Annotated in this window: 50 protein-coding genes (1 of these 50 cut by a window edge); 9 read left to right on the top strand and 41 right to left on the bottom strand. The window is 67.5% G+C overall.

Annotated features, from left to right (window positions below; translation table 11 throughout):
* The 13 genes from fusA to ACFTWF_RS28290 all read right to left on the bottom strand — a co-directional run.
* Nucleotides 1–339 carry the 5' end (the start) of an elongation factor G gene (gene fusA, locus ACFTWF_RS28230; protein WP_378464443.1) on the bottom strand. The gene continues 1,764 nt to the left of window position 1, outside the view, so the window shows 339 of its 2,103 coding nt (coding positions 1–339); its start codon is at nucleotides 337–339; its stop codon lies beyond the left edge, outside the window.
* A 161-nt stretch (nucleotides 340–500) separates the two neighbouring features.
* Entirely contained in the window at nucleotides 501–971 is a 471-nt protein-coding gene (rpsG, locus tag ACFTWF_RS28235) for a 30S ribosomal protein S7 (RefSeq protein ID WP_005252199.1), read from the bottom strand.
* Nucleotides 971–1,345, bottom strand: coding sequence for a 30S ribosomal protein S12 (gene rpsL, locus ACFTWF_RS28240; RefSeq protein WP_005252198.1), 375 nt, complete (start codon nucleotides 1,343–1,345; stop codon nucleotides 971–973). The genes rpsG and rpsL overlap by 1 nt, the downstream gene beginning before the upstream one ends.
* Before the next feature lie 362 nt (nucleotides 1,346–1,707).
* Nucleotides 1,708–2,247: a DUF3558 domain-containing protein gene (locus ACFTWF_RS28245; RefSeq protein ID WP_378464444.1), complete on the bottom strand. Its 540-nt coding sequence runs from the start codon at nucleotides 2,245–2,247 to the stop codon at nucleotides 1,708–1,710.
* Nucleotides 2,248–2,258: 11 nt separating this feature from the next.
* Nucleotides 2,259–2,783, bottom strand: a complete 525-nt coding sequence (locus tag ACFTWF_RS28250; RefSeq protein ID WP_185725104.1) for a DUF3558 domain-containing protein — start codon at nucleotides 2,781–2,783, stop codon at nucleotides 2,259–2,261.
* A gap of 38 nt (nucleotides 2,784–2,821) precedes the next feature.
* Entirely contained in the window at nucleotides 2,822–3,415 is a 594-nt protein-coding gene (locus ACFTWF_RS28255; RefSeq protein WP_378464445.1) for a TetR/AcrR family transcriptional regulator, read from the bottom strand.
* A gap of 60 nt (nucleotides 3,416–3,475) precedes the next feature.
* Nucleotides 3,476–4,276, bottom strand: coding sequence for an enoyl-CoA hydratase family protein (locus ACFTWF_RS28260; RefSeq protein WP_378464446.1), 801 nt, complete (start codon nucleotides 4,274–4,276; stop codon nucleotides 3,476–3,478).
* Entirely contained in the window at nucleotides 4,276–5,466 is a 1,191-nt protein-coding gene (locus ACFTWF_RS28265; protein ID WP_378464447.1) for an acyl-CoA dehydrogenase family protein, read from the bottom strand. Before ACFTWF_RS28265 ends, ACFTWF_RS28260 begins: the two co-directional genes overlap by 1 nt.
* Nucleotides 5,463–7,442: an acetyl/propionyl/methylcrotonyl-CoA carboxylase subunit alpha gene (locus ACFTWF_RS28270; RefSeq protein ID WP_378464448.1), complete on the bottom strand. Its 1,980-nt coding sequence runs from the start codon at nucleotides 7,440–7,442 to the stop codon at nucleotides 5,463–5,465. Before ACFTWF_RS28270 ends, ACFTWF_RS28265 begins: the two co-directional genes overlap by 4 nt.
* An 8-nt stretch (nucleotides 7,443–7,450) precedes the next feature.
* On the bottom strand, nucleotides 7,451–9,049 hold the full coding sequence (locus ACFTWF_RS28275; protein WP_378464449.1) for an acyl-CoA carboxylase subunit beta: 1,599 nt from the start codon (nucleotides 9,047–9,049) through the stop codon (nucleotides 7,451–7,453).
* Nucleotides 9,046–10,194, bottom strand: coding sequence for an acyl-CoA dehydrogenase family protein (locus tag ACFTWF_RS28280; protein ID WP_378464450.1), 1,149 nt, complete (start codon nucleotides 10,192–10,194; stop codon nucleotides 9,046–9,048). Before ACFTWF_RS28280 ends, ACFTWF_RS28275 begins: the two co-directional genes overlap by 4 nt.
* Nucleotides 10,191–11,897 carry an acyclic terpene utilization AtuA family protein gene (locus ACFTWF_RS28285; RefSeq protein WP_378464451.1) on the bottom strand — a complete coding sequence of 569 codons (1,707 nt, stop codon included), beginning with the start codon at nucleotides 11,895–11,897 and terminating at the stop codon, nucleotides 10,191–10,193. The genes ACFTWF_RS28280 and ACFTWF_RS28285 overlap by 4 nt, the downstream gene beginning before the upstream one ends.
* Nucleotides 11,894–12,685 carry a TIGR03084 family metal-binding protein gene (locus tag ACFTWF_RS28290; protein ID WP_378464452.1) on the bottom strand — a complete coding sequence of 264 codons (792 nt, stop codon included), beginning with the start codon at nucleotides 12,683–12,685 and terminating at the stop codon, nucleotides 11,894–11,896. The genes ACFTWF_RS28285 and ACFTWF_RS28290 overlap by 4 nt, the downstream gene beginning before the upstream one ends.
* Before the next feature lie 92 nt (nucleotides 12,686–12,777).
* On the opposite strand from ACFTWF_RS28290, the gene ACFTWF_RS28295 reads away from it, so the two are divergent.
* Genes ACFTWF_RS28295 through pepN form a run of 4 tightly spaced genes read left to right on the top strand, consistent with a single transcriptional unit; the run spans nucleotide 12,778 to nucleotide 17,888 of the window.
* Nucleotides 12,778–13,620: an SDR family oxidoreductase gene (locus ACFTWF_RS28295; protein WP_378464453.1), complete on the top strand. Its 843-nt coding sequence runs from the start codon at nucleotides 12,778–12,780 to the stop codon at nucleotides 13,618–13,620.
* A 57-nt stretch (nucleotides 13,621–13,677) separates the two neighbouring features.
* Nucleotides 13,678–14,478, top strand: coding sequence for a crotonase/enoyl-CoA hydratase family protein (locus ACFTWF_RS28300; RefSeq protein ID WP_378464454.1), 801 nt, complete (start codon nucleotides 13,678–13,680; stop codon nucleotides 14,476–14,478).
* A gap of 10 nt (nucleotides 14,479–14,488) precedes the next feature.
* Complete coding sequence (locus tag ACFTWF_RS28305) at nucleotides 14,489–15,343, top strand: DMT family transporter (RefSeq protein WP_378464455.1); 855 nt, start codon at nucleotides 14,489–14,491, stop codon at nucleotides 15,341–15,343.
* Nucleotides 15,344–15,380: 37 nt separating this feature from the next.
* Nucleotides 15,381–17,888, top strand: a complete 2,508-nt coding sequence (gene pepN, locus ACFTWF_RS28310) for an aminopeptidase N (RefSeq protein WP_378464456.1) — start codon at nucleotides 15,381–15,383, stop codon at nucleotides 17,886–17,888.
* Here the strand turns inward: pepN and ACFTWF_RS28315 are convergent.
* Nucleotides 17,878–19,320, bottom strand: a complete 1,443-nt coding sequence (locus ACFTWF_RS28315; RefSeq protein ID WP_378464457.1) for an FAD-dependent oxidoreductase — start codon at nucleotides 19,318–19,320, stop codon at nucleotides 17,878–17,880. The genes pepN and ACFTWF_RS28315 overlap by 11 nt on opposite strands.
* 104 nt (nucleotides 19,321–19,424) lie before the next feature.
* Between ACFTWF_RS28315 and ACFTWF_RS28320 the strand changes: the two genes are divergently transcribed.
* Nucleotides 19,425–19,985 carry a TetR family transcriptional regulator gene (locus tag ACFTWF_RS28320; protein WP_378464458.1) on the top strand — a complete coding sequence of 187 codons (561 nt, stop codon included), beginning with the start codon at nucleotides 19,425–19,427 and terminating at the stop codon, nucleotides 19,983–19,985.
* A gap of 2 nt (nucleotides 19,986–19,987) precedes the next feature.
* On the opposite strand, the gene ACFTWF_RS28325 is transcribed toward ACFTWF_RS28320, so the two are convergent.
* The 9 genes from ACFTWF_RS28325 to ACFTWF_RS28365 all read right to left on the bottom strand — a co-directional run bounded on the left by ACFTWF_RS28325 (nucleotide 19,988) and on the right by ACFTWF_RS28365 (nucleotide 29,067).
* Nucleotides 19,988–20,293, bottom strand: coding sequence for a hypothetical protein (locus ACFTWF_RS28325; RefSeq protein WP_378464459.1), 306 nt, complete (start codon nucleotides 20,291–20,293; stop codon nucleotides 19,988–19,990).
* Nucleotides 20,294–20,377: 84 nt separating this feature from the next.
* Entirely contained in the window at nucleotides 20,378–21,580 is a 1,203-nt protein-coding gene (locus ACFTWF_RS28330; protein ID WP_378464460.1) for an adenylate cyclase regulatory domain-containing protein, read from the bottom strand.
* Between the two features lie 53 nt (nucleotides 21,581–21,633).
* On the bottom strand, nucleotides 21,634–22,611 hold the full coding sequence (locus ACFTWF_RS28335) for a pirin family protein (protein ID WP_378464461.1): 978 nt from the start codon (nucleotides 22,609–22,611) through the stop codon (nucleotides 21,634–21,636).
* Between the two features lie 19 nt (nucleotides 22,612–22,630).
* Nucleotides 22,631–23,077, bottom strand: coding sequence for a MarR family winged helix-turn-helix transcriptional regulator (locus ACFTWF_RS28340; protein WP_378464462.1), 447 nt, complete (start codon nucleotides 23,075–23,077; stop codon nucleotides 22,631–22,633).
* Nucleotides 23,061–24,158, bottom strand: coding sequence for an LLM class flavin-dependent oxidoreductase (locus ACFTWF_RS28345; RefSeq protein ID WP_378464463.1), 1,098 nt, complete (start codon nucleotides 24,156–24,158; stop codon nucleotides 23,061–23,063). The genes ACFTWF_RS28340 and ACFTWF_RS28345 overlap by 17 nt, the downstream gene beginning before the upstream one ends.
* Nucleotides 24,159–24,298: 140 nt before the next feature.
* Nucleotides 24,299–25,828 (bottom strand): DHA2 family efflux MFS transporter permease subunit, encoded by a 1,530-nt coding sequence (locus tag ACFTWF_RS28350; RefSeq protein WP_378464464.1) that lies wholly within the window; start codon nucleotides 25,826–25,828, stop codon nucleotides 24,299–24,301.
* Nucleotides 25,825–26,295, bottom strand: a complete 471-nt coding sequence (locus ACFTWF_RS28355) for a MarR family winged helix-turn-helix transcriptional regulator (RefSeq protein ID WP_185725123.1) — start codon at nucleotides 26,293–26,295, stop codon at nucleotides 25,825–25,827. Before ACFTWF_RS28355 ends, ACFTWF_RS28350 begins: the two co-directional genes overlap by 4 nt.
* 107 nt (nucleotides 26,296–26,402) lie before the next feature.
* Entirely contained in the window at nucleotides 26,403–27,368 is a 966-nt protein-coding gene (locus ACFTWF_RS28360; protein WP_378464465.1) for an NADPH:quinone oxidoreductase family protein, read from the bottom strand.
* Between the two features lie 37 nt (nucleotides 27,369–27,405).
* Complete coding sequence (locus ACFTWF_RS28365; RefSeq protein WP_378464466.1) at nucleotides 27,406–29,067, bottom strand: FAD-dependent oxidoreductase; 1,662 nt, start codon at nucleotides 29,065–29,067, stop codon at nucleotides 27,406–27,408.
* A 152-nt stretch (nucleotides 29,068–29,219) separates the two neighbouring features.
* On the opposite strand from ACFTWF_RS28365, the gene ACFTWF_RS28370 reads away from it, so the two are divergent.
* Nucleotides 29,220–29,999 (top strand): acyl-[acyl-carrier-protein] thioesterase, encoded by a 780-nt coding sequence (locus ACFTWF_RS28370; protein ID WP_378464467.1) that lies wholly within the window; start codon nucleotides 29,220–29,222, stop codon nucleotides 29,997–29,999.
* Here ACFTWF_RS28370 and ACFTWF_RS28375 read toward each other — a convergent pair whose 3' ends face one another.
* Nucleotides 30,000–30,836 (bottom strand): helix-turn-helix transcriptional regulator, encoded by an 837-nt coding sequence (locus ACFTWF_RS28375; protein WP_378464468.1) that lies wholly within the window; start codon nucleotides 30,834–30,836, stop codon nucleotides 30,000–30,002. It abuts the gene before it with no gap.
* Between the two features lie 130 nt (nucleotides 30,837–30,966).
* Between ACFTWF_RS28375 and ACFTWF_RS28380 the strand changes: the two genes are divergently transcribed.
* Entirely contained in the window at nucleotides 30,967–31,980 is a 1,014-nt protein-coding gene (locus ACFTWF_RS28380) for an aldo/keto reductase (RefSeq protein WP_378464469.1), read from the top strand.
* Nucleotides 31,981–31,989: 9 nt separating this feature from the next.
* The gene (locus ACFTWF_RS28385; RefSeq protein WP_378464470.1) at nucleotides 31,990–32,502 is read left to right on the top strand and encodes a SixA phosphatase family protein; all 513 of its coding nucleotides are present in this window, start codon (nucleotides 31,990–31,992) and stop codon (nucleotides 32,500–32,502) included.
* 6 nt (nucleotides 32,503–32,508) lie between these two features.
* Here ACFTWF_RS28385 and ACFTWF_RS28390 read toward each other — a convergent pair whose 3' ends face one another.
* From ACFTWF_RS28390 to ACFTWF_RS28405, 4 genes are all read right to left on the bottom strand, one after another.
* A complete protein-coding gene (locus tag ACFTWF_RS28390) occupies nucleotides 32,509–32,709 on the bottom strand; it encodes a hypothetical protein (RefSeq protein WP_378464471.1) in 201 nt (66 codons plus the stop codon).
* 67 nt (nucleotides 32,710–32,776) lie between these two features.
* Nucleotides 32,777–34,009, bottom strand: a complete 1,233-nt coding sequence (locus tag ACFTWF_RS28395) for a peptidoglycan DD-metalloendopeptidase family protein (protein ID WP_378464472.1) — start codon at nucleotides 34,007–34,009, stop codon at nucleotides 32,777–32,779.
* A 148-nt stretch (nucleotides 34,010–34,157) separates the two neighbouring features.
* Nucleotides 34,158–38,114, bottom strand: coding sequence for a DNA-directed RNA polymerase subunit beta' (locus tag ACFTWF_RS28400; RefSeq protein ID WP_378464473.1), 3,957 nt, complete (start codon nucleotides 38,112–38,114; stop codon nucleotides 34,158–34,160).
* A 118-nt stretch (nucleotides 38,115–38,232) separates the two neighbouring features.
* Nucleotides 38,233–41,739: a DNA-directed RNA polymerase subunit beta gene (locus tag ACFTWF_RS28405; RefSeq protein ID WP_185729783.1), complete on the bottom strand. Its 3,507-nt coding sequence runs from the start codon at nucleotides 41,737–41,739 to the stop codon at nucleotides 38,233–38,235.
* 411 nt (nucleotides 41,740–42,150) lie between these two features.
* Here ACFTWF_RS28405 and ACFTWF_RS28410 point away from each other — a divergent pair, with 411 nt between their 5' ends.
* Nucleotides 42,151–44,313, top strand: coding sequence for an MMPL family transporter (locus ACFTWF_RS28410; RefSeq protein ID WP_378464474.1), 2,163 nt, complete (start codon nucleotides 42,151–42,153; stop codon nucleotides 44,311–44,313).
* A gap of 36 nt (nucleotides 44,314–44,349) precedes the next feature.
* Here the strand turns inward: ACFTWF_RS28410 and ACFTWF_RS28415 are convergent, their stop codons facing one another.
* The 13 genes from ACFTWF_RS28415 to rplJ form a co-directional block, all read right to left on the bottom strand.
* Nucleotides 44,350–45,243: a hypothetical protein gene (locus ACFTWF_RS28415; RefSeq protein WP_378464475.1), complete on the bottom strand. Its 894-nt coding sequence runs from the start codon at nucleotides 45,241–45,243 to the stop codon at nucleotides 44,350–44,352.
* Nucleotides 45,244–45,322: 79 nt separating this feature from the next.
* Nucleotides 45,323–45,913, bottom strand: a complete 591-nt coding sequence (locus tag ACFTWF_RS28420) for a hypothetical protein (RefSeq protein WP_378464510.1) — start codon at nucleotides 45,911–45,913, stop codon at nucleotides 45,323–45,325.
* A gap of 134 nt (nucleotides 45,914–46,047) precedes the next feature.
* Nucleotides 46,048–47,295, bottom strand: coding sequence for an MCE family protein (locus ACFTWF_RS28425; protein ID WP_378464476.1), 1,248 nt, complete (start codon nucleotides 47,293–47,295; stop codon nucleotides 46,048–46,050).
* Complete coding sequence (locus tag ACFTWF_RS28430; protein ID WP_378464477.1) at nucleotides 47,292–48,593, bottom strand: MCE family protein; 1,302 nt, start codon at nucleotides 48,591–48,593, stop codon at nucleotides 47,292–47,294. Before ACFTWF_RS28430 ends, ACFTWF_RS28425 begins: the two co-directional genes overlap by 4 nt.
* A complete protein-coding gene (locus tag ACFTWF_RS28435) occupies nucleotides 48,590–49,846 on the bottom strand; it encodes an MCE family protein (protein WP_378464478.1) in 1,257 nt (418 codons plus the stop codon). Before ACFTWF_RS28435 ends, ACFTWF_RS28430 begins: the two co-directional genes overlap by 4 nt.
* Nucleotides 49,846–50,841, bottom strand: a complete 996-nt coding sequence (locus ACFTWF_RS28440; RefSeq protein WP_378464479.1) for an MCE family protein — start codon at nucleotides 50,839–50,841, stop codon at nucleotides 49,846–49,848. Before ACFTWF_RS28440 ends, ACFTWF_RS28435 begins: the two co-directional genes overlap by 1 nt.
* Nucleotides 50,838–51,917: an MCE family protein gene (locus tag ACFTWF_RS28445; protein WP_185725139.1), complete on the bottom strand. Its 1,080-nt coding sequence runs from the start codon at nucleotides 51,915–51,917 to the stop codon at nucleotides 50,838–50,840. The genes ACFTWF_RS28440 and ACFTWF_RS28445 overlap by 4 nt, the downstream gene beginning before the upstream one ends.
* On the bottom strand, nucleotides 51,914–53,272 hold the full coding sequence (locus ACFTWF_RS28450) for an MCE family protein (RefSeq protein ID WP_378464480.1): 1,359 nt from the start codon (nucleotides 53,270–53,272) through the stop codon (nucleotides 51,914–51,916). Before ACFTWF_RS28450 ends, ACFTWF_RS28445 begins: the two co-directional genes overlap by 4 nt.
* The gene (locus ACFTWF_RS28455; protein WP_378464481.1) at nucleotides 53,269–54,129 is read right to left on the bottom strand and encodes an ABC transporter permease; all 861 of its coding nucleotides are present in this window, start codon (nucleotides 54,127–54,129) and stop codon (nucleotides 53,269–53,271) included. Before ACFTWF_RS28455 ends, ACFTWF_RS28450 begins: the two co-directional genes overlap by 4 nt.
* 4 nt (nucleotides 54,130–54,133) lie before the next feature.
* Entirely contained in the window at nucleotides 54,134–54,928 is a 795-nt protein-coding gene (locus ACFTWF_RS28460) for an ABC transporter permease (RefSeq protein WP_005252107.1), read from the bottom strand.
* Nucleotides 54,929–54,937: 9 nt separating this feature from the next.
* On the bottom strand, nucleotides 54,938–56,032 hold the full coding sequence (locus ACFTWF_RS28465) for an ABC transporter ATP-binding protein (RefSeq protein ID WP_072940034.1): 1,095 nt from the start codon (nucleotides 56,030–56,032) through the stop codon (nucleotides 54,938–54,940).
* A 300-nt stretch (nucleotides 56,033–56,332) separates the two neighbouring features.
* Nucleotides 56,333–56,719, bottom strand: a complete 387-nt coding sequence (rplL, locus tag ACFTWF_RS28470; protein WP_378464482.1) for a 50S ribosomal protein L7/L12 — start codon at nucleotides 56,717–56,719, stop codon at nucleotides 56,333–56,335.
* Nucleotides 56,720–56,797: 78 nt separating this feature from the next.
* The gene (gene rplJ, locus ACFTWF_RS28475) at nucleotides 56,798–57,358 is read right to left on the bottom strand and encodes a 50S ribosomal protein L10 (RefSeq protein ID WP_005252102.1); all 561 of its coding nucleotides are present in this window, start codon (nucleotides 57,356–57,358) and stop codon (nucleotides 56,798–56,800) included.
* Nucleotides 57,359–57,671 lie beyond the last annotated feature (313 nt).

Here is a 57,671-nt window from a genome sequence, read left to right on the forward strand (position 1 = left end):
GCCCTCCTTGCCGTCGAACACGGCAACGGCGCCGTCGAGCACGCGGAGCGAACGCTCCACCTCGACGGTGAAGTCGACGTGGCCCGGCGTGTCGATGATGTTGATCTGGTTGTTGTTCCAGAAGCAGGTCACCGCGGCAGAGGTGATCGTGATGCCGCGTTCCTTCTCCTGCTCCATCCAGTCCGTCGTCGACGCACCGTCGTGCGTCTCACCGATCTTGTAGTTGACACCGGTGTAGAACAGGATGCGCTCGGTGGTCGTGGTCTTGCCGGCATCGATGTGCGCCATGATGCCGATGTTGCGGACCTTGTTCAGGTCGGTCAGCACTTCCTGTGCCACAGGATTCTTCCCCGCTCGTAGCTCGTGTATCGGGTGACGGCCTCCCCGGTGTTCCACCAGCGGGGCCATTGTCTCGAGTTGTAGATCAGCCGGTCCCCGGTAGGGGCCCGACGTGCGACGACGCCGGAGCAGTCACGGTAGGTGACTGCTCCGACGTGACGTCACCAGCGGTAGTGGGCGAATGCCTTGTTGGCTTCGGCCATCTTGTGAGTGTCCTCACGACGCTTCACAGCGGCGCCGAGGCCGTTGCTGGCGTCGAGGAGCTCGTTGGCGAGACGCTCGACCATCGTCTTCTCACGGCGCTGCCGGGAGAAGGTCACCAGCCAGCGCAGCGCGAGGGTGGTGGAACGGCCCGGACGGACCTCGACCGGCACCTGGTAGGTGGCGCCACCGACACGGCGGCTGCGGACCTCGAGGGCAGGCTTGACGTTGTCCAGTGCGCGCTTGAGGGTGACGACCGGATCGGTGCCGGTCTTCTCGCGCGCCTGCTCGAGCGCTTCGTAGACGATGCGCTCGGCGGTGGACTTCTTGCCGTCCAGCAGGATCTTGTTGACGAGCTGCGTCACCAGGGGCGAACCGTAGACCGGGTCGTTGATGAGCGGACGCTTCGGAGCGGGGCCCTTACGTGGCATTAGCTCTTCTCCTTCTTGGCGCCGTAGCGGCTGCGGGCCTGCTTGCGACCCTTGACACCCTGGGTGTCGAGGGAGCCGCGGATGATCTTGTAGCGCACACCCGGGAGGTCCTTCACACGACCACCGCGAACGAGCACCATCGAGTGCTCCTGCAGGTTGTGGCCCTCACCCGGGATGTAAGCGGTGACCTCGACGGAGCTGGTCAAGCGCACACGCGCGACCTTACGGAGCGCCGAGTTCGGCTTCTTCGGGGTGGTGGTGTACACGCGGGTGCACACGCCACGGCGCTGCGGGCTGCCCTTGAGGGCTGCCGTCTTGACCTTCGCGGTCTTGTCGCGGCGGCCCTTGCGGACCAGCTGGTTGATGGTTGGCATTTACCGGCTTTCTTCGTGTTGAACAGACTGCTCTGGACAAGCAACCTTGGCTGTTCTGAAATTAGGGATCTAGCAGTTGGGGCAAGAGAGCTGCTGCCCCTCACCCGCTCCTCGAGCTGCACCCGAGGTCGGGTGTGTCGCATACCCCCACACAGGCAGCCGGATGCTCGTTCCATGCAGAAATCTGCACGAACGCGCGCACGGCAATACCTCGCTAGGCACACAGATCGGCCCGGGCATGCCGGACACGACCCACAACGATACCCGGCGGCGCGCCGGAAGGTCAAAGTGGGCTGGCAATGGTAAGGGCTGACCTGCACTGTGGGGTACTACGTGGAGCTGTCGGTACGGGCACGGGCACATCAACTACTCAGATTGAGCGTCAGATCCGCAAGCGTCGACGCCGCTTTGCAGGGATCTGCCGCCCCCGCCGTGAACTGTACCCACCAGCCGACGACGCCCGCGGAGGGCGATCCGACCGTCACGCCGCACGCCCCCGGATCGTCCGGAGGCCGCATCACGACGGCCCTGCGACCCTGGATGGTCGACGACTCCACGGTGTAGCCCAGCTTCTCGCCGGTCGACTTCTCCGTGTCGAGTGAGCCCGTCTCGAACCAGTTGAACGTCACCTTCACCGGGCCGCTCGCACCGACGGCGTCCCAGCGGCAGATCGCGCCGAAGAATCCCCGCTGGATGGCGTCGGCACCGACGGTCTGGACGATCTGTTCGTCCGTGACCGCGTTGCACTCCTCGAGCAGGGCCGTGAACTTTTCGGTGTCGCCGGACGACGACGCCCCCTCCGCTTTCGGTGAGCCCTCGATCGACGACCCGCATCCCGCGATCAGCCCGACCGCGGTGGCCGCGATCAGCACGCGCGCGGCACGCCATGTTCCACCGCTCATCGCTCCCCCGCTCACTTGGCCCTCGACACGTTGAGTTCGGCGAGACTCCGCGCCACCGTGCACGGGTCCGCGGCGGGTTGCGCATCGGCGTACATCACCGACCAGTGCACGAAGTCGCCCCCGAATTCCACACCGAGTTCACACAGAATTCCCTGGGACGACGCCATGAATCCGGGGTGTCCCTGGACGTCGATGTCGGTGGCCGGACGACCGATCAGTTCCGAGCCCGCACGCTCCCGGCCGATGGGACTGCCGCGGTACCAGGAGAACGTCACGCTGGGACCGCCGATTCCCGCGGTCTCCCATTCGCAGCCGACGGAATTGCGCGTCACCCCGGTGAAGGGAGGCATCCCGAACGCCTTCGCCACCTCGTCGTCGGTGACCGAGCCGCACTGCCCGAAGAACGGGCCCGGATCCGTCACCTGCTGGGGTGCCTGCGCGGCCGGATCGGTCCCGGAATCGTCGCCATTTCCCCCACAGCCGGCCAGACCGGCCGCGACGGTGATCAGGACGAGCGCTCCCCATATCCGGCCCATGGTCGGTGACTCTACCGATCCTCGCGTTCTTTGCCCGGTCAGTCGCGGACGGCCGCGTCCAACTGCGCCGCCCACTGCCGCACGATGTCCGCCCGTCGTTTGGAGTCGTCCGTGAGCACGTCCGCCAGGCCGAGTCCCCGCGCGAGGTCCAGGGTGGCCTGGACCAGTCGGTGCGCCACCGGGTCGGTGTCGTCGAACCCGAAATGTTCGACCGCGGTGCGGTGCGCGATCCTGCCGAACCGTTCCTCGAGCGGCACGATCCGGGCACGGAGTTCAGGGTCCGCGGCGGCGGCCGTCCACACCTGCAGTGCCGCCTTGAAGAGGGTTCCCGTGTAGTAGTCGACGAGCCGCGACACCACCGCTTCGGTGCGTCCCTCCCCGCTCGGCAGGTCGGTGGCCTCGCGCCGGGCCTGCTCCATCCGGGCGTCGAACATGACCTCGAGCGCGGCGGTGATGAGGTCTTCGCGGGTGGGGAAATGGTGCTGGGTGGCGCCGCGGGACACTCCGGCGCGCTGGGCGACGAGGCTGACCGTAGTGGCACCCCAGCCGAGTTCGGCGAGGCAGTCGATGGTGACCTCGAGGAGGTGCCTGCGCGTGACCCGGCTACGGTCCTGCTTCGGTTCGCGGGTCATGTGTCACCTTCCTCTCGTCGCGCGGCGCGCCCGTGCGTGGTCGGCGAGTCCTGGGACTCGTCAACCACGCACGGGGCCGGAGGCCCATCTCGGCGGGCGCTTCTGCAGAAACGCCATCATGCCTTCCCGCGCCTCCTCGGATTCGAACAGCCTCGCCGATTGGGCGGTCAGCTCGTCCGTGTACCGGTCGAAGTCGGCGAGAACAGCGCGCGTCGTGAGGGTCTTCGACTCGGCCAGTCCCTGCGGGGATGCCTGCCGCAACTGGTCGAGCAGTTCCGCGACGGTGTCCTCGGGATCCTGAGAGGACTCGCTGATCAGTCCGATCGCCTCCGCCTCGTGGGCGCCGAACTTCTCGCCGGTGAGGAGGTAGCGGCTCGCGGCGCGCGAATCGATGCGGGGCAGCACTGTCAGGGAAATGATCGACGCGGCGAGTCCGAGCCGGACCTCGGTGAGCGCGAACGTGCTGCGCGGGCCGGCGACGGCGATGTCGCAGGCCCCGACGAGGCCCATGCCCCCGGCTCGGACGTGACCGTCGATCCGGGCGATCACCGGCTTGGGCAGTTCGACGATGGCCCGCAGCAGGTCGGCCATCTGCCGGGTCCGCGAGCCGACGTCGCCGGACGTCTCGCTCAGATCGGCCCCGGCGCAGAACGTGCCGCCCGTGTGGGTGAGGACGACGCCGCGGACGTCGTTGTCCGCGGCGGCGTCCCGCAATCCCTGCAGCAGTTCGCCCACGAGCCTGCCGGAGATCGCGTTCCTGTTGTGCGGCGAGTTGAGGGTGAGTGTGGCGAACCCCCGGTCCACCTCGTACCGGACGTACCGGTCGGCTTCCACGTCGGTCATGTGCTGTCCGTTCGACATCAGTACGACTTCGGCAACCCGAGCGAATGCTGGGACACGAAATTGAGGACCATTTCCCGGCTCACCGGCGCGACGCGGGCGATGCGCGCCGCACCGAGCATCGCCGCGAGACCGTATTCCTTGGTCAGGCCTGCGCCACCGTGCGTCTGCACGGCCTGGTCGAGTGCCTTGATGCTGGCCTCGGCGGCGGCGTACTTGGCCATGTTGGCGGCCTCGGCGGCGCCGAAGTCGTCGCCGCTGTCGTAGAGGACGGCCGCCTTCTGCATCATCAGCTTGGCGAGTTCGAGTTCGATCTTGATCTGTGCGAGCGGATGCGAGATCCCCTGGTGCGCTCCGATCGGCTCCTTCCACACCGTGCGCTCCTTCGCGAACCGCACCGCGGCGTCCAGCGCGTAGCGGCCCATGCCGATCGCCATCGCGGCGCCGAGGATGCGTTCGGGATTCAGACCCGCGAACAGCTGCATCAGCGCCGCGTCGGCCTCGCCGACGAGTGCGTCGGCGGGCAGCCGGACGTCGTCGAGGAACAGCATGAACTGGTGGTCGGGCTCGACGATGTCCATCTCCATCGGCGTCTTCACGAAGTTCTCCGCGTCGGTCGGGACGATGAACAGCGCCGGCTTCAGCTTGCCGGTCTTCGAGTCCTCGGTCCGCGCGACGATCAGGACGGCGTCGGACTGGTCGACCCCGGAGATGTAGATCTTGTTCCCCGTCAGCAGCCAGTCCTCGGCTTGACCATTACCCCTCGCTTCGCTCGACCGGACCCGACGAGCGGTGGTCGTGATCTGGTGCGAGTTCGAACCCGCGTCGGCCTCGGTGATCCCGAACGCCATGATCTTCGATCCGTCGGCGAGGCCGGGCAGCCACGTCTGCTTCTGTTCCTCGGTGCCGTACTTGCCGATGATCGTGCCGCAGATGGCCGGGGACACGACCACCAGCAGAAGGCCGGCGCCGTGGGCGGCGAGTTCTTCCTGGACGAGGGCCAGTTCGTAGATGCCCGCGCCCCCACCCCCGAATTCCTCGGGAAGGTTGACGCCGAGGAAGCCGAGTTTGCCTGCCTCGTTCCACAATTCGGTGAGCGGTTCGCCGCGCCGCGCCCGGGGCAGCACGTAGTCGACGTAGTTGAAGCGCTCTCCGAGCCTCGACACGGAGGCGCGGAGTTCCTTCTGTTCTTCGGTTTCGATGAAGCTCATGATTCTCCTTCTGCCTGCGCTGCTTCGACCACTGCCAGGACCGTTCCCACGTCGACCTGCTGACCGGCGGTCACGGAAAGTTCGGTGAGGACACCGGATGCCGGTGCCTTGATCGTGTGTTCCATCTTCATCGCCTCGAGCCAGACGATCGGCTGACCGGCGATCACGGAATCGCCGGCCTCGGCGCCGACGCGGATCACGGATCCGGGCATCGGCGCGAGCAGCGACCCCTCGGCGACGACGGCACTCGGATCGGTGAATCGCGGTGCCGCGTGCAGGCTCACCGGGCCCAGGGCGGAGTCGACGAACACGTCGTCCCCGTACCGGGACACCGCGAACGAGCGGCGCAGCCCCGCGACGTCCAGGATGACGTGCCGCGCCGTGGCCGACACGAGCGAGACGTCGTCGAAACGCTCGGCTGTGAGCCCGTACCGGGTGTGCAGGTACCGGATCTCGATGTCGCCACCCGTGCCCGTGAACGTTCTGGTCTGCGGCGCGGACGCCAGGTTCCGCCATCCGCTGGGCAGCGACCTGTTCACCGTCGCGACGTCGCGGTTGTGCGCGGCGTCGGCGACCGCGGCGGCCAGCGCCGACAGTCGCTCGGTCTCCGCCGAGGCCAGGGGCTGCGCCAGCACGTCCAGCCCGTGGGTGTCGAAGAAGGCGGTGTCCGTGTCTCCCGCCAGAAATGCCGGGTGACGGAGGACGTTGACGAGGAGGTCGCGGTTGGTGCGCAGTCCGTGGATCTGTGCACGGCTCAACGCGGCGGCCAGCCCGGCCGCGGCCTGCGTGCGGGTCGGCGCGAACGAGATGACCTTCGCCAGCATCGGGTCGTAGTGGACGCCGACGGCCGATCCGTCGACCACCCCGGAGTCCAGCCGGATCCCCGGGGAGCGGAGAACCTCGAATTCGACCGCACTGCCCGGCAATTCGAGGTGGTGGACCGGCCCACTCTGCGGCTGCCAGTTCTGCGCGGGATCCTCCGCGTACAACCGGACCTCGATGGAGTGGCCGGACACCGCAGGCGGTGTGGCGTCCAGCGCCAGCCCGTTCGCGACCTGCAGCTGCAGGTCCACGAGATCGAGGCCGGTGGTGCATTCGGTGACGGGATGCTCGACCTGCAGGCGGGTGTTCATCTCCAGGAAGTAGAAGTCACCCGCATGGTCGGCCAGGAACTCGACGGTGCCCGCGCCCTCGTAGTCGATGGCCTTCGCCGCGAGCCGGGCCGCCTCGAACAGCCGCTCACGCATCCCGGGGACGGCCTCGGCCAACGGTGACGGCGCCTCCTCCACCACCTTCTGGTGCCGACGCTGGATGGAGCATTCCCGCTCACCCACCGCCCACACGGTTCCGTGCCGGTCGGCCATCACCTGGACCTCGATGTGCCTGCCCGTCTCCAGGTACCGCTCGCAGAACACGGTCGGGTCGCCGAATGCCGATTGCGCTTCGCGGCGGGCGCCTTCCAGCTGACCGGGCAGGTCCGCGAGGGTCCGCACGACGCGCATGCCGCGTCCGCCGCCGCCCGCGGAGGCCTTGACGAGCACCGGCAGATCGGCTTCGGTGACGGAGTCCGGGTCGAGTTCCGCGAGCACCGGAACCCCGGCGGCGGCCATCATCTTCTTGGACTCGACCTTGGAACCCATCATCTCGATGGCGGGCGCGGGCGGCCCGATCCACGTCAGTCCCGCGTCGTGAACGGCGCGCGCGAAAGCCGCATTCTCGGAGAGGAACCCGTAGCCGGGGTGGATCGCGTCGGCACCGGCGAGCAGCGCCGCCTCGACGACGAGGTCGCCGCGCAGGTAGGTGTCGCCGGGACTGTTGCCCGGCAGCCGGACCGCGGCGTCGGCCTCGCCGACGTGCGGGCTGCGGGCGTCGGCGTCCGAGAATACGGCGACGGTGCCGACGCCTGCTCGGCGGCAGGTGGCGAAGACGCGGCGGGCGATCTCACCGCGGTTGGCGACCAGTACGGACTGGATCATGTAGGGCCTCACATCCGGAAGACGCCGAAGTTCGCGGCGCCTTCGATCGGGGCGTTGGCAATGGCCGACAGGCACATTCCCACCACGGTTCGGGTGTCGCGCGGGTCGATCACGCCGTCGTCGTAGAGGCGACCGGACAGGAACATCGGCACCGATTCCGCCTCGATCTGGTTCTCGATCATCGCGCGCATGCCGGCGTCGGCCTCTTCGTCGAAGGCCTGCCCGCGGGCCTCGGCGGAGGCGCGGCTGACGATGGAGATGACGCCGGCCAGCTGCGCCCCGCCCATGACGGCGGATTTGGAACTGGGCCAGGCGAAGAGGAAGCGCGGATCGAACGCCCGCCCGCACATGCCGTAGTGGCCGGCGCCGTAGGACGCGCCGAGCAGGATCGAGATGTGCGGGACGGTGGAGTTGGAGACGGCATTGATCATCATCGATCCGTGCTTGATCATCCCGCCCTCCTCGTACTCCTTGCCCACCATGTATCCGGTCGTGTTGTGCAGGAACAACAGTGGGGTGTTCGAGCGGTTGGCGAGCTGGATGAACTGGGTGGCCTTCTGCGATTCCTCGCTGAACAGCACGCCACGTGCGTTGGCGAGGATACCGACGGGATATCCGTGCAGCTCGGCCCAGCCGGTGACGAGCGACGAACCGTACATCGGCTTGAACTCGTCGAAATCGGAGCCGTCGACGATGCGGGCGATGACCTCGCGGGGATCGAACGGGATCTTGAGATCGGCGGGAACGATGCCGAGCAGTTCCTCGGGGTCCTCGAGCGGTTCGATGACATCGGCCCGGGGCGCCGGCCCCTGCTTCTTCCAGTTCAGGCGCTTGACGATGCTGCGCCCGATCCGGATGGCGTCCTGCTCGTCGACGGCGAAGTAGTCGGCGAGACCGGACTTGCGGGCATGCATCTCGGCGCCGCCGAGGGTCTCGTCGTCGGACTCCTCACCGGTGGCCATCTTGACCAGCGGCGGTCCGGCGAGGAACACCTTGGACCGTTCCTTGATCATGACGACGTGATCGGACATGCCCGGGATGTAGGCGCCGCCCGCCGTCGAGTTGCCGAAGACGAGGGCGATGGTCGGGATGCCCGCGGCGGAGAGCTGGGTGAGGTCGCGGAACATGCGGCCGCCGGGAATGAACACCTCCTTCTGCGTCGGAAGGTCCGCGCCGCCGGATTCGACGAGGGAGATGACGGGAAGCCGGTTCTGCCGGGCGACGTCGTTGGCACGGAACCCCTTCCGCAGTGTCCACGGATTGCTGGTGCCGCCCCGCACCGTCGGATCGTTGGCGACGATCAGGCACTCGACGCCCTCGACCACCCCGATACCCACGACGGTGCTGGCGCCGACCGGGAAATCGCTGCCCCACGCCGCGAGCGGGCACAGTTCCAGGAACGGCGAATCCTGATCGAGGAGCAGTTCGATGCGTTCGCGGGCGAGGAGCTTGCCGCGTTTCTTGTGCCGCTCGGTGTACTTCTCGCCGCCGCCCGCGAGGGCCTTGGCGTGCTCGGTGTCGATTTCGGCGAGCTTCTCCGTCATGGCCTTCGCCGCGGCGGCATACTCTTCCGAGCCGGTGTCCAGGCCGGATTTCAACGTGGTCATGACTGATACCCCAATCGCTTGGCCGCGAGCCCCGTCAGGATCTCGGTGGTCCCGCCACCGATTCCGAGGATGCGCATGTCGCGGTACTGCCGTTCCACTTCGCATTCCCGCATGTAGCCGAGTCCGCCGAACAGTTGAACGGCCTGGTTGGCCACCCACTCGCCGGCCTCGACCGCGGTGTTCTTCGCGAAGCAGACCTCCGCGATGAAGTCCTCGTTCGAGACGAGCGACCGTTCCACCAGTGCCCTGGTGTAGACGCGGGCCACGTCCGTTCGGCGTGCCATGTCGGTGACCGTGTTCTGCACCGACTGCCTGCTGATCAGCGGGCGGCCGAACGTCTCGCGGTCGCGCACCCACTGCAAGGTCAGGTCGAGGCACCGCTGCGCGCTCGAATACGCCTGCGCGGCGAGGGCGATGCGCTCGGTGAGGAACGCCTGGGCGATCTGTGCGAATCCGCTGTTCTCCTCGCCGACCAGGTTGGCCACCGGCACGCGTGCGTCGACGAACGACAGCTCGGCGGTATCGGACGCCCGCCAGCCCATCTTGTCGAGTTTGCGGGCCACCTCGAATCCCGGTGTGCCCTTCTCGATCACGAGGAGGGAGACCCCGGATGCCCCGGGACCTCCGGTGCGGACGGCGGTGACCACGAAGTCGGCGCGGACGGCGGACGTGATGAACGTCTTGGACCCGTTGACGACGAAGTGGTCGCCGTCGCGGACCGCGGTGGTCCGCAGGTGGCCGACGTCGGAACCGCCGCCGGGTTCGGTGATGGCGAGCGAGCCGATGAGCTCGCCGCGCAGGGTGGGGCGGACCCACTTCTCGATCTGCTCGGGGTCACCGGCCGCGGCGAGGTGCGGCAGGGCGATGCCCGAGGTGAACAGGGAGGCGAACACGCCGCCCGACGCACCGGCCTGGTGGAATTCCTCGCAGATCAGCACCGCGTCGACGAGGTCTCCGCCCTCGCCGCCGACGGATTCGGGGAAACCCGCACCGAGGAGACCGAGTTCGGCGGCCTCACGGTGCAGCGTGCGGGGCAGTTCGCCGTCGCGCTCCCACTCGTCCAGGTTGGGCAGTATCTGTCGTTCGACGAAGCTGCGCACCGTCTTGCGCAGTTCCTGCCGTTCGGGTGTATCCCACACGCTCACAACGGTGTCCCTTCGGGGAGGAGTGAAGCCGGTATGTCGAGGTGCCGGGATCTCAGCCATTCGCCGAGCCCCTTGGCCTGCGGGTCGAATCGGGCCTGGGACGCGACGCCCTGCCCGAGGATGCCCTCGATCACGAAGTTGACGGCCCGCAGTTTCGGCAGCATGTACCTCGTGACGGTGAGATCGGCGGCCTCCGGGAGGAGCCGCTTCACCTCGTCGACGGTCAGGGCGTGGGCCAGCCACCGCCACTGCTCGTCGGTGCGCACCCACACACCGACGTTCGCGTTGCCGCCCTTGTCGCCGCTGCGCGCGCCGGCGACGGTCCCGAGCGCCACCCGGACCGTGGGTTCGGCGGCACGCGGTTCCGGCAGCGCCGGCTCGGCGACGTCGTCGAGTTCCCGGACGTCGGCGGCGGGTTCGATGTCGACGCGCGTGCCGTCCGGCAGCACCGCGACGTGCGGTACCTCCTTGGCGTACACGTAGCCGGGGGTGAACACCCCGTAGGGCTGACCCTGCCCGGGCGGTGCCGTCAGGGTGAAACCGGGGTAGCTCGCCAATGCCATTTCGACTGCGACGGAGGAGAATCCACGCCCGACGGCGTTGGCGTCGGAGTCCCGGACCACGCAGCGCAGCAGCGCGCTCGCGGCCTCCTCGGTGTCGGCGTCCGGGTGGTCGGTGCGGGCGAGCGACCAGTCGAGTTCGGCAGGCCTGACGGGCAGCCAGCCTTCGAGCTGCCGCTTCACCAGCGCCGCCTTGGCCTCGATGTCGAGGCCGGTCAGCACGAACACGGCCTCGTTGCGGAAGCCCGCGAGCGTGTTCAGCGACACCTTGAGCTGCGGCGGCGGCGCCTCCCCGGTGACGCCGCTGATCCGGACCCGGTCCGGGCCGTCCTGCGACAGTGCGGCCGAGTCGATCCGCGCGGTCACGTCGGGACCGGCGTAGCGGCCACCGGTGATCTCGTACAGCAATTGCGCGGTGACGGTGCCGACGTTCACCGCGCCCCCGGTCCCGGGGTGCTTGGTGATGACGGACGATCCGTCCGCGTCGATCTCCGCGATCGGGAATCCGGGGCGGTCGAGGTCGTCGATCTCGGTGAAGAACGCGTAGTTGCCGCCCGTCGCCTGGGTGCCGCATTCGATGACGTGCCCGGCCACCACGGCACCGGCGAGCTGGTCGAAAGCGTCTCGCTGCCAGCCGAAGTGCGCGGCCGCCGGGCCCACGATCACGGACGCGTCGGTGACCCGCCCGGTGACGACGACGTCGGCTCCGGCGTTCAGACATTCGACGATGCCCCACGCCCCGAGGTAGGCGTTCGCGGTCAGCGGACTGCCCAGCCCCAGTTCGGCGGCCCGGCCGATCAGGTCGTCGCCCTCGACGTGGGCGATCGTCGCCGACAGCCCCAACTTGTCGTTCACCTCCCGCAACGCGTCCGCGAGACCGGCCGGGTTGAGACCGCCCGCGTTCGCGACGATGCGGACACCGCGGTCCAGGGCGAGCCCGAGGCAGTCCTCCGCCTGACGGAGGAACGTCTTGGCGTAGCCGCGGTTCGGATCCTTCATGCGGTCGCGGCCGAGGATCAGCATGGTGAGTTCGGCGAGGTAGTCGCCGGTCAGGTAGTCGAGTTCGCCGCCGTCGAGCATTTCGCGCATCGCCGACAGCCGGTCGCCATAGAAGCCCGAACAGTTGCCGATCCGCACGGTCATCGGGTTCCCGCCTCACGGCCGCCGCCCGCAGGGCCCGCGAAGGCCTGCGCGATGTTCAGCCACGCGTTCGCGTCCGCGCCGGTGGCCTCGAGGGCGAGGTCGGCACGGTTCGCGCGCTGGGTGACGAGGAGGCAGAAGTCCTCGGCGGGGCCGGTGACCTTCTGTGCGGCGTCCTCGGGACCCCACGTCCAGACGGATACGCCGTCGGGGGCGATGAGTTCAACCCGGAATTCTTCGGTCGGGGGCGCGAGTTCGTTGACGGCGTAGGCGAAGTCGCGGGTGCGGACCCCCAGGTGGGCGATGCTCTTCAACCGATCGGTGGGTTTGCGGGGCACCGACAGCGCGTCGGCGACGTCCTGGCCGTGCGCCCACGTCTCCATCAGCCGGGCGGTGGCCATCGACGCCGCCTTCATCGGCGGCCCGTACCAGAGGATCTTCTGCCTTGGCGGTACCGCGAGGAGTGCGTCCGCGAGTCTGTTGCGGGCCGAGCGCCACGCCGCGAGCAGTTCCGCGGGTTCCCTGCGGGCGTGCTCCGCGGCGCCGGCGTCGACGAAGCCGCCGGGGTTCGAGGCGGCCACCGTCAGTTGCTCGGTGAAACCGTCGGGGTCGGTGATCGCGAGCAGGGCGGCCTCGTCGGTCCAGAGCAGATGTCCGATCTGGTGGGCGATGGTCCAGCCCTCGGCCGGTGTCGGGTCGGCCCAGCGGGAGTCGGGGAGGTCGGCGACCAGGGCGTCCAGCGAATCGCTCTCGGCGCACAAGTCATCGATGAACCTCTGCAGTTCAGCCATGCGACCAGCATCACACCGGCCCGAGAAAAAAGCAAGCACGACTGATTGTTATTCGTTCGGTGAGCTGACATCCTGGTCAGGTGATCCGACAGATGCTCACCCAGGCCGCGCTCAATCCACTCCCCACTCCGCGCGCACTGGCTGCGCGACTGGTCCCGGGAACCGGCCACCCCGTCGCCGGCAAGAGGATCCTCGTCACCGGCGGATCCTCGGGGGTCGGCGCAGCCGCCGCCCGCCGGCTCGCCGCGCTGGGCGCCGAGGTCGTCCTCGTGGCCCGCGGCGCCGACGCCCTCGAATCCGTGCGCCACGACATCCTGCGGTCCGGATGCGAGGCGCACGCCGTCCCCTGCGACCTCACGGACCCGGAGTCCGTCGACGCCCTCGTCGCCACGGTCCTCGGCGACATCGGTCCCGTCGACGTCCTCGTCAACAACGCGGGGCGGTCGATCCGGCGGACGGTCGAGGACTCGCTGGACCGGTTCCACGACTTCGAACGCACCATGGCCGTCAACTACTTCGGCTCGACGCGGCTGACCCTCGCGTTTCTGCCGTCGATGATCGAGCGCGGCGGCGGGCACGTCATCAACGTCGCGACGTGGGGTGTGCCGGCCGGCGTCATGCCCAAGTTCTCCGCCTACCACGCGTCCAAGGCGGCCGTCGGGGCGTTCGGCCGGAGCCTCGGCGCCGAACTGCGCGGCCGCGGAATCTCGGTGACCACGCTCGACTTCCCCTTGGTCCGGACGCCGATGATCGCGCCCACCACGGATTACGACGCGATGGCGGCCCTGACTCCCGAGCAGGCGGCGGAATGGTTCGTCACCGCCGTGCGCACCCGGCCGATCGAACTGCTCCCCGGTTACGCCGAACTGTTCCGGGTGCTCGGCACGTTCGCGCCGTCCGCCACCGACGCACTGGTGCGGCGCACCGGCATCTGAGCGGAGTGACAGACTGGGACGGTCTCGAATCCGCGCTCACACCTCAGGGAGTCGTCCATGACCGACGCCGTGCTCACCACCCGCGATGGCGACATCGTCACCTGGACGCTCAACCGCCCGGAGGCGCGCAACCCCATCTCCGAGCCGGACGTGATCGAGGCGCTCGAGAACGCGGTGGCGGACGTCAACGGCGATCCCAGCGTGCGCGTCGCGATCGTCACCGGTGCGGGATCGGCATTCTCCTCCGGCGGCAACGTCAAGCACATGCGCGACCGCGCAGGCATGTTCGGCGGCTCCCCCGCCGACCTGCGGCAGGGCTACCGGCACGGCATCCAGCGCATCCCGCTCGCCCTCTACCACTGTGAGGTGCCGACCATCGCCGCCGTCAACGGACCAGCGATCGGCGCCGGATGCGACCTGTCGCTCATGTGCGACATGCGGATCGCCTCGACGGCGGCCGTGTTCGCCGAGAGTTTCGTGAAGGTCGGGCTCGTCCCCGGCGACGGTGGCGCCTGGTTCCTTCCGCAGGCCGTCGGGATGGCGCGGGCCAGCGAGATGGCGTTCACCGGTGATGCGATCGACGCCGCGAAGGCCCTGGAATGGGGGCTCGTCTCGCAGGTGACCGAACCCGGTGACCTCCTCGACGCGGCGCGCGCGCTCGCCGACCGGGTGGCGGTCAACCCGCCGCAGGTGCTGCGGATGACCAAGAAACTGCTCCGCGAGGGCCGTCACCAGAGCCTCGAAAGTCTCCTCGAACTGTCGGCGGCCATGCAGTCGCTGGCACACCACACCGCGGACCATCACGAGGCGGTCGGCGCGATGCTCGATCGCCGCAGCCCGACCTTCACCGGCCGGTGACCGCACACCGGTGACAGCCGAACCCCGTAGCCAGTTTCTTCCCGTCGTCTCGGTCCTCGGATCGGTGCTGTCCGTCCAATTCGGCGCCGCGTTCGCGAGCACCCTGTTCGACGCGGTGGGCGCCGGCGGCGCGGTGTCGCTGCGACTGACGATCGCGGCACTCGTCCTCGGAGTGATCGTCCGGCCCCGATGGCGAGACTGGACCCGGACGCAGCGGCAGGGTGTCCTCGCGCTCGGAGTGGCCCTCGCCGTGATGAATTCGGCGTTCTACGAGGCCCTCGCGCGGCTCCCGCTCGGTACCGCGGTCACCATCGAATTCCTGGGTCCGCTCACCCTCGCCGCCGTGCTGTCGCGACGGCTGCGGGACGGCGTGTGGGTGCTGGCGGCCCTGACCGGCGTCGTGCTGCTCGGCCTGCGCGAGAGTTCGGGCACCGAGTCCCTCGACCTCGTGGGGGTGGCGTTCGCGCTCATCGCCGGGGCCGCGTGGGCCGGGTACATCGTCGCGGGCTCCAATCTCGCGGCGAGAGTGCCCAGCGCGGACGGACTCGCGGGAGCGAGCATCATCGCCGCCGTCCTGACGATTCCGCTGGGCGCGGTGTCCGGCGGCACCGAACTGTTCGACCCCCGGATCCTGGCCGTCGGCGTGGCCGTGGCCCTGCTGTCGTCGGTGATCCCCTACTCGCTCGAGCTGAGGGCACTGCGGGTGATGAGCAAGAAGGTGTTCGCCGTTCTCATCGCCCTCGAACCGGCGGCCGCGACCCTCGCCGGGGTGATCGTGCTCGGGCAGGTCCTCGGACCGCAGTCGCTGGCCGCGATCGCGCTCGTCGTCGCGGCCGGCGTCGGATCGGTGCTGAGCAACCGGTAGCGGCACGGACGATGGGCCGGGCTGGCAGGATCGACGCGTGAGCACCGCGAATCTGACCCGAGCCGAAACCGCCGAACGTTCCCGCGCGATCGAGGTTCTCGGCTATCGGGTGGAACTGGACGTCCTCGGCGCCGTCGATCCGGAGGTCGTGACGTTCGCGACCACTACCACCGTCGAGTTCACCGCGGGCACGTCCACGACCTGGCTCGACTTCCTCGGGGCCGGCGTGGACTCGGTGACCGTCAACGGCGTCGGCGTCCCCGTCGACTACGACGGCGCCCGCATCGCACTGGCCGGGCTGCGGGAATCGAACGTCGTGACCGTCGCGGCCCGGGGCGAGTACAGCCGTTCCGGTGAGGGACTGCACCGCTTCCTCGACCCGGCCGACGGCCGGACGTACCTCTACACGCAGTACGAACCGGCGGACGCGCGGCGGGTGTTCGCGTGCTTCGAGCAACCGGACCTGAAGGCGCCGTTCACGTTCGTCGTCACCGCGCCCCAGGAGTGGGAGGTCATCTCCAACCAGCAGGTCGCCGAGCGGGACGACACCGCAGGCGGGCAGGTCGTCACGTTCGCTCCGACCCTGCCGATCTCCACGTACATCACCGCGATCGTGGCCGGGCCCTACCACCGGGTGGACTCGGCGTGGAGCGGCGGCGACCTCACGATCCCGCTCGGCGTCCTCTGCCGGGCATCGCTCGCGCAGTACCTCGACGCCGACACGATCTTCGAGATCACCCGGCAGGGGCTGGGGTTCTTCACCGAGGAATTCGACTACCCGTACCCGTTCGGCAAGTACGACCAGGTGTTCGTCCCCGAGTACAACCTCGGCGCCATGGAGAACCCGGGCTGCGTGACGTTCACCGAGGCGTACGTATTCCGCGGCGCCGCCACCGACTCCCAGTACGAGGGCCGCGCGAACACGATCCTGCACGAGATGGCCCACATGTGGTTCGGCGACCTCGTCACGATGGTGTGGTGGGACGACCTGTGGCTCAAGGAATCGTTCGCCGACTACATGGGTGCACTGGCGAACGCGGAGGCCACCCGGTGGACCGACGCGTGGGTGGCCTTCGCCAACCGTCGCAAGGCGTGGGCGTACCTGCAGGACCAGCTGCCGACGACGCACCCGATCGTGGCGGACATCGTCGACCTCGAGGCCGCGAAACTGAACTTCGACGGCATCACGTACGCGAAGGGCGCCAGCGTCCTCAAGCAACTCGTCGCGTACGCCGGGCGGGAGGCGTTCTTCGAGGGGGCGCGCCGCTACTTCCGCGCCCACGCGTTCGGGAACACCACCCTCACGGATCTGCTGACGGAACTGTCGGCGACGTCGGGCCGGGACCTGACGAGCTGGGCACGCGCGTGGTTGCAGACCACCGGCGTGTCCGCGCTGAGCCTGGAACGGGACGCCGACGGACGCGCGGCGATCGTGCAGAGCGAGCCTCGGCCGCACCGGCTGGGAGTCGGGCGCTACGACTTCGACGAGGCGGGCGACCTCGTCTGCGTGCAGCGGGTGGAGGTCGATCTCGCGGACGCCCGCACCCCGATCGACCTCGCCGACGCGCCGCTCGTGGTGCTCAACGACGCCGACCTCACGTACGCGAAGGTGCGGCTCGACAATCGGTCGCTGACCACGGTCGAGCAGTCGCTCGACCGGGTGCGGGACCCGTTGACGCGTGGCTTGATCTGGTCGTCGCTGTGGAACGCCACCCGCGACAGCGAACTGGGCGCCGCGCGGTATCTGTCGATGGCCCAGCGGTTCTCCGCCACGGAGTCGCAGCTGACCCTCCTCACCTCCGTGCTGGCCAACCCGCCGTACGCGGTCGAGCACTACCTCCCCGCCACGGCGCGCGAGTCCGCACGCCGCGACTGGCTCGGGCACACCTGGGGTGCGTTGTGGGCGGCACCGCCGGCTTCGGGGAGCCAACTCGCCTGGGCACGCGCCGTTGCCGCGACCGCCGCGATGGACGGCGGTCGCGCGGACGACATCCGGTCGATGCTCGAGACCGGCGGGCCCATGCCGGCGGGGCTGTCGCTCGACCCGGATCTGCGCTGGGCGTTCTGGGGCGCTCTCGCCGCCACCGGGCACGCCGGCGACGCCGATCTCGACGGGGAACTGCGCCGGGACGACACCGGTTCCGGCCGCACCGCGTATCTGCGGGCGACGTTCTCGCGACCGGACCCGGACGTGAAGGCGAAGGCCTGGCGGTCCATCTTCGACGACCGCACCCTGTCCAACGATCACCTCGGCGCGATCATCGCCGGGTTCGGGGCGGGCGCCCGGCACGACCTCGTCGCGGGATACGCCGCCGGCTACTTCACCGCGATTCGCTCGGTGTGGGAGGAACGCAGCATCGAGATCGCCCGGCGGATCGTGGTCGGGCTGTTCCCGTCCGAGACGAGTCTCGACGCCGCGGACGGATGGCTCGCCGGCAACACCGATGCGCCCGCCGCGCTGCGCCGACTGGTGATCGAGCAGCGGGATCACCTCGCCCGCGACCTGCGAGCGCAGGCGTTCAACAGCCGAGACGTCACCGACTGACGGCGCGGGCACCGGTCGACGTGCGGGCCGACCACCGGTCCAGGACACTCCGCCACTGGCCCGACGAACTGTCGCCTGCCCAGGCGATGTAGCCGTCGGGGCGCACGAGCAGTGCCGGTCCGGCGTCGGTCCGGGCCACCGCGTGGACATCGCCGGGAACCTGCGCCCCCGGCTCGGTGACCAGAACGAAACCGCCCGAACGCATCACCTCGTACAGCCGGCCCGCGCCGGTGGGCAGGTCCTCGACCCGCCGCCCGACCAGTGCGTTCTCACCAGCCCGGTGTCCGTAGCCGATCCCGATCCCCGAGAACATCCGGGCGATGGCGTCCCCGATCGGCGGGAACCCGAGAAGTGCTGCGACAGCGACATTCCGGACCTTCCGGAGGATCCACGGCCGGACCGTCATCATGCGCATGGTGGCACCGCTCGAGCGCAGCACCAGCCGCCCCACCGGGTGACGCTCGGACTGGTACGTGTCGAGCAGCGACTCGTCGGCGCCGCCCAGCACGGCCGCCAGCTTCCAGCCGAGATTGACGGCGTCCTGGATGCCGGTGTTCATGCCCTGCCCGCCCGCGGGCGAATGCACGTGCGCCGCGTCGCCGGCGAGGAACACCCGGCCGGTACGGTACTGCGGCACCTGCCGTTCGTCGCTGTGGAATCGCGACTGCCAGCGCACGTCGCCGAGCCCGTAGTCGGTGCCCATCGCGGTCCGGATGGTGGCGCGCAATTCCTCCCGGTCCACCGGGGCGCTGTCGTCCACCTGATGTCGCCGGTTCCAGGCGATCACGCGAAACAGGTTGTCGCCGTATGGCGCGATGAACGCGAAACCGTCGCGGACGGCGTTGACGGTCACGAGGTCGTCCGGCGGGTTCGCGAACTCGACGTCCGCGAGCATGATCGACCGCAACACGGCCTTGCCGGGGAACGGCTGCCCGATCATCGTCCGCACCGTGCTGTGCGCGCCGTCCGCACCGACCGCGTATGCCGCGTGGAACGTGACATCCTCGCCCGCGCTGTCGTGGCCGTGAACCCGGACGCCGCTCCGGTCCTGGTCCACCCCGGTGACGGTGAATCCGCGGACGATGTCGGCGCCGCGCTCACGCGCCCGCGCTTCGAGGAGGGCGTCGACGTTCCGCTGCGGGGTGACGAGGACGAACGGGAAGCGGGACGACAGGCGGCCGAGATTCAGTGCCGCACCGCGCCACAGCCTCAGACCGGACGAGGGAGCCCCGGTGGCGACGAGCTGATCGGCGAGTCCGCGGGCGTCGAGCAGTTCGAGGGTGCGGGCGTGGACGCCGAACGCGCGACTGAGGGTGGACGGTGCGGCGCGCTTGTCCAGCACCGTCACCGATCGGCCCGCCGTCGCGAGCTCGGACGCGAGTGTGCATCCGGTGGGTCCGGCGCCGATCACCACCACGTCGATGTGCTTCATGACGATCCTCCGATCGAAAGATATCCGTCCAAGTCAACACCTGTTGACTTGGACGGTAGACCGATCCGACCGCCAGGTCAACAGCTGTTGACTACACTGTCGGAATGCCCGAACGTCGCACCCGCTCCGCCGTCGCCACCCGCGCCGCGATCCTCGACGCGGCCAGGGCCCGGTTCGGAACCGAGGGCTACGACCGCACCACGATGCGCGGCGTCGCGTCGGATGTCGGCGTCGACCCCGCACTGGTCATCCGCTACTTCACCAACAAGGAATCACTGTTCGCCGAGGCCGCGGAATTCGAACTGCACCTCCCCGACCTCCACGACGTTCCGACGGATCAGCTCGCCGCCGTGCTGATGCCGCAGTTCTTCGCCGTGTGGGAGAACGACGGCGCGTTCCTGCCCCTGCTCCGCGCGGCGGCCGGAAGTCCGCGTGCGGCCGAGGCGATGCTGCAGGTCTTCGCCCGCCAGGTGGCACCCGCCCTCGCCGCGGTGGCGCCCGACCGTCCGGACGAGCGCGCGGCGCTCGTCGGGTCGCAGATACTCGGACTCGCCTTCGCCCGCTACGTACTCCGGGTGCCGCCCCTGGCCGACATGACGCACGACCAACTGGTGCGGTGGGTGGGGCCCGTCCTCGAGTACTACCTCACCACCGAGCCGCGGTAGCCCTACCGGTGGTGCTTGCCGCCGTTCAACATCCAGCGGGCATCGAGTTCACTCGTGCCGCGGCGGTGCCGCCTGATGGTGAACGACGTGATCGGCAACCGCTCCACCGCTCGCGCGTCGGCCCGCAGATCGCCCGCGATGCCTTGTTCGAGAACCGAATACGCCGTGTGGTTGACCGAATGCACCGCCAGCCGGAGGGCGTCGAGCGCCGTGGGCCGCGGCCCGAACGCGGCGAGCGTGTGGCCGCCGTCCACCGCGGTTTCGACCACCGCGTAGAAATGCCAGTCTGCGCCCGAATCGCCAGTCATGATGCGCCTCACTCGTTCTCCGTCTGTGAGCTGTGCCATGACCGTATCGCGAGGGTACGACACGTTTTCGTCGGCCGGATCGGGTCAGGCGACCGACCGCCGGCCGATGCCGAAGAGGTCCTGGGGGGTGTCCATCCCCTCGAGCCGGTGGCTACCTGCCGGCTCGCCCCAGAATTCGTCGGTGTCGAGTTCGTCGAAGAACTCGCCCGTCACGATCACCTCGTGAGACGGCGCGACCGCGACGACGCGACCGGCCATGGTGACCGGCCGGCCGAACCAGTCTCCGGCGCTCGGCGCGGCCGTGCCCCAGGCGATTCCGGCCCGCAACGAGGGAAGCCCCTCGGCGCGCGCGGCCTGGACGAGATCGAGCGCGGTATAGGCCAGCGCGTTGGGATCGGACGACACCAGCACGACGGAGTCCCCGATCGCCTTCACCAAAGTCACCGGCGGAACCAGGAGATCGGCGGTGAGCCCGCCGAGTCGCTCCGCGCCGCGGTCCGGATCGGCGGACGACCCCTGCTCCCCCAGCAGCGTGAACCCGACGAGGTCGGCGAAACAGACCCCGACCTCCTGCGCCCCCCGAACGGGGAGATTCGCGTCCCCGGCGATCTCCACCGCATCCGACCGCAGCTGCCGGCGCACGTGGGTGGCGACGAGGTGCGCCAGGATCTGCGCCTCGAAGTCGGCGAGGCGGCGCACCTCCACCGCGTACCGCAGTGCCAACTCGGGATGGTCGCGCGTCGCGTCGAGTCGCCCCTGCAACAGCGCGTCCGCGGCGTCGACGACCGTCGAGAGGTTGCGTCCCAGCACCCGGGCGGCCGCGAACACCCCGCTCTCGTCGAGCCCCAGCTCCCGGTACTGCTCGAGTCCGCGCACGAGCGCGAGGTCGCCGTCGTTGTAGTACGTCCCGTCGTCGGACGCCCCCCGGCCGATGGCCCGGAACCACCGGCGGGCGTCGTCGACACCGACTCCGGTCATCCGCGCGATCTCGTGGATGCTGTAGCTGCCCTCCGGTGACAGCGCGCGCTCGAGCAGCAGATGCGCGAGCCGGTTGTCCCGGGAGGCGGCGCGGAGTTCGTCGATCGGCACACCCTCCTCGACCAGGGTGGTCAGCACCCCCACCCGCGCGGAGCGGTCCGACCCACTGAGGCCGTCGAGCAGGCCGGCACGCTCGAAGTCCTGCAGTGGCGACGGTCGCGGCCCCGGACGCCGCAACGGTCGCGGTGGCGGGGAAACCAGCCGTCCCGGTCGAGGTGTGATCCGACGAGGCTGTCGCGGAGTGCGCACGTCCTCATCGTCCCAGGAACGACGCACCCCTTCGCCGTAATCCTGCGAACTCGTCAGCCGCGCGGTTTCAGCCGGCTGTTCGGCAACTCGGGCGCGGGCAACGGATGGCCGTCGTAGCCGTCGACCGTGCCGAACCGGGGGTCGTCGGGCGCCGCGCCCCGGAGTTCGGACTGCCACTCACGGCGGTATCCGACGATGTCCTCGTGGCTGCGGCCGAGGAAGTTCCACCACATGATCACCTGCTCGCCGAGCGGTGCGCCGCCGAGCAGCAGCAGTCGCGCGCGGGTGGTGCCCGGGTTGCGCAGCACCACCAGCGACTCGCCCGGCGGCTGATAGCCGAGTTCCGCCCACCGGAGCGTGGTTCCGCGTAGCTGCACCTCGCCCTCGTCGACGAGCACCCCGACCTCGAAACCGCGCTCGATGTCGAGGGTCACGGCCGCCCCCGGCTCCAGCAGGACCTCCGCACCGAGCAGCGGTGTGAACGTGCGGACCGGCGACGTGGAACCCGCCGTGGTCCCGAGGAACACCCGCACGGTGGCGCCGTCCCGGACCACCGGATCGGGCGCGTACGTCTCGAACGCCGGCTCCGCGTCCTGCGCCGACGCCGGCAACGCCACCCACAGTTGCGCGCCGTGCAGGATCCGCGTCCGCGGAGTCGACACCTCGGAGTGCGCGATTCCCCGCCCCGCCGTCATAAGGTTCAGTTCACCGGGACGCACCATCGCGTGCGAACCGATGCTGTCGCGGTGCTCGATCTCGCCGGTGAACAGCCAGCTCACCGTCTGCAACCCCGTGTGTGGATGCGGCGGCACGTTCATCCCGCCCGTGGTCCCGACATCGTCCGGACCGTAGTGGTCGGCGAAGCACCAGGCCCCGATCAGCGACCGCTCCCGCTGCGGAAGGGTGCGGCGGACCGGCATCGCGCGGGGGCCGCCCAGTGGAACCTCCCGGGCGCCCAGCACCTGGATGCCACCGCCGTCGGGGTGGGACTCGCACCGCTCTTCCACCGAATTCGTTTCCAGATTGCTCACTGCTCCATCGTGCCCTTCGTCAGTCCTGTGCGCCGCGCAGTTTCGCGCAGAGTTCGGTGAGCGTGTCGAGTTCGTCGTCGGACAGCGCCGGGCCGACGTGCCGCCGGATGCTCGCCGCGTGCCTGCGTCCCACGGACTGCTGCTGCCGCGCACCCCGATCCGTCAGGGCGACGACGGTCCCCCGGCGGTCGCCGGGATCGCACTCCCGGGCAACCAGTCCGGCGACGACGAGGCGTTCGACGAGCCTGCTCAGCGACGGCTGACTGAGCAGGATCTCCCGATTGAGATCGTGCAGGCGCAGTCTGCGTCCGGGTGCCCGGCTGAGGGTGAACAGCACGTCGTACTCGCGCATGCTCAGCTCGTCCCACACGTCGTCGGCGGCGAGGCGGCGCATCACCGCGACCTGGGCGCGGAAGAGTGCCTCCCACGCCTCGGCCGCTCGTTCGGTCCTACTGACGGGCGGCATCGACGGGCTCGCGGTCGGCCTTCATCGACGCGTGCGTCGGCGGGTTGTCCGGCACGCCGGCAGGTCGCCGGGCCGCGAATTCCTTCCGCAGCACGGGCACGACCTCACCGCCCAGCAGATCCAGTTGCTCGAGCACCGTCTTCAACGGCAGTCCCGCGTGGTCGACGAGGAACAACTGCCGCTGGTAGTCGCCGAAGAAGTCGGCGAACGTCAGGGTCTTCTCGATCACCTGCTCCGGGGTGCCGACGGTCAGCGGGGTCTGGTCGGTGAAGTCTTCGAGGCTCGGCCCGTGACCGTACACGGGGGCGTTGTCGAAGTAGGGCCGGAATTCGTCGACGGCGTCCTTCGCGTTCTTCCGCATGAAGACCTGCCCGCCCAGTCCGACGATCGCCTGGTCCGCGCGGCCGTGACCATAATGCTCGTACCGCTCGCGGTAGAGATTGATCAGGGCGATGTAGTGCTCCTTGGGCCAGAAGATGTTGTTCGCGAAGAACCCGTCGCCGTGGAAGGCCGCGATCTCGGCGATCTCCGGGCTGCGGATCGATCCGTGCCACACGAAGGGCGGAATGCCGTCGAGCGGGCGCGGGGTCGACGTGAATCCCTGCAACGGGGTGCGGAACTGTCCCTGCCAGTCCACGACGTCCTCGTCCCACAGCCGCCGAAGCAACCGGTAGTGCTCGAGTGCCAGCGGAATGCCCTGCCGGATGTCCTGGCCGAACCACGGGTAGACGGGGGCGGTGTTTCCGCGACCCATCATGAGATCCACCCGGCCGTCCGCGAGGTGCTGCAGCATCGCGTAGTCCTCGGCGATCTTCACCGGATCGTTGGTGGTGATCAGCGTCGTGGACGTCGACAGGATGATCTTCTCGGTCTGCGCTGCGAGGTAGCCGAGCATCGTGGTCGGGGACGACGGCACGAACGGCGGGTTGTGATGCTCGCCGGTGGCGAACACGTCGAGCCCGACGTCCTCCGCGTGCTTGGCGATGGTCGTCATCGCCTTGATGCGCTCGTGCTCGGTGGGGGTGCGGCCGGTGGTGGGATCGGGGGTCACGTCGCCGACGGTGAAGATTCCGAACTGCATAGCTGTTCCTCTCGCGCCGAAACTCCATGCGTTTGCATGAACCTATTGCAACATTCAACCACTTCGGCGTATTCCGGAAACGGCCGAGGGCGGCAAGCGCAGTGCGCTTGCCGCCCTCGGCGACGATCGAACGATCCCGATCAGTGCATCATGACCGTCGGGGCACCTTCGGCCTCGAGGTGCGGGTTGACCGACTTCTTCCGAGGCAGCAGGAACGCCGGGATGAACGTCAACGCGATCAGCACGGCGGCAACCAGGAACGTGTTGCCGAAGGCATCGGCGGCCTGGCTCAGGACCTGGTCCACCATTCCGGGAGGCTCCTGTGCCGCGACCTCGGGCACGTGCTGCATCGCGACCGTCTGACTGTCGAGACCGCGATCGAGCAGCTGGTTGGTGAGGACCACCGACATGACCGCCGTACCGATCGAGCCTGCGGTCTGCTGGACGATGTTCATCAGCGTCGAACCACGCGCGACCTGCTCATTGGAGAGCGTCACGATCGCCGCGGTCATCAACGGCATCATCGTGCAGCCCATGCCCATGCCCATCACGAAGAGGGCACCCATCAGCAGCCACGTCGGCGAATCCGACGCCACCTGAGTGAAGACGCCGATGCCGATCAGGATCAGCGGCAGACCCGTCAGCACGATCTTGCCGGGGCCCATCTTGTCGACGAGACGTCCGGCCACGGGCATGGTCAGCATCGCACCGATACCCTGCGGAGCCATCAGCAGACCGGCAGCGAGCGTGGTGTGCCCACCGACCTGGATGAAGTAGCTGGGGAACAGCAGACCGGCACCCATGAACGCGACGATGAACAGCGACGTCGTGATGACCGCGACGGACAGCTGCCGATTCTTGAACAGGTGCAGGTCGATCAGCGGGTGATCCTTGCGCAGGGCGTGGAACACGAACGCGATGATCAGCGCCAGGCCGATCGCACCGGACACGAGGACGCGAGCGGAGGCGACCGTGCCCACCTCGGGGATGGACGACACACCGAACAAGAACAGCGCCAGGCCCGGCGAGAGCAGCAGCATGCCGAGGAAATCGAAGGACTCGGAGGGCGAGGCCTTATCGGACGGCAGGATGATGAATGCGGCAGTGAGGGCGATGATGCCGATGGGCACGTTGATCAGGAAGATCCAGTGCCAGCTCGCCGCCTCGATCAGCCAGCCGCCGAGGATCGGGCCACCGATGGGGCCGAGCAGCATGGGGATACCGAGAACCGCCATGACCCGGCCGACACGGTCGGGACCGGCCGCCTTCGTCATGATCGTCATGCCGAGTGGCATCAACATGCCGCCGCCGAGGCCCTGCAGGACGCGGAAGCCGATCAGCGAGGTGATGTCCCACGCGAAGCTGCACAGCACCGAGCCGAACACGAACAGGACGAGTGCCGTCATGTAGAGGCGCTTGGTGCCGAACCGGTCGGCCGCCCACCCGGTGACGGGGATGACGGTGGCCAGCGCGAGGGTGTACGCGGTCATCGTCCACGCGACCGTGGCGTACGTGGTGTCGAATTCCGTGGCGAACGTCGGCAACGCGACGCTGACGACGGTCACGTCGAGGATCGACATGATGGCACCGAGCACCACCACGGACGCGATCTTGAGGACCGTGCCGTCGAGCTTGTCGGGCGCCGCGTTCGCGGCGGTCGGCGATGTCATCCGAATATCTCCTGGTTGAGTTCTCGCAGGGACTCCCCCGCGAGGATCGGTTGTAGTGCCTCGATCAGCCGGGTCCGCTCGATCTCCGGTACCCGGTGCGCAAACCGTCGCAACTGATCACGCTTGCATTCGACGTGCTGGGTTGCGACCTTATGCCCTGCCTCCGACAGGGAAACTCGCTTGACCCGCCGGTCCCGTTCGTCCTCCCGGCGGACGACCAGACCCAGTTTCACGAGCTGGTCGACGTTCCGGCCCGCTGCGGCCACCGAGAGCCGCAGCCGCTCGGCCACCTCGTTGATCGGAAGCGGCTCCCCGTGTTGACTGAGTGCGAAGAGCATGCGCACCTGCGAGAACGTCAGGTCCAGCTCGATGAGGATGTCCATCGACTCCGACTCCCCCGCGCTCAACAGTTGAGTGAAGAAATCGTTGAGTAGTTCGAAAAGAAGATCAGGAGATTTGTCGGGCACCTTCAAATGGTAGCGTTCATGCAACTATTGCCCAACAGCAACTATGACGCAACCGAATAAATGGTGTCAGGGATCACATCGTCCGACTGCGTGTGCGACCTGCGCGTTCAGCCCTGGACGAGGACTGTCTTGCCCAGCACGCGACCGGCCTCGAGGTCGCGCAGAGCGTCCGCCGCCCGGTCGAGGGGATACCGGGAGGTGACCACCGGACGGAGTCCGCGCTCCACGTGCCGGATCAGCGCGGCGTGGACCTCTTCCAGCGCGTGCGGTTCCGTTCGGATGAACTCACCCCACGCGGCCCCGACGATGCTGATGTTGCGGAACAGCACCCGGTTCACCTTCACCGTGGGAATCGCCCCGCCGGCGAATCCGATCACCACCAGCCTTCCCTCCGGTGCCAGCACGCGGACGGCCTCGTCGAACGCGTCGCCGCCGACGGGGTCGACGACGATCTGCGCGCCCCGGCCTCCGGTCAGCTCCCGCACCCGGTCGCCCCAGCCGTCGGCGAGGCGGACGACCTCGCCGGCGCCGAGTTCACGGAGAAAGTCACCGGCGCCGTCGCGTCGCACCACCGCGATCACGCGGGCGCCGTGCGCCGCGGCGAGTTGGATGGCGGCCGTGCCCACTCCACCCGCCGCACCGAGGACGACGACGGTCTCGCCGGACCGGAGCCGTGCCCGGCGCTCGAGCGCGAACTCCATCGTCTGGTAGTTGACGATCAACGACGCGGCTTCCTCGAACCCCAGGATCGGCGGGATCGGAAGCACGTACCCGGGCGGCACGGCGACCATCTCGGCGTACCCGCCGACCTGACATGCCGCGAGCACGCGTTGTCCCGGCTCGATTCCACTGCCCGCCGGCGCCGACACGACGACACCCGCGACTTCGGCGCCGGGGACGAACGGCGGCTCGGGCCGGAGCTGATACTTGCCGTAGCTGATCAGCAGGTCGGGGAAGCACACACCGCTCGTCTCGACGTCGATCAGGACCAGACCGTCGGCAGCGGGTTCCGGCACGTCGAGCACGGCCATTCCGGCCGGCCCCGACAGCTCCGTCACCACCACTGCGCGCATGCTCGAAGACTAGACGCGCAGGGGTGGCCGGACTCCGTCAACGAGCGAAGAGCCGCTTCCGTCGGCGGGCGACGGACACCATCTCGGCGGGGTCGGTCATCTTCACACGCGGCCTCCCCGAGCCCGCCCCGCGTCCGGTCTCCGCCTTGTCGATCGCACGCCAGCCCGCGAACCCGATCTGTTCCGGCCTGCGCCGCTCGATCAGCTTCTTCACGTCCTTGCGGGTACCGACAGTGCCGAGGAGCTTCCCGGCCTCGAAATCGGCGAGCAGCGCGGACACCGTCTCCTTGGCGCAGGCCTTGTTGGTGCCGATGACGCCGCTGGGGCCACGCTTGATCCACCCGGTGACGTACACGCGGTCGGTGACGCGCCCGTGGTCGTTGGGGATGACGGCGCGCCTGTCGTCGAACGCCACACCGCCGACGGGATTGCCGCGGTACCCGATGGAGCGCAGCACGAGCGAGGTGTCGAGCGAACCCTCCTCGCCGGTCGGCCGGGCCGACAGCGCGCCGGAGTCGGAGACGATCAGTTCGTTGCGTCCGTAGCGCAGCACCTCGGCCCTGCCGGCACCGGCGACCTCGAGCGGCGACGTCAGGTAGCGGAACACGATGCGTTTGCGACCGGGACGCGGGGCACGCTCGGCGAACTCCCGCGCCAGCCGGACCTTCATCGCGGTGGCCGGATCGTCCAGCAGTGCCTCGCTGTCCGGATCGAGGTCGAGGTCCGCCTCGTCGATGACGACGTCCACGTTCGTCAGGTCGCCGAGCGCGAGGAACTCGGGGTTGCTGTAGGCCGCCTGTGCGGGCCCGCGGCGGCCGAGGAGCACGACCTCCTCGATGTTGCTGCGCCGCAGCGCCGCGAGGGCGTGATCGGCGATGTCCGTCCGTTCCAGTTCCTCGACATTCATCGTGAGGATGCGCGCCACGTCGAGCGCGACGTTGCCGTTGCCGACGATCACCGCGCGCTTCGCGGACAGGTCGAACGTCCGCTGCGCGTAGTCCGGGTGGCCGTTGTACCAGGCCACGAACTCGGTGGCGGCGTGCACACCCGGCAGATCCTCACCGGGGATCCCCAGCCGGCGGTCGCTCGACGCCCCGACGGCGTAGATGACGGCGTGGTGATTCCGGAGCAGTTCGTCGTGCGTGACGTGCGTGCCGACCTCGACGTTGAGGTGGAATTCGAAGTTCGGCCGGTCGAGACTCCACTCGAACATCCGGGTCACCTCCTTGGTGCCGGGATGGTCGGGGGCGACACCCGCGCGGACGAGCCCCCACGGGGTCGGCAGCTTCTCGAACATCTCGACTTCGACGTCCGAACGCTCGAGCAGTTCCCCCGCGGCGTAGCAGGCCGCCGGACCGGCCCCGACGACGGCGACGCGGAGCTTGCCGAGGTCGCGCCGCGGCGGAGTCGCGGGGGTGAGAGGGATCCACCCGGTGGGCATGGGGTTGGTCGTGTAGTACTCGGCGTTGATGTCCTTGTAGCGAGTGAGGGACCCGAGGAGTTTGTCTTCCGGGAAGATCGCGTCGACCGGGCAGGCATCGACGCACGCCCCGCAGTCGATGCAGGTTTCCGGGTCGATGTGCAACATCTCGGTCTGCGCGAACTCCCGCTCCTCGGGTGTCGGATGGATGCAGTTCACGGGGCATGCGGAGACGCAGCTCGCGTCGTTGCAGCACGCCTGGGTGATGACATATGCCATTGCGGTTTCCTCACACCTGTCCGGACCATCGAACTTATTTGTGTTACACGTAGTAACAGTTATATGAACTGTACTGAGAATCGCGTCCGCAAACAAGCACCGGCGCCGGGTGGAAGAATCGGCACTCCGCCCACGAGCGAAGGAAACGCACCTTGGCACTCGACCGACCCCTCGCCGCCCGACCTTCCCGCGGTGGAGTCTTCGAAACCTCCTGGCCCGTCCGCACCGGCGACATCGACGCCGCCAAACGACTCCGCCTCGACGGGATCGCGCGCTACCTCCAGGACGCCGGCCTGGACAACCTCGACGCGGTGGACGCCGCCGACACCCACCCCCTCTGGATCGTCCGGCGCACCGTCATCGACGTCGTCCGACCCGCCGTGTGGCCCGAACGGGTGCATCTGCGGCGCTGGTGTTCGGCACTGTCGACCCGCTGGACCAACATGCGGGTCCAGATCGAGGGCGAGGCGGGCGCCCTGATCGAGACAGAGGGGTTCTGGATCCACATCAGCGGCGAAACCGGAATGCCCACCCGCATCGACGACGGGTTCATCGAACGCCTCGGAGAGTCGGCGGACGAGCACCGGCTCAAGTGGAAGCGGTGGCTCGTCGAGAACGCTCCCGCGGCCGGCGAGGACGGCATCGTGGACACCGAGTTCGTCCTGCGGCGCACCGACATCGACCCGTTCGATCACGTCAACAACGCCGTCTACTGGCAGGCGGTCGAGGAATTACTCGCCGACCACGAGCATCCCGACGGCGGCCGCCTCGTCGACAACCCCCACCGCGCGGTGCTCGAATACCTCTCCCCCATCGTGTCGACCGACCGGATCGTCCTGCGTTCGCGGCGGGACGACCAGTCGCTGACCGTCTGGTTCCTGGTCGACGACGCGTTGCGGGCCGTGGCCCGGGTCGGGCCACTCGCCACCTGATCAGACCATCTGCTGGGTGCCGATCACCCGCAGCAGGTCGAGCTTCGCCCGGGCATCCGAGCCGGGCTGCGGCATGTACACGAGCAGATGCTGATAGGCCCCCTGGGTCAGCAGCGTCTCGCAGACGAGGTCGATACGTCCGACCTCGTCGTGGAGAACGCTTTTCGTGTCGGATCGGCGGACCGCCACGTCGTGCCGGTCCCACAGGGCGGCGAACTCGGTGCCCGACTCGTACAGCCGGCCGACAAGGTCCGTGACGTCGGCGTCGCCCGCCCGCCGTGCCGCGGTCGCGCGCAGGTCCGCGACGTGATGTCCGGCGAGCCGGTCGTGATCGTCCGCCGGAAACATGCGCCGCTCGCCGGGGTGCACGAACCACCGCCACGTCACGTACCGGTCGAGACCCGAATACCGGGACGCGTCCCCGAACAGGATCACGTGCATGCGGTTCTGGATCAGCACCTCCCCCAGGTCGGAGATGACGCAGCCCGGGGTGTCGTCGAGCTTGTCGAGCAGATGCAGCAACCCCGGCCCGACGTGCTTGTTGCCCGCCGCCCGCATGGGCGGCACCTGACCCGACAACAGGTACAGATGATCGCGCTGATCGTCGGTGAGCCGCAGCGCCCGCGCGATCGACGCCAGAACCTGCGTCGACGGGTGCGGTCCCCGCGCCTGCTCGAGGCGCGTGTAGTAGTCGGTGGACATACCCGCGAGCATCGCCACCTCGTCCCGCCGCAATCCGGGTGTGCGGCGCCGCACACCCGGGGGCAGTCCGACGTCGGCCGGAACCAGCTGTTCCCTGCGACGGCGGAGGAAATCTGCCAACTCGGAGCGATCCATGAATCCACTGTGCCGGACCCGCGAATGCCCTGCCAGGGATCGCCGGTCCCCCGATGAACGGTCTCTGGTTGCCCGTCCCGGCCGAGACGACGCTGGTGTCCGGAACACCCAGCGACCATCGGAGCAGAACATGATCACCAGCACCACACTCGGCAACACCGGTCCCCGCGTCAGCCGGATCGGTCTCGGCGCCATGGGCATGTCCGGGATGTACGGCAGGACGGACGATGCCGAATCCGTCGCCACCATCCACGCAGCCCTCGACACCGGGATCGACCTCGTCGACTCCGGAGACTTCTACGGATCGGGCCACAACGAGTCCCTGATCGGCAAGGCCCTCACCGGTCGCAGGCGCGAGGACGTAACCCTCAGCGTCAAGTTCGGGGGACTCCGCGGTCCCGGCAACACGTGGGGCGGAGTCGACACCCGTCCCGCGTCGATCCGGAACTTCCTCGCGTACTCGCTGCAGCGTCTCGGCGTCGACTACATCGACATCTATCGTCCGGCCCGGCTCGACCCCGACGTCCCGATCGAGGACACCGTCGGAACGATCGGCGAGCTCGTGGAGGCCGGCTACGTTCGCCACATCGGCCTGTCGGAGGTGGGTCCCGAGACCCTCCGGCGCGCGGCATCGGTGCACCCGATCGTGGACCTCCAGATCGAGTACTCGCTGATCTCCCGGGGCATCGAGGCCGAGATCCTGCCTCTCTGCCGGGAACTCGGGATCGGCGTCACGGCGTACGGCGTGCTGTCCCGCGGCCTGCTCAGCGATTCGTTGCGCACCGACCAGACCCTCGCCGCCGACGACTTCCGCGCGCACAGCCCCCGGTTCCAGGGTGAGAACCTCCGGCAGAACCTCACCCTCGTCGACGCGCTCGCCGCCGTGGCGGCCCGGCACGGAGTGAGCGTCGCGCAGCTGGCCATCGCGTGGGTGCTCGCCCAGGGTGACGACATCGTGCCCGTCGTCGGGGCACGCACCGTTCCGCGCCTCGAGGAGACGCTCGGCGCACTGGACGTCCGCCTGGCCGCCGCCGACCTCGCCGCGATCACCGCCGCGGTCCCGGCCGCCTCCGTCGCCGGGGAACGCTACGCGCCGGCGCAGTTGGCCCAGCTCGACAGTGAACGCGCCGCCGTGGGGAGCTAGCGTCTACCCATGGCCTCGCACAGCTCGTCGCGCACCCGCACTCTCATCCTGATGCGCCACGGCAAATCGGCGTATCCGGAAGGGGTCGCCGATCACGAGCGGCCCCTGGCGCCGCGCGGACGGAAACAGGCCGGGCTCGCCGGTGAGTGGCTGCGGTCGACTCAGCCCCCGATCGACGCGGTGCTGTGTTCGACCGCTCGCCGCACCCGGGAAACGCTCGAGGCGACCCGGGTCGGTGCGCCCACCCGATTCGCCGCGGAACTCTACGGCGCCTACCCGCCGGAGATCCTCCTCGAGATCGCGCAGGTCGAACCGTCGGTGCGCACGCTGCTCGTGGTGGGGCACGTTCCCGGCATGCCGTCGACGGCACTGGATCTGGCGGGCAACCCCGACACCGGTGACGCGGACCAGATGCGCGAGAAGTTCCCCACCTCCGCCCTCGCCGTTCTCGCGGTGCCGTGCGAGTGGAACGAGCTCACCTCGAGCGCGGCGTCACTCGCCACGTTTCACGTGCCGCGGTAGCGAACCTCAGAACAGCTTCCGGCCGACGACGGCCACGACGCCCAGAACCACGGCGAGCACGAGGGCGGACCAGAATCCGAACAGCCACCAGACCACGCCGAAGACGACGAGAGCAGGTGCCACGGTGATGAGTGCGATCGTGGGGCTTTCCCGCACGACTTCGAGTGCGGACTCGGCTTTGACGCGATCGATCTTCTTCTCGGACATCTCGTCTCCGTTCAGCGAACCACGCATATCGGACAGGTGTGGTCGAGGATAGTCGCGCCGCTGGTGGTCAGCCGCCCGGGAACGTCACGACGTCGAGGTTGAGCGGCATCGCGCCGGTACGCTCACCGGTCTGCGTTCCGGGCTCGTCGACGACGGGAGCGCCGGCAGTGGCGGCGGAGTCGACGCTGTCCCCCGCCACGCGTGCGTCCAGTTGGAAACTGTCGAACTCGAACGGCACCCCGTTCGCCGCCAGGAAGTCCGGACCGTCCATCACGTGGAAGTGCAGATGCGGGGCGTCCGTGTTCCCGCTGTTGCCCAGCAACCCGACCTGGTCCCCCGCCCGGAGGTCCTGGCCGACGCTGATGTCGTCCACGCTGCCGGGCTGCAGGTGCGCGTAGAACGCGAACCGCCCGTTCCCGATGTCCTGCACGACGTGGTTGCCGCCGTATTCCGGCAGGGTCAGGCCCTCGGGGTTCGCACCGGGGACGGCCTCCGGGAGGTCGCCGACGACGGCGATCACCGTGCCGTCCGCCACCGCCCGCACCGGTGCGCCGTAATACCGGTAGCTCGACAGCTGAGTCTTGTCGCCGACGTAGATCCGCCCCTGCTCGTCGAGTTGGACGAAGTCGATGGCGAACCGCTCGGCCGCCAGCATCTCGCCGTTGATCGGCAGCACGGCCGCACGGTGCGCGCTGACCGTGCAGCACCCGGTGCCGTCGAGCCAGCGTGGACCGTCGAGGGGCGAGCGGATCCGGACCGCCTCCCGGTTGTCGACCTTCGTGTTCGCGACGTTCTCGGTGAGCCGCGCCGGCACCAGCGACGTCGCCTGCGGAAAGTCCACCGTCAGGACGTGTCCGAGGCTGCCGGGCACGTCGTGCGGGCTGCTCACCGTCGCGTCGATCCACACCAGCCCCTCTTGTCCGGGGGCGAGGACGGGGCCGGTCTTCGGTCCGCCGCCGAGCGCCTGAAACCAGGGCGTCAGCGCGTCGCCGCTCAGGTCCACGAGGGTCCGGCCGTCGCCCGTCACCTGGAACGAGGCGATGGTCGCGGGCTGCGAACCGGTGTTCGTCAGCCGCAATTCGTAGGCCAGGTGCACGAGCCCGTCGCTGCCCGTCACCGGTATCGGGGCCGCCACCACATCGGCGACCACCGGTGTGAGAACGGCGGGACCGGCGGACGTGGCAGGCGCCGCCGTCGACGTCGCCTCGCTCGGCTGGGTGTCCGAGGCCGAACAGGAGGTCGCGGCCCCCACGACGACGGCGACCAGGAGTGCGACGGCGAACCTCGACCGGGCCATCATCCGACGCTAGCAACGGCGAACATCCGCCGACAAGATACGGAAAACGGATGAAGGCCCCACCCCCGAAGAGAGAGGGGTGGGGCCTTCGTCCGATGGTGAGTGCTCGACGAGTCCTGGGACTCGTCAACCACTCACGGGCGCGGAGCGCCTACCGGTAATCGTTGCTGAAACCGTAATCGTCCAGCGGCACCGCGGCACCGGTGTTCTGGCCGAAGCCGTCCGGGCTGTAGTACTGGTCGTCGTACGACGGAACCGCGTACGCCGCAGCACGGGCCTCTTCGGTCGGCTGAACCTGGATGTTGCGGTAACGGTTGATACCGGTACCGGCAGGGATCAGCTTTCCGATGATCACGTTTTCCTTCAGACCGATCAGCTTGTCCGAGCGGCAGTTGATCGCCGCATCGGTCAGCACGCGAGTGGTCTCCTGGAACGACGCCGCGGACAGCCACGAGTCGGTCGCCAACGATGCCTTGGTGATACCCATCAGCACCGGACGTCCGGCTGCCGGCTCGCCACCCTCGGCGACGACCCGACGGTTGGCCGCCTCGAAGTCGGCACGCTCGGTCAGCGAACCGGGCAGGAACTCCGTGGCGCCCGAGTCGATGATCGTCACGCGACGCAGCATCTGGCGCACGATGACCTCGATGTGCTTGTCGTGAATCGACACACCCTGGCTCCGGTACACCTCCTGGACCTCGTTGACGAGGTGGATCTGCACCTGACGGGGGCCCATGACACGCAGCACCTCGTGCGGATCGGCAGCACCTTCCATGAGCTGCTGACCGACCTCGACGTGGTCACCGTCGGCCAGGAGGCGTTCGGTGCCGTCGTCGTGCTTGAAGACACGCAGACGTTGACGCTTCGAGAGCTTGTCGTAGACAACCTCTTCGCCACCGTCGTCCGGGACGATGGTGATCTTGTAGAAGCGGTCGCCGTCCTCGAGCTGCACACGGCCGCTGACGTCGGCGATCGGGGCCTTGCCCTTGGGGACACGGGCCTCGAACAGCTCCTGAACACGCGGCAGACCACCGGTGATGTCGTCTCCGGCGACACCACCCTGGTGGAACGTACGCATGGTCAGCTGCGTACCGGGCTCACCGATGGACTGCGCGGCGACGATACCGACGGCCTCACCGATGTCGACGAGCTTGCCGGTGGCCATGGAGCGGCCGTAGCAGGTGGCGCAGACGCCGGTGCCGGTGGTGCAGGTGAGCACCGAACGGACCTTGACCTGCGTGATGCCCGCCTCGAGCAGCGCGTCGATGGCCGGGTCGCCCAGGTCGTGTCCACGCTCGACGATGACGTTGCCGTTCTCGTCGACCGCGTCGGCGGCCAGGGTGCGGGCGTACGTGCTGGTCTCCACGTGCGCGTCGCGGATCATCGAGCCGTCGGCCAGCTTCTCGGCGATCGTGGTGATGATGCCGCGCTCGGTTCCACAGTCGACCTCGCGGACGATGACGTCCTGCGAGACGTCCACCAGACGTCGGGTCAGGTAACCCGAGTCGGCGGTGCGGAGCGCGGTATCGGCCAGACCCTTACGGGCACCGTGCGTGTTGATGAAGTACTCGAGAACGGTCAGGCCTTCCTTGAAGGAGGACTTGATCGGACGCGGGATGAATTCACCCTTCGGGTTGGTGACCAGACCCTTCATGCCGGCGAGCGAGCGAACCTGAGTCATGTTGCCGGCGGCGCCGGACTTCACGATCATCGGGATCGGGTTGTCGTCGGGGAAGTGGGCCTCCATGGCCTTACCGACCTCGTCGGTGGCCTCGGACCAGATCTTGACCAGGGCGCTGTTGCGCTCGGTCTTGTTCAGGGCACCACGCTGGTACTTCTTCTCGATCTGATCGGCCTGAGCCTCGAAGGACTCCATGATCTGAGCCTTCTCCGGCGGCACGAGGACGTCGGAGATGGAGACCGTGACACCCGAACGCGTGGCCCAGTAGAAACCGGCGTCCTTCAGCTTGTCGACGGTCTGCGCGACCACGATCATGGGGTAGCGCTCGGCGAGATCGTTGATGATCGTCGCCTGACGCTTCTTCGGCATCTGCTCGTTGACGAACGGGTAGTCCGCGGGCAGCAGCTCGTTGAAGAGCACGCGACCCAGCGTCGTCTCCGCCGTCCAGCCGTCACCGTAGTTCCAGCCCTCGGGGAACAGCTCCGCCTCGATGTCACGGGGCGGGCGCTGCTGCGTGAGCCGCACCTTGATCTTCGCCTGCACGACGAGCGCACCGCGATCGACGGCCATCTGAGCCTCGGCCGGCGAGGAGTACACGCCCTGCTCCGCCTCGTCGTTCGTCGACGCCGCGAGTTCGCCGGTGGCACCCTCGTCCAACCGGGTCAGGTGGTAGAGACCGGTGACCATGTCCAGACGGGGCATGGCGAGCGGTCGACCCGACGCGGGCGACAGGATGTTGTTCGACGACAGCATCAGGATGCGGGCCTCGGCCTGCGCCTCCGCGGACAGCGGAAGGTGCACGGCCATCTGGTCACCGTCGAAGTCGGCGTTGAAGGCCTCACACACCAGCGGGTGGAGCTGAATGGCCTTGCCCTCGACCAGCTGCGGCTCGAAGGCCTGGATGCCCAGGCGGTGCAGCGTCGGTGCACGGTTCAGCAGCACCGGGTGCTCGGCGATGACCTCTTCGAGGACGTCCCACACCTGTGCGCGCTGACGTTCCACCATGCGCTTGGCGGACTTGATGTTCTGTGCGTGGTTCAGGTCGACCAGGCGCTTCATCACGAACGGCTTGAACAGCTCGAGAGCCATCAGCTTCGGCAGACCACACTGGTGCAGCTTGAGCTGCGGGCCGACGACGATGACGGAACGACCTGAGTAGTCGACGCGCTTACCGAGCAGGTTCTGACGGAACCGACCCTGCTTGCCCTTGAGCAGGTCGCTCAGGGACTTCAGCGGACGGTTACCGGGACCCGTGACGGGACGGCCACGACGGCCGTTGTCGAACAGCGCGTCCACGGACTCCTGCAGCATCCGCTTCTCGTTGTTGACGATGATCTCGGGGGCACCGAGGTCGATCAGTCGCTTGAGGCGGTTGTTGCGGTTGATCACGCGGCGGTACAGGTCGTTCAGGTCGGAGGTGGCGAAGCGGCCACCGTCGAGCTGAACCATCGGACGCAGCTCCGGCGGGATCACCGGGACGGCGTTGAGAACCATGCCCATGGGCGAGTTCTGGTTGGCCTGGAAGGCGGCGACGACCTTGAGACGCTTCAGCGCGCGGAGCTTCTTCTGCCCCTTGCCGCTGCGGATCGTCTCGCGGAGGTTCTCGGCCTCGGCGTCGATGTCGAAGCTCTCCATGAGCTTCTGGATCGACTCGGCACCCATGGCGCCCGTGAAGTACTCGCCGTAGCGGTCGACGAGCTCGCGGTACAGCAGTTCGTCGACGATGAGCTGCTTGACGCTGAGCTTGGTGAACGTGGTCCAGATCTCGTCGAGACGATCCAGCTCACGCTGCGCGCGGTCACGGAGCTGACGCATCTCGCGCTCGCCGCCGTCCTTGACCTTGCGGCGGACGTCGGACTTGGCGCCCTCCGCCTCCAGCTCGGCGATGTCGGCTTCGAGCTTCTGAGCGCGGGCCTCGAGGTCGGCGTCGCGCTGATCGGCGACGGTCTTCTTCTCGACCTGCATCTCGGCTTCGAGCGTGGACAGCTCGTTGTGACGCAGTTCCTCGTCGACACCGACGATGACGTACGCGGCGAAGTAGATGATCTTTTCGAGATCCTTCGGCGCCAGGTCGAGCAGGTAGCCGAGACGGCTGGGCACGCCCTTGAAGTACCAGATGTGCGTGACCGGAGCAGCCAGTTCGATGTGGCCCATGCGCTCACGGCGCACCTTGGCGCGAGTCACCTCGACGCCGCAGCGCTCACAGATGATGCCCTTGAAGCGGACACGCTTGTACTTACCGCAGTAGCACTCCCAGTCCCGGGTGGGGCCGAAGATCTTCTCGCAGAAGAGGCCGTCCTTCTCGGGCTTGAGGGTGCGGTAGTTGATGGTCTCCGGCTTCTTGACCTCGCCGTAGGACCAATTGCGGATGTCCTCTGCACTGGCGAGGCCAATGCGGAGTTCATCGAAGAAGTTGACGTCGAGCACGTAACTTCCTTTCCCCAGAGGGATTGTGGATCAACGGTCGCCCGCCGATTCCTGACTGCCAATTCAAATGTGAACTACGCCCCCGGGTCACGGATTTCCGTGACCCGGGGACCGAAAACTAGTTCGCGAGGTCGTCGACCGTCGCCGCTTCGTTCCGGGACAGGTTGATGCCCAGGTTCGCCGCGGCCCGCTCCAGGTCCTCGTCGTCGCCGTCGGCCATCGCGATGGCCGCGCCGTCCGAGGACAGCACCTCCACGTTGAGGCAGAGCGACTGGAGCTCCTTCAGGAGCACCTTGAACGACTCGGGGATGCCCGGCTCGGGGATGTTCTCGCCCTTGACGATGGCCTCGTACACCTTGACTCGACCCACCACGTCGTCCGACTTGATGGTGAGCAGTTCCTGCAGCGTGTATGCCGCGCCGTAGGCCTGCATCGCCCAGCACTCCATCTCACCGAAGCGCTGGCCACCGAACTGGGCCTTACCGCCGAGCGGCTGCTGGGTGATCATCGAGTACGGACCGGTCGAACGAGCGTGGATCTTGTCGTCGACCAGGTGGTGCAGCTTGATGATGTACATGTAGCCGACCGAGACCGGGTACGGGAACGGCTCGCCGGAACGGCCGTCGAACAACGTGGCCTTTCCGTCGGACGCGACCATGACCTCGCCGTCGCGGTTCGGCAGCGTCGAGCCGAGGAGACCGGTGAGCTCGTCCTCCTTGGCGCCGTCGAACACGGGGGTGGCGATGTTGGAGTCGGAAGGCGCCGACAGCATCTCCTCCGGCAACTGCTCCGCCCAATCGGGACGGGAGCCGTCGCCGGCGATCTGAACGTTCCAGCCGGTCTTGCCGATCCACCCGAGGTGGGTCTCCAGGATCTGGCCGATGTTCATACGACGCGGAACACCGTGGGTGTTCAGGATGATGTCGATCGGGGTGCCGTCGGGCAGGAAAGGCATGTCCTCCTGCGGGAGGATCTTGCCGATGACGCCCTTGTTGCCGTGGCGGCCGGCGAGCTTGTCGCCGTCCTGGATCTTGCGCTTCTGAGCCACGTAGACGCGGACCAGCTCGTTGACACCGGGGGGCAGATCGTCGTCGTCGTCGCGCGAGAACACGCGGATGCCGATGACCTTGCCGGTCTCACCGTGGGGAACCTTCAGCGACGTGTCGCGAACCTCGCGCGCCTTCTCACCGAAGATGGCGCGCAGCAGGCGCTCCTCGGGGGTCAGCTCGGTCTCGCCCTTCGGCGTGACCTTTCCGACCAGCACGTCACCGTCACGAACCTCGGCACCGATACGGATGATGCCGCGCTCGTCGAGGTCGGCGAGGACCTCGTCGGAGACGTTCGGGATGTCGCGAGTGATCTCCTCGGCACCGAGCTTGGTGTCGCGGGCATCGATCTCGTGCTCCTCGATGTGGATCGAGGTCAGGACGTCCTCTTCCACGAGGCGCTGCGACAGGATGATCGCGTCCTCGTAGTTGTGGCCTTCCCACGGCATGATCGCGACGAGCAGGTTCTTGCCGAGCGCCATCTCACCGTTCTCGGTGCAGGGGCCGTCGGCGAGGACCTGTCCGGACTCGACACGCTGTCCCTCGTCCACGATGGGACGCTGGTTGGCGCAGGTGCCCTGGTTCGAACGCGCGAACTTGCGCATCCGGTAGGTCTTGCGGCTTCCGTCGTCGGCCATGACCGTGACGTAGTCGGCGGAGACCTCTTCCACGACACCGGTCTTCTCGGTGACGATGACGTCGCCCGCGTCGACGGCGGCACGCAACTCCATGCCGGTACCGACGAGCGGAGCCTCGCTGCGAACGAGCGGCACCGCCTGACGCTGCATGTTCGCGCCCATCAGGGCGCGGTTGGCGTCGTCGTGCTCCAGGAACGGGATCATCGCGGTCGCGACGGACACCATCTGCCGCGGCGAGACGTCCATGTAGTCGATCTCGGCGGACGAGACGAACTCGACCTCGCCACCCTTACGACGGACCAGGATGCGATCGTCGGTGAAGTGGCCGTTGGCGTCGACGGCCGAGTTGGCCTGGGCGACGACGTGGCGGTCCTCTTCGTCCGCGGTGAGGTAGTCGACCTGGTCGGTGACCTGGCCGTTCTCGACCTTGCGGTACGGCGTCTCGATGAAGCCGAACGGGTTGACCCGGGCGTAGACCGACAGCGAACCGATCAGGCCGATGTTCGGGCCTTCGGGGGTCTCGATCGGGCACATGCGGCCGTAGTGCGACGGGTGAACGTCTCGCACCTCGAGGCCGGCGCGCTCACGGGACAGACCACCCGGGCCGAGGGCGGACAGACGACGCTTGTGCGTCAGCCCCGACAGCGGGTTGTTCTGGTCCATGAACTGCGACAGCTGGGAGGTTCCGAAGAACTCCTTGATCGCGGCGACGACGGGCCGGATGTTGATCAGCGTCTGCGGCGTGATCGCCTCGACGTCCTGGGTGGTCATGCGCTCACGAACCACGCGCTCCATGCGGGACAGGCCCACGCGGATCTGGTTCTGGATGAGCTCACCGACCGTGCGCAGACGACGGTTGCCGAAGTGGTCGATGTCGTCGACCTCGACGGGCACCGCGACGCCGCCGGGGGCGGTCATCTCGGTGTCACCGGCGTGCAGGCGCACCAGGTACTCGATGGTGGCGACGATGTCTTCCTCGGTGAGGGTCGACGCGACGATCGGCTGCCCGGTGTTCAGGCCCAGCTTCTTGTTGATCTTGTAGCGACCCACGCGAGCCAGGTCGTAGCGCTTGTCCTTGAAGAATAGGTTCTCCAGGAGCGTCTGCGCGCTTTCCTTGGTGGGCGGCTCGCCCGGACGCAGCTTGCGGTAGATGTCGAGCAGCGCCTCGTCGGTGCCGGCGGTGTTGTCCTTCTCGAGGGTCGCCATGAGGATCTCCGAGAAGCCGAAGCGCTCGGTGATCTGCTCGGTGGTCCAGCCGAGGGCCTTCAGCAGCACGGTGACGGGCTGGCGGCGCTTGCGGTCGATACGGACGCCGACCGTGTCGCGCTTGTCGACGTCGAACTCGAGCCACGCACCACGGCCGGGGATGACCTTGACGCTGTGCAGGTCTTTCTCGGTGCCCTTGTCGACGGAGTGGTCGAAGTAGACGCCGGGGGAACGCACCAGCTGCGAGACCACGACACGCTCGGTGCCGTTGATGATGAACGTGCCCTTGTCGGTCATCATCGGGAAGTCGCCCATGAAGACCGTCTGGCTCTTGATCTCACCGGTGTTGTTGTTGATGAACTCCGCGGTGACGAACAACGGCGCCGCGTAGGTCATGTCCTTGTCTTTGCACTCGTCCGTCGAGGCCTTCACCTCGTCGAAGCGCGGGTCCGAGAAGGACAGAGACATCGAGCCCGAGAAATCCTCGATCGGGGAAAGCTCCGCGAGAATGTCCTCGAGACCGCCGGAGATTGCGCTGTCGCCACGAGCGGCGGCGCGCTCGCGCCAGCTCTGCGCACCGATCAACCACTCGAACGAATCGGTTTGTAGATCAAGAAGCCCGGGAACTTCGAGGGGTTCGCGAATCTTTGCGAACGAAACCCTCTTCGGGGCTCCGGGGATTCCGGAAACTGCCTTGGTCTGGCTAGAGACTGCCAAGATGCGTCCTTCCAGCACCTCACGCGGGCCGCTCTTGCTGTTGCGACCGCCGCTGTATCTGCTTCGAATTTCGCTGGTCACGACCCGAACGAAACTCGTCACAGTTGCTGAGGAGTGGATCACTTCGCAGCGGTACGGACGAGAGGTGGACAGGAGGCAGCCAGCGCAACGTCCAAAAGTACACCCAAACTCAGTAGATGTCGAGTCGGGCACCCGAAACAGCACCCAGCCGGGCGCTCGGCCACGCGTCACTGCGCATGTTCACGCATCAGAGTGACGCGTGATCATCGCGGCGTCAAGAGTTAGGGGGCGTGTCGTGTCGTTTCGCCCGGCCGGCGGGCCGTTTCCGGCACCCCTTCCCACCCGCTGACGGGCGGTGAACAATATGCGCACGCGACCGGAAGCCGATTTCTCGAGGGAAGCAGAGCCGTGACGCGCTGGAGTTCGTTCGTCGTCGCCCGTCCGACGCTGGTCCTCGCCGTCACGGTGCTGCTGGTGCTGCTCGGCGGGGCGTGGGGTTCGGGCGTGTTCGACCGGCTGAGCCTGGGCGGATACACCGACCCGGGCAGCGAGTCCGCGGGCGTCGAGAGCCTGATCGAGGGCACGCTCGGACGGCAGACCCCCGACCTGGCGGTGACCTACCACGCCCGTCCGGGTGCGACGCTCGACGATCTCGGGCCCGACGTGGCCGCCCATCTCGCGCAGATCGACCCCGGAGTTCTCGCCGGCACTCCCCTGTCGTACTGGTCCGCGCCGCCGCAGGCGAAGGAGTTCCTGCGGTCCATCGACGGCACCGAGGGTCTGGTGGTGCTGTCGCTGAACGGCGACGAGAACACTCGGATCGCCGCGTACCACGACCTCCGGCCCCTGTTGGTCATCGACGGCACGGAGCAGGAGTTCAGCGGCTTCAGCGCGGCCGCCAACGCCTTCAACGAGGCCTCCGAGCGGGACCTGCTGCGCGCCGAGACGGTGTCGTTCCCGCTCCTGCTGCTGCTTCTGCTCGTCATCTTCGGCGGCCTCGTCGGCGCGGCCGTCCCGCTCTGTGTCGGCGGTCTCGCGATCCTCGGCGCGCTCGGCGCCCTGCGCGTGATCTCGTACTTCACCGAAGTCAGCGCGTTCTCTGTGAACATCGCGAGCCTCGTCGGTCTCGGCATGTCCATCGACTACGGATTGTTCGTCGTGACCCGGTTCCGCGAGGAGCTGCGGTCCGGCGCCCGCACCGACGACGCCGTCCGGCGGACGCTCGCCACCGCCGGCCGGACCGTGGGGTTCTCCGCCCTCCTCCTCGTGTGCGGGTTCGTGGGCATGCTCGTCTTTCCCCAGGCCATCGTCCGGTCGTTCGCCTACGGCGGGATGGCGGCCATCGGGATCGCCGCGGTGCTGTCGCTGTCGGCACTGCCCGCGGCGCTCGCGCTGCTCGGTCCGCGCATCAACTCGCTGACGTGGCGACCGGGCGTGGTCGAACGCGGCGAAGACCGGGCGCACCGATTCTGGGGCGGCGTCGCCGCCCGGGTCATGCGGCGGCCCGTCGTGATCGCGACGGGCATCGTGGCGGGGCTGCTCGTGCTCGCGGCACCCCTCGCCGGCGCGTCGCTCGGTGATCTCGACCACACCGGACTTCCTGCCGCTCACCCGCTCCGGCTGGCCGTCGAGGATCTCGCCGCCAACTTTCCGCTCGCCAACAACGGCGCGACGCTGATCCTGCAGGGCAGCGACGGCAAGGCCCCACCCCCGGCCGCCACGGCGGAGTTCTTCCGGGCGACGGCCGCGGTCGACGGCGTCCAACGGGTGGTCCCGGTGGGGGCCACCGGCACGTTCGTCGCCATCCGGGCCATCTTCGACGACGCAGACCGGACACCGGGGGCCATGGCGACGACCGCCGCGCTGCGCGACCTCCCGCCCCCGGAAGGGACCGTGAAGATGCTGGGCGGGTTGAACGCCCTGACCACCGACGGACTGGACGCGATGGCCGCGCGACTGCCGTGGATGATCGGGATCATGGTGGCGGTCACCTTCGCCCTCATGCTGTTCGCGTTCCGGTCCGTGGTGCTGCCCCTGAAGGCGATCGCGATGGCCACCCTCAGCCTCGCCGCATCCTTCGGCGTGCTCACGTGGATCTTCGAGGACGGTCACGGCGCCGGCTTCCTCGGCGTGACGCCCGGCCCGCTGCCCGCGACGATGGTCGTGCTGATCATCGCGGTGGTGTTCGGGCTCTCCACCGACTACGAGATCTTCCTGATGTCCCGGATGGTCGAGGCCCACGACCAGGGTGCGTCGACGGAGGAGGCCGTGCGGATCGGCACGGCACACACCGGGCGGATCGTGACGGCGGCCGCCGCACTGCTGATCGTCGTCACCGGTGCGTTCACGCTCTCGGAACTGACGATGATGCGGTTCATCGGGCTCGGCATGATCGTGGCGCTGCTCATCGACGCCACCGTCATCCGCATGATGCTGGTTCCCGCCCTCGTGAAGCTGATGGGCGAGGCCAACTGGTGGGCGCCGGGATTCCTGGCGCGCAAGCCACCCACCCCCGGTTCACCGGATGATCCGAAACCGTCACCACGGCAACAGATTCCCGTTCAGTCGTGAATCCTGTTCGGGCACAATGGTTTTTGGTTGACCGAATCAGCCCTCGCTGTCGGAGATGTCGGACAGCACCCACTTGCCGTCGATCTTCTCCATCTTGATCGACAGCGGAGTGGCGGCACTGCCCTGAGCGACCGCATCACCCGTGGCGCTGACGTTCATGTGCGCCAGAAGCTCGGCGCGGTCGCCGTCGAGCACCGTCACCCCGATGTCCGTGACGGACGCCTGGGTGGCCGTCTTCGTCTGGATCGCAGCCTGTTTGGTGGTATCCGCGGTGGAGTCGAACTCTGCACGCTTGGCATCGTCGAGGTAGCCACGCGCCTTGTCGAAGTCCTGATCGATGGTCTCGTAGCTGTACGTGTACAGCGTCTCGATCGCCTCGGTCCCCGCCTTCGTCACCTCGGCGGTCGCTCCCGCGTCGACCCACGCGGTGTTCGTGATGTGCGCGCCGGGCTTGAACGCCGCGACGACCGCGAACACACCGAGCACCACCGCCACGGCGCCGAGAATCCCGACGAGCTTCCAGGTAATGCGACCGGCATCGCCGGCCGCCGCGGTCACGGCGACAGGCGGCGCCTGCTGCTTGCCGATGCGCGGCTGGAGGTTCGGGACCTTCGTCTTACCCGCCGACGCCGGCTTCGCGGTCTCGGTCGCGGTCGCGGTCGTTGCGGCAGCGACTGCGGTCGATGCGGCCTCCGCCTTCGCCGCCGGGGCCGACTTCTCGACCGGCGTAGGCGCCTTCACCGGCTCCGGCTTCTTCGCCAAGTCCGGCTTCTTCGCCAAGTCCGGCTTCTTCGCCAAGTCCGGCTTCGCAGCCGGTTCCGGCTTCGCAGCCGGTTCCGGCTTCGGCGTTACCTGACGGGTCCCCGCCACGCGGGGACGCCTGCCCTTTGCAGCGCTGTCCGGCACGTTGTTACGGCGCTTGGGGGGCATAATTCACCACTTTCTCATTGCACGACGAGCTGTCGTCGACGTGGACACCACAGCGGCACGCCGCTGTGGCACATCGGAACTACTGGCCGCCGCTGTCACCCTCGGGGGCCGGCGCCTGCTCGGCGGGAGCGGGAGCGGGAGCCTGATCGGTGGGTGCGGGGGCCGCGGCGGCGGGTACCGGACCGCTCTCGAGCGGAATACGTCCGCCCACCGGTTCCACCGACGACGCCTTCCAGACCCCGTCCACGTCCTCGACGTCCATCCGCATCGTCACCTTGGCCTTGTCGAAGCGGTCCGGCCAGGTGGTGGTGACAGCCACGACGACCAGCGCCTTGGCGGTGCCGTCGTCCGTGTTCAACTCGGTGAGCGTGCCCTGGATCAATTCGGCCTTGCTCGCCGCTCCCGACTGACGCATCTGGTCGGTGAACCCGTCCATCGTCGACTGCAGATCCTGGTTCATCTTGTCGCCCGTGATGGACGACTTCATGTTCTCGAAGGATCCGTCGAGGTCCGCGGAATCGACCGAATTGAGGTTGATCGCGGCCTGCTGGGCGCCCGCCAGCGCGGAGTCGCGTGCGTCGGCGATCGGCTTGTCCACGAAGAGAGCGCGCGCCCACCCGAAGCCGAACCATCCGGCTGCGACAACCGCGATCACCACCAGTGCGGTCACCGCGGCAAACGAGGCCTTCAACGTTCTGTCCTTCCCCGGAGCCGGTTGTCCCGACTCCGGGGGCGTGGTAATTCGCGTCACACCAATACCCTACTGATTGTTTTCTTCTACCCGCCCTCGGTGAGAACCGAATACTACTTGGGAGTAACCCCGAGGAGCGGCGCGAGCTGCGTAGCGATGGGATTCAAGTTGAGAGTGTCAGGCATGACCTTCGGCTTGAAATCCCACGGTTGGATCGTGTCCGGATCGGCGAACACGATGCGGTCTGCACTTCGGACACCTGTCACGCTTCCCTGGGGAGCGTCGCAATTGGCCTTCGTATTGAACGGGAAGTCCTGCTGGGTGTCGTCGAAGTTCGGGTTCTGCCGCTTCATCTCGGCCAGGGTCTCCTGCGTCCCTTCGTAACCGAGTGTGCACGACGGCGGGTTGTTGGTCTCCAGGACGATGCCCTGGTGCACGGTGCCGTCGCCCGGTGCCACGGTCGACGCGGACGCCGCGATGGCGGGCAGGAACATCAGGATCGGCCGCAGCGCGATCGCCTGCGGGGCCAGCTTGTCGCCGACCGCGGCAAGGTTCGTCAGGTCGGTGGTGAGACTCGGACCGGTCTCGTTCACCAGTTGACCGATCTCGTCGCTCGCCGGAATTCCCTTGTCGATGATCGAGCGGATGTCGGGGTCGCTGGTGCGCAGCTGCGCGGCCACCGCGTCGAGGTCCGAACTGAATTGGACGATCGCCGACGATTGATCGGATTGTGTCGCCAGAACCGTCTTGCTGTCCCGGATGAGGGCCAGCGTCTGCGGGAGGACGTCGAGTCCGTCCTTCGTCAGCGTCGAGAGAGAATCCGCGAGGGTCTGCAGATCCTCACCCTTGCCGTTGAACGCCGTTCCCAGCTGCGTGACGACCGTGCGCAGCGAGTCGACCGGAACCGACCTCACCAACCCGTCCGTGGCCATGAGCACCTGCTCGACCGGAACCGGTGTCGAGGTGTCGGCCTCGGTGATCACCGAGCCGTCTTCCAGATACGGTCCCTGGTCGGTGTCGGGCTGCAGGTCCACGTACTGCTCACCGATCGCGGACCGGTTGGCGACGACGGCTTTGGCCGACGCCGGAATGTCAGGACCGCCCGAGGAGATCTTCAACTCGACGTTGATACCGTCCGACGTCAGCGACAGGTCGCCGACACGCCCGACGGGAACACCCCGGTACGTGACCTCGGCGTTGGTGAAGATACCGCCGGAGTCCTTGAACTGCGCGTTCACGGCGTATTCGCCGAACCCGAGCAGGTTGTCGAGGCGAACATACTTGGCACCGACGTAGACCAGCCCGAGCATCGCCACGACGGCGAACGCGACGAGCTGGATCCTGACCAGTCGTGACCTCACTGTCCACCCCCGATTCCGAACTGCTCCAGCAGTCCCCCGAGTGGGTTCTGCGGCAACGGCGCCTGGCCGTCCGTCGTGCCGTTCCCCGCGCCACCGTTGCCGGCCGCAGGTGCCGCCCCGGGAAGACCCGGGATCCGCAGACCTGTCGGGGCGGGGATGATCGGCGGAATCGGCAGCAGCGACACCGTCGGCCAGCCCGGCTTCGGCCCGTTGCCGTTGTAGTACGGGTTCGACGGGTCCACGATCGGCTTGGGTTCACCGAACTTCGGCGGCACGTACACCGGGTTGCCCTGACCGACGCCCAGCGCGCTCAGTGCGTCGCCGATCTGCAGGTCGACACTGAGGAACAGGTTGACCGATCCACCGAGCGCGATCTTCTCTACACCGTCCGGGAAGGGAACGGTCGGGATGAACGCAAGCGAGTTGGGCAGGTTGTCGCCCGAGTCGGCGAGCGCCTTGAGCGTCGGCCGCAGCGCGAGGAGGTCTGCGATCAGATCGTTCTTCGACCTGTTGATCACGTCGGTTCCGACGGTGCCGAGCCGGTCCAGTTGCGTCAGCATCTGGGTGAGCTGCGGGCGCTGCTGGTTGAGAACTTCGGTGGCGATCGGGAGCTGATCGAGGATCAGCCCGATCTTCTCGTTCTGTTCGTCCACGCGGGTGGTCAATGCATCGAGTCCGTCCAGGGCGCGGGTGATGTCGTCACGCTGCTGGTTGAGTCCATCGATGAGCGTGTTCGTCTGCTCGAGGAGTCCCCGGACCCGATCCTGACGGCCGTCGAGGGCGGTGGTCAGTTCGTGCACGATCGGCTGCAACTGTCCGACACCGCCACCGTTGAGCAGCAGTGACAACGCGCCGAGTACCTGCTCGATCTCGGTGGCGTGGCGCGTGCGATCCAATGGGATCGTGTCGCCGTCTTCGAGCCGCGCGGGATCCTTGTCCTCCGGCGGCTCGGACAGCTGGACGAACTTCTCACCGAGCAGGTTGGTCTGCTCGATGGCGGCGACGGCGTTGGCTGCGAGGTCGACGGACGAGTCGAGGACGACCGCCACGTCGGCAGTCCAACCGTCCGGAGCCACCTTGATGGATTCGACCCGGCCCACGGGGACACCGTCGACCTTGACGGCGGACTGCGGAACGAGGTCGAGGACGTCGTCGAACTGGATCGTCAGGTGCATCGGATCGTTGCCGACGTCCGGGCCGCCGGGGAGAGGGACTCCGTAGATTCCCTCCGACGAGCAGGAGCTCACCGCGATGGCGACGGCGCACGCGCCGGCGCCGAGGATTACCGACCGCTTCATTCGCCCTCACCACCCGTTGCGCTCTCGAATCGCGGCGACACGACACCCGGTACCGTGCCGGGCGTGACCGTCCGCTGAATGTTGTCTGCACTCATGATCCCGAACGGAAGCACCAGCGACGGAGACTTCGCCGACTGCGTGATCTGGGACGTGACGTTGGTGCAATTGTCGATCAGCGGCTGCATCTGACGCCCGAGTTGCTCGAAACGCGGGTCGCCGGGAACCAGCTTGCCGAGGTCGATCAACTTGCAGACCACGCCCGCCGGATCCTGCAGATCCGGAAACGCCAGGCGCGAGGCCAGGTTGCCCGACTCCGCGTCGTACGAGTTGGCCAGGTTGCTGATCGCCAGCGGGAGCAGCGTCAGCGAGTTGACGAGCGACTCGCGGTTGTCGGCGAGGGTCTGCGTCACAGGAACCAGATCGTTCACGTTCTCGGCGAGGATGTCCCTGTTGTCCGCCACGAACTTCGAGACGTCGCCGAGTGCGATCGCGAGCTGGTTGAGGGCGGCGCCGAGGTTCTCCCGCTCCCCCGCCAGGAACCCGGACAAATCGGAGAGCTGCGAGTTGAAGTCACGGACCTGCTGATCGTTGGCCGCCAGCGCGCCGACGAACACCTGGAGGTTCTTGACGGTGTCGAACAGGTCGCCGCGACTCTCGTTGAGGGTGCGGGCCGCGTCGGACAGCTGAGTGATGCTCTGCCCCAGCGCCTCACCGTTGCCGTCGAGGTTGGCGGCACCGGTCTCGACGAACTGGGACAGCGCGCCGTCCTTGTTCGCCCCGTTCGGACCGAGTGCGGTCGAGAGCTCCTCGATGCTCGCGTACAACTGGTCGACCTCGACCGGGGTCGCGGTACGGTCCCGTGAGATCACGGCACCGCTCTGCATCGTGTCGCCCCCCGTGTACGCGGGCGCGAGCTGGATGTAGCGGTCCGACACCACCGACGGGGTGACCTGAGCGGCTTTCGCGTCGGCGGGAATGTCGACGCCGCGATCGACGCGCATGTCGACCTTCACCTGATCGCCCTGCGGCTCCACGCCGTCGACCGATCCGACCTTCACACCGAGGACCCGCACATCGGAGCCCTCGTAGATACCCACCGACTTGTCGAAGTACGCGGTGATCTTCGTGGTGCCTGCCCGGGTGAACACCCACCACAGGGCGCCGGCGATCACCAGCGCGACGATGACGATTCCCACGATGAGGGCGACGCCGCCGCGTCCTCCGCGGTCGGCTCCGTTGTCGACGTCTGCCATCAGTTACCCCCCAACGTGCGGACGGGCTCGCGCGGACCGGGAATGTCGGGCAGACCGGGCGGCAGGAGGTTCACCACGACCTGGTCGAACCAGCGGCCGTTACCGACCACGTTCGTGTAGAGGCGGACGAAGGGTTCGTACAGTTTCATCGCCTTGTCCAAGTTCTCGTTATTGGCCTTGAGGATCTCGACGACGCCGTCGAGCTGCTCGAGCGCGGGACCGATGGCGGCCTCGTTGTCGTGCACGAGTCCGGTCAATTGCTGCGACAGGCGCTGTGTTCCGGTGAGCAACTGGGAGATCGACTGCTGACGGCTGTTGAGCTCACCGAGCAGCAGACCGGCGTCGCTGATCAGCCGGTTGAATTCGGCGTTGCGGTCGGCGAGGACCTTGGTGGTCTTGCCGGTCGCGTCGAACAACTTCTGCAGTTCCTGGTCGCGGCTGGCGATGGTCTGCGACAGCCTGCTGACGCCGTCCAGGGACGCGCGGATCTCCGTGGGAGTCCCCTCGAACGCCTGCGACAGCGTGACCATACTCTGCGCGAGTTGGTCGGAGTCGATGTCTCCCACGGTCTGCGCGGCAGCGGAGAACGCTTCGATCACGTCGTACGGAGACGTGGTGCGGTCCAACGGGATCGCGTCGCTCGGGTTCAGCGTGTCGGAGCCGCGGGGGTCGAGGGCCAGGTACTTCTGACCGAGGATCGTCTTGATCTGAATGGATGCCGACGTCTCGTCGCCGACCCACGCATCCGACACCTTGAACGCGACGTCGACGTGGTCGCCGTCGAGTTCGACGGACGTGACCTTGCCGACCTTGACACCCGCGATACGCACCTCGTTGCTGGGCTTGAGTCCGGCGGCCTCGGTGAATTCGGCGTGGTAGGTGGACCCGGCGCCGATGAACGGCAGCGAATCGAGGAAGAATGCCGACAGGGTGGCCAACAGCACCACGAGAATGCCGAGGGCACCAGCCACTGCCGGGCTGCGACGTCTGCTCATCGTGTCTGCAACTCCTGTAGGCCGTCCTGTGTGCACCGTTTGGCCGAGTTCGTATACAGCGGCTGGTTGACGGTGGGCAAGCCCGTGGGCAGGTTCAGTTGGGGCGCGGTGCCAGGTCCTGCGACGATGTCGACTCCACAGAGGTAGAACTGGAACCAGGATCCGTAACTGGCTGCCCGGCCGAGCTTTTCGAGCTTCACCGGGAGCGTCTGGAGGACGCTGTTGACGGTGTCGGAGTTACGGTTCAACGTCGTCGCCAGCGTGTTCAGCGACGTGATGGATTCCTGGATGGACGGTCGGGTGGGTTCGAGCAGATCGGCCGTCGCGTCGGTGAGCCCGGCGAGGGATGTCACCGCCGAACCGACCGTCCCCCGATCGTCGGCCAACCCCGTGACGAGCTGCTGGGTGTTGACGATCAGCGAATCGAGTTGATCGTCACGCTGATTCACCGTGGCGAGCACGCTGTTGAGGTTGTTGATCACCGCACCGATCACCCGATCCTTGTCGGCGACGGTGTTGGTGAGGCTGGCCGTGTTCTTGACGAGTTCCGTGATGGTCCCCGACTCACCCTGGAACACCTGGATGATCTGGTACGACAGCTTGTTCACGTCGTCGGCGCTGAGAGTCTGGAACAGCGGCCGGAAACCGTCGAACAGCGTGGTGAGGTTGACGGCAGGCTTGGTCCGCTCCATCGGAATGGTGTCGCCGCCGTTCATCTTCATCCCCTGCTGGCCCTCACCCTGTTCGAGGGCGATGTAGCGCTGGCCCACGAGGTTCCGGAAGCGGATGGTCGCGGTGGTGCTGGCCGGAAGCCAGTCCCGTTCCGAGACCGAGAACTGGACCTCGGCCTCGCGGTCGTCGTGGATCGAGATCTTCTCGACCTGACCCACCCGCACACCGGCGATGCGCACCTCGTCGCCCTCGTTGAGCGAGGTGACGTCCGAGAAGATCGCGTTGAACTTGGTGCCACCTCCGCCGCCGAGGTTGGCGATGGTGGCGGCGAGCAGACCGGTCGCCAGGATCGTGACCACGGCGAACACGATCAGCTTGACCAGTGGTGCAGTCAGGCCCCTCACTTGAAGCTCACCTCAGTCCCCCTCATGGTCGGCGCGCCGACGAGTGTCGTCCAGCTCGGCACGTCCTCCGGCGCCATGCCGCCGGCCTCGCCGTACACGACGTCCAACGTGTCCTGCTCCATCTTCGAACCCGCGTAACTCGCGGGCGTGACCTGGGCTCCGTACCCCGGCACCTGATCGGGAACACCCGCCGGCGCCGGGAGGAAGTCGATGGTCGACGGACCGGGATTACGCGAAGGCACCTGGTAGGCACCGTCGTTGTAGGAGGACCCACCCGGGTACTGCGGGAACTTCCCGCCCGGTGCGGTCACGTTGTCGTAGCACGCCGGTCCGCGGTCGTCGAGCAGGCGCGGCTCGTCCTGGTTGGGCACGTAACGGCCCTTCGGGTTGACGAACTGCACACTGGCCCGCACGCCCGGGTACGGATCGTCCGGGGCCAGTAGCTCACGGGCGACGGGTGCGGACTTCGCGAAGCCCGCGAACGTGCAGCCGAAGCTCGGCGAGTAGCGGCCCAGGATCTGCAGCGCCTCGCGCGAATCGGCGGCGATGCTGACGATCGATTCGGCGTTGGTCTGGAGCAGATCGGCGGTGCTCGATGCGGTTCCGGTCAGCGAGGCGAGCAGTGTGGTGATCTCACCCTGCTTCTCCACCACGGTGTTTCCGGTGGTCCGCAGGTTGTCGAGCGCGTTCACCAGCTCGGGCGCCGCCTCCGAATACGTCTGCGAGAAATCGGCCAGACCGCGCAGATCCTCTTGAATGGCGGGCAGTTCGGTATTCAATCCGCCGAAGATCTCCTCGAGCCGGTCCAGCGTGAGGCCGAGTTCGGCGCCGCGGCCACTCAACCCCTGCGACAGCGCACCGAGGGTGTTCGCCAGATCCTGCGGCGGAATCGCCTGCAGCAGCGGCAGCAGTCCGTCGAGAACCTCGCCGACCTCGACGGCGTTGCCGCTCTTGTCCTGACGCAGCGTGTCCCCGGCCTGGATCGGCGGGGCCGTGTCGCCCTCCGGAACGATCAGCGACACATACCGTTCGCCGAACAACGTCTTGGGCAGCAGTCGCGCCGTCGCGTTGGACGGGATCAGCGGCGCCTTGTCCGGCTGGATCGCGAGAGCGAGGGTGACCTCGCCCTCCGACGTGGAGGCCGAGCGCACCTCCCCGACGATGAGGCCACGAACCTTGACGTCCGCGTTCGGCGGCAGGGCATTTCCCGCGGTATCGGTGAGGAGGTCGACTTTGACGACCTTGGTGAACGTCTTGTTGAACATGCCGATGGTGAATGCCAGGAACAGCGCGAGGACCAGGAAGAACACAAGCCCCAGCACCCGTCGGCCCGCGACAGATGTCGTGTTGCTCATCCGGCCACCCTCACTGTGGTCGTCGTGCCCCAGATGGCGAGGCTGAGGAAGAAGTCGAGAACGGCGATGGTGACGATCGCGGTGCGCACCGCCCTACCCACGGCCACACCCACACCGGCAGGACCACCCGACGCGTGATAGCCGTAGTAGCAGTGGATCAGGATGAGCACGAACGCGAAGATCAGCACTTTCGCAAACGAATACAGCACGTCCTGCGGTGGCAGGAACAAGTTGAAGTAGTGGTCGTACGAACCGGTCGACTGCCCGTTGAACACGGTGCTGATGATCCGGGACGCGAGATAGGCCGCGAGCAGACCGACGATGTACAGCGGGATGACCGCCACGAAGCCCGCGATCATGCGAGTGGTCACGAGGAACGGCACACTCGGCACCGCCATGACCTCCAGCGCGTCGATCTCCTCCGAGATCCGCATGGCGCCGAGCTGTGCGGTGAAACCACAACCGACGGTGGCCGAGAGTGCGAGTGCCGCAACGATTGGCGCGATCTCACGGGTGTTCACGTAGGCGGACAGGAAGCCGGTGAGTACCGAGCTGCCGAGCTGTTCGAGCGCGGCGAATCCCTGCAGACCGACGACGACGCCGGTGAAGCCGGACATCATCGCGATGACACCGATGGTGCCGCCGATGACGGCGAGCGCGCCGCTGCCGAACGTCACCTCGGCGAGGAGACGGAGCACTTCCTTGCGGTAGTGCACGAGTGTGTGCGGCGACCAGGCAATGGCCCTGGCGTAGAACGACATCTGCTCGCCGGCCTTGTCGAGCACGTTCAGTGGCGCACGACCGACTCGGCGTGCCGCCATCAGAGTCCGGTCACCGCGTCCCTTGGCGATTGTCATCGGGTCACGATCCCTTCGCCGGAACGATCTGGAGGTACACCATGGTCAGGATCAGGTTCGCGAAGAACAACAGCAGGAACGTGATGACCACAGACTGATTCACTGCGTCACCGACGCCCTTGGGTCCGCCCTTCGGATGGAGTCCCTTGTACGCGGCGATGACACCGGCGATGACACCGAAGACGGCCGCCTTGAGCTCGCCGACCCAGATGTCGGGAAGCTGCGCGAAAGCCGAGAACGATGCCAGGTACGCACCGGGATTACCCCCTTGGAGAATGACGTTGAAGAAGTAGCCACCGGCGATGCCGACCACCGACACGAGGCCGTTGAGCAGGATCGCGACGAGGACCATCGCGAGCACCCGAGGCACGACGAGTCGCTGAATCGGGTTGATACCGAGCACTTCCATGGCGTCGATCTCTTCGCGGATCGTCCGCGCACCGAGATCCGCCGTGACCGCCGACCCCGCAGCTCCGGCCACCAGCAGTGCCGTCACCAGCGGCGAACCCTGCTGGATGACGGCGAGAACGCTGGCCGCTCCCGTGAACGACTCGGCTCCGAGCTGCTTGATGAGCGATCCGGTCTGCAGTGACACCACTGCACCGAACGGAATCGCGACCATCGCAGTGGGCAGAATCGTGACGCTGGCGATGAACCAGGCCTGTTCGATGAACTCACGGAATTGGAACGGCCGTTTGAACGTGTTTCGTGCGACGTCGACGAAGAGCTCGACGATATTCCCGGCCTGCGTCAGCGCACCGTTGACCGGCCGCAAGACCGAGCTGCGGGTAACCCCCATCCGTTATGCCTACCCTTGTCCGTGAGTGGTGTTTTCGTACCCTTCACCCCGGTATGCGGGGATGACCTGCGTATCTTCCTGGCTGTATGCGTAGTCGTAGCCTCCGCCGCCGTTTCCGCCGGAGGTCTCGTCGAGGCTTTCCTGGATCGCGATCTGGGCGTTCTCCGGCAACGTGTGCATGATGTGCCGCACCCGCTCCTGGCGGCGGGCCACGGCCTGGCGGAACGGCATCCCCGGCGTCGCCTTCATCTGCGGAACGATCCCCTCCACATCGTCGACGCCACCGGCATGGTGACCGGCATCGACCATCGCCTGCTCCTGCGCCATCTGCGCCTCGTCCTTCTCCTCCGACATCCCGATCGGACCGATCATCGTGCCGTTCAGGAACTGCTTGACCACCGGCTCCTCACTGGTCAGCAGCACCTCCCGCGGACCGAACATCACCAGATGCCGCCGGAACAACATCCCGATGTTGTCCGGCACCGTCCGCGCCAGATTGATGTTGTGCGACACGATCAGAATCGTCGCATCGATCTCCGCGTTGATGTCGATCAACGTCTGCGAAATGTAGGTGGTGCGGACGGGGTCGAGGCCGGAGTCGGGCTCGTCCACCAGAATGATCTGCGGATCCAGCACCAGCGCCCGCGCCAGCCCGGCACGCTTGCGCATACCACCGGAGATCTCCCCCGGCAGCTTGTCCTCGGCCCCGAGCAGACCGACCAGCTCCATCTTCTCCATCACGATCTTGCGGATCTCGGACTCGGACTTCTTGGTGTGCTCCCGCAACGGGAACGCCACGTTGTCGAACAGGTTCATCGACCCGAACAGCGCACCGTCCTGGAACAGCACCCCGAACAACTTCCGGATCTCGTACAACTCCTTCGAGGAGCACTCGAGAATGTTGGTGCCGTCGATCACGATCGACCCCTGCTCCGGACGGAGCAGACCGATCAGCGACTTCAGAAACACCGACTTACCCGTACCCGACGGGCCCAGCAACGCACTCACCTCACCGGCCGGAAGAGTCAACGTGACGTCCTGCCAGATCCTCTGCGAGCCGAAAGACTTGGTAAGTCCCTCGACGGAAACCTCGACTCCCACCATTACCTCCGCGACCGTCCGATGCACTCACCCCGTGTGGGTTGGGTCACTCTATCGCATCGGAGTGTTACCTGTGACAGGCTATGCTACTCATGAGTAAGAAAGATGCCAACAGCGGGTCCCACAATGCAAAACAACGTGTCTGAACTGGGATAACGGTAGCGAAATTTTTGGTCGCGCGTCCAGGTTTCGGCCACTATTCTCGACACTCCGAAGGCGTCTGCGGACACGAAAAAGGGCCACTTCCCACGTGTGGGAAGTGGCCCTTTCGTCTACTCGGTGAGCAGCGCGGGTGAAACCGTCCTACTTGACGGAGATCTTCGCGCCGGCAGCCTCGAGCTTCTCCTTGGCGGCTTCGGCCGCGTCCTTGGCAACCTTCTCCAGGATGGCCTTCGGAGCACCCTCGACGAGGTCCTTGGCTTCCTTCAGGCCGAGGCCGGAAACGACCTCACGGACGACCTTGATGACCTGGATCTTCTTGTCACCGGCCGACTCGAGGATGACGTCGAACTCGTCCTGCTCCTCGGCAGCGTCAGCGGCAGCAGCCGGGGCGCCGGCAGCAGCAACGGCAACCGGAGCGGCAGCGGTGACCTCGAAGGTCTCCTCGAACGCCTTCACGAACTCCGAGAGCTCGAGGAGGGTGAGCTCCTTGAACTGGTCCAACAACTCTTCGGTGCTGAGCTTCGCCATTGTGGCGGTCCTTCCTGTAAGTCCCATGTCGCTGATCCGCGACCGGGCGGGGTTATAGCAGTGATGCGCGGGTGCGGATCAGCTTTCGGCTGCAGCCTCGGCGGGAGCTTCGGCAGCTCCGCCTTCTGCGGCCTTCTTTTCCTGCAGCGCGGCGGCCAGACGGGCCACCTGCGAAGCAGGAGCGTTGAACAGGCCTGCGGCCTTTGCCAAGTTGCCCTTCATCGCGCCGGCGAGCTTGGCCAACAGGATCTCGCGGGACTCGAGGTCCGCAATCTTGTTGACCTCGTCCACGGACAGCGCAGCGCCGTCCATGTAGCCGCCCTTGATGATGAGCGCCTTGTTGTCCTTCGCGAAGTTCTTCAGAGCCTTCGCAGCATCGACGGGCTCGCCCTTGATGAATGCAATGGCGGTCGGACCGACGAAAAGGTCATCAAGGCCCTCGACGCCCGCTTCAGCAGCGGCACGCTTGACCAGGGTGTTCTTGGCGACGGAGTAGGTGGCACCTTCTCCGAGAGCGCGTCGCAGTGTCGTGATGTTGCCCACCGTCAGACCACGGTATTCCGTGATCACAGCAGCGGTCGAACCCTTGAACTGCTCGGTGATCTCCGCAACCGCGGAAACCTTCTCAGGCTTTGCCATACTTCGCCTCCTCTCATGACAGTCGTTATCCCACTTCGGAACCGCTGCGCACCGCCGGTATCCCGGAGCACACAATCCACGACATGCAAAACGCCCCGGTGCAGGGCACACGGGGCGTGAAAGGAAGCCATTCGGTCAGCGCACACACGTGACCGATACGCATCCCCCTACCTCGTCCTCCTGCGTGGGCCGCCGGACATTCCCGGACTTTCAATCGCACCCTTGCGGGAGACGATCACCAACGGTCTTGGGTAGAACATGATTTGGGGTGAAGCTCAAATACTGCATTGAACTCCGCACGACAGATTACGGC

It is taken from the genome of Rhodococcus sp. NPDC056960, assembly GCF_042674125.1.
Lineage (GTDB): Bacteria > Actinomycetota > Actinomycetes > Mycobacteriales > Mycobacteriaceae > Rhodococcus_F.

What these genes read in the sequence shown, in the direction of transcription:
- rpsG (WP_005252199.1), bottom strand. Translation starts at nt 971, where the DNA reads ATGCCACGTAAGGGCCCCGCTCCGAAGCGTCCGCTCATCAACGACCCG.
- rpsL (WP_005252198.1), bottom strand. Translation starts at nt 1,345, where the DNA reads ATGCCAACCATCAACCAGCTGGTCCGCAAGGGCCGCCGCGACAAGACC.
- ACFTWF_RS28245 (WP_378464444.1), bottom strand. Translation starts at nt 2,247, where the DNA reads ATGAGCGGTGGAACATGGCGTGCCGCGCGCGTGCTGATCGCGGCCACC.
- ACFTWF_RS28250 (WP_185725104.1), bottom strand. Translation starts at nt 2,783, where the DNA reads ATGGGCCGGATATGGGGAGCGCTCGTCCTGATCACCGTCGCGGCCGGT.
- ACFTWF_RS28255 (WP_378464445.1), bottom strand. Translation starts at nt 3,415, where the DNA reads ATGACCCGCGAACCGAAGCAGGACCGTAGCCGGGTCACGCGCAGGCAC.
- ACFTWF_RS28260 (WP_378464446.1), bottom strand. Translation starts at nt 4,276, where the DNA reads ATGTCGAACGGACAGCACATGACCGACGTGGAAGCCGACCGGTACGTC.
- ACFTWF_RS28265 (WP_378464447.1), bottom strand. Translation starts at nt 5,466, where the DNA reads ATGAGCTTCATCGAAACCGAAGAACAGAAGGAACTCCGCGCCTCCGTG.
- ACFTWF_RS28270 (WP_378464448.1), bottom strand. Translation starts at nt 7,442, where the DNA reads ATGATCCAGTCCGTACTGGTCGCCAACCGCGGTGAGATCGCCCGCCGC.
- ACFTWF_RS28275 (WP_378464449.1), bottom strand. Translation starts at nt 9,049, where the DNA reads ATGACCACGTTGAAATCCGGCCTGGACACCGGCTCGGAAGAGTATGCC.
- ACFTWF_RS28285 (WP_378464451.1), bottom strand. Translation starts at nt 11,897, where the DNA reads ATGACCGTGCGGATCGGCAACTGTTCGGGCTTCTATGGCGACCGGCTG.
- ACFTWF_RS28290 (WP_378464452.1), bottom strand. Translation starts at nt 12,685, where the DNA reads ATGGCTGAACTGCAGAGGTTCATCGATGACTTGTGCGCCGAGAGCGAT.
- ACFTWF_RS28295 (WP_378464453.1), top strand. Translation starts at nt 12,778, where the DNA reads ATGCTCACCCAGGCCGCGCTCAATCCACTCCCCACTCCGCGCGCACTG.
- ACFTWF_RS28300 (WP_378464454.1), top strand. Translation starts at nt 13,678, where the DNA reads ATGACCGACGCCGTGCTCACCACCCGCGATGGCGACATCGTCACCTGG.
- ACFTWF_RS28315 (WP_378464457.1), bottom strand. Translation starts at nt 19,320, where the DNA reads ATGAAGCACATCGACGTGGTGGTGATCGGCGCCGGACCCACCGGATGC.
- ACFTWF_RS28320 (WP_378464458.1), top strand. Translation starts at nt 19,425, where the DNA reads ATGCCCGAACGTCGCACCCGCTCCGCCGTCGCCACCCGCGCCGCGATC.
- ACFTWF_RS28325 (WP_378464459.1), bottom strand. Translation starts at nt 20,293, where the DNA reads ATGACTGGCGATTCGGGCGCAGACTGGCATTTCTACGCGGTGGTCGAA.
- ACFTWF_RS28340 (WP_378464462.1), bottom strand. Translation starts at nt 23,077, where the DNA reads ATGCCGCCCGTCAGTAGGACCGAACGAGCGGCCGAGGCGTGGGAGGCA.
- ACFTWF_RS28345 (WP_378464463.1), bottom strand. Translation starts at nt 24,158, where the DNA reads ATGCAGTTCGGAATCTTCACCGTCGGCGACGTGACCCCCGATCCCACC.
- ACFTWF_RS28350 (WP_378464464.1), bottom strand. Translation starts at nt 25,828, where the DNA reads ATGACATCGCCGACCGCCGCGAACGCGGCGCCCGACAAGCTCGACGGC.
- ACFTWF_RS28360 (WP_378464465.1), bottom strand. Translation starts at nt 27,368, where the DNA reads ATGCGCGCAGTGGTGGTGACGGAGCTGTCGGGGCCGGCCGGAATGGCC.
- ACFTWF_RS28365 (WP_378464466.1), bottom strand. Translation starts at nt 29,067, where the DNA reads ATGGCATATGTCATCACCCAGGCGTGCTGCAACGACGCGAGCTGCGTC.
- ACFTWF_RS28375 (WP_378464468.1), bottom strand. Translation starts at nt 30,836, where the DNA reads ATGGATCGCTCCGAGTTGGCAGATTTCCTCCGCCGTCGCAGGGAACAG.
- ACFTWF_RS28380 (WP_378464469.1), top strand. Translation starts at nt 30,967, where the DNA reads ATGATCACCAGCACCACACTCGGCAACACCGGTCCCCGCGTCAGCCGG.
- ACFTWF_RS28385 (WP_378464470.1), top strand. Translation starts at nt 31,990, where the DNA reads ATGGCCTCGCACAGCTCGTCGCGCACCCGCACTCTCATCCTGATGCGC.
- ACFTWF_RS28390 (WP_378464471.1), bottom strand. Translation starts at nt 32,709, where the DNA reads ATGTCCGAGAAGAAGATCGATCGCGTCAAAGCCGAGTCCGCACTCGAA.
- ACFTWF_RS28395 (WP_378464472.1), bottom strand. Translation starts at nt 34,009, where the DNA reads ATGATGGCCCGGTCGAGGTTCGCCGTCGCACTCCTGGTCGCCGTCGTC.
- ACFTWF_RS28415 (WP_378464475.1), bottom strand. Translation starts at nt 45,243, where the DNA reads ATGCCCCCCAAGCGCCGTAACAACGTGCCGGACAGCGCTGCAAAGGGC.
- ACFTWF_RS28430 (WP_378464477.1), bottom strand. Translation starts at nt 48,593, where the DNA reads ATGAAGCGGTCGGTAATCCTCGGCGCCGGCGCGTGCGCCGTCGCCATC.
- ACFTWF_RS28435 (WP_378464478.1), bottom strand. Translation starts at nt 49,846, where the DNA reads ATGGCAGACGTCGACAACGGAGCCGACCGCGGAGGACGCGGCGGCGTC.
- ACFTWF_RS28440 (WP_378464479.1), bottom strand. Translation starts at nt 50,841, where the DNA reads ATGAGCAGACGTCGCAGCCCGGCAGTGGCTGGTGCCCTCGGCATTCTC.
- ACFTWF_RS28450 (WP_378464480.1), bottom strand. Translation starts at nt 53,272, where the DNA reads ATGAGCAACACGACATCTGTCGCGGGCCGACGGGTGCTGGGGCTTGTG.
- ACFTWF_RS28455 (WP_378464481.1), bottom strand. Translation starts at nt 54,129, where the DNA reads ATGACAATCGCCAAGGGACGCGGTGACCGGACTCTGATGGCGGCACGC.
- ACFTWF_RS28460 (WP_005252107.1), bottom strand. Translation starts at nt 54,928, where the DNA reads ATGGGGGTTACCCGCAGCTCGGTCTTGCGGCCGGTCAACGGTGCGCTG.
- ACFTWF_RS28465 (WP_072940034.1), bottom strand. Translation starts at nt 56,032, where the DNA reads ATGGTGGGAGTCGAGGTTTCCGTCGAGGGACTTACCAAGTCTTTCGGC.
- rplL (WP_378464482.1), bottom strand. Translation starts at nt 56,719, where the DNA reads ATGGCGAAGCTCAGCACCGAAGAGTTGTTGGACCAGTTCAAGGAGCTC.
- rplJ (WP_005252102.1), bottom strand. Translation starts at nt 57,358, where the DNA reads ATGGCAAAGCCTGAGAAGGTTTCCGCGGTTGCGGAGATCACCGAGCAG.